This is a genomic window from Rhodococcus sp. MH15 (assembly GCF_019266045.1).
Taxonomy (GTDB): Bacteria; Actinomycetota; Actinomycetes; order Mycobacteriales; family Mycobacteriaceae; genus Rhodococcus_F; species Rhodococcus_F qingshengii.
This window is the reverse complement of sequence record NZ_LPNP01000075.1, coordinates 1-56,290: the sequence shown is the minus strand read 5'-3', so window position 1 is coordinate 56,290 and position 56,290 is coordinate 1. Positions and strand designations below refer to the sequence as shown.

At 62.0% G+C, this 56,290-nt stretch carries 49 protein-coding genes and 10 pseudogenes; 28 read left to right on the top strand and 31 right to left on the bottom strand.

Features of this window, described 5'->3' with window-relative positions:
- Positions 1–122: 122 nt before the first annotated feature.
- Positions 123–437 (top strand): annotated as a pseudogene (locus ATN37_RS21645) (integrase core domain-containing protein); the annotation flags it as partial.
- A 33-nt stretch (positions 438–470) separates the two neighbouring features.
- On the opposite strand, the pseudogene ATN37_RS21640 reads toward ATN37_RS21645, so the two are convergent.
- Positions 471–1,530, bottom strand: a pseudogene (locus ATN37_RS21640) (IS110 family transposase).
- A gap of 357 nt (positions 1,531–1,887) precedes the next feature.
- Between ATN37_RS21640 and ATN37_RS21635 the strand changes: the two are divergent.
- Positions 1,888–2,128: pseudogene (locus ATN37_RS21635) on the top strand (IS30 family transposase); the annotation flags it as partial.
- A 22-nt stretch (positions 2,129–2,150) separates the two neighbouring features.
- Here ATN37_RS21635 and ATN37_RS33200 read toward each other — a convergent pair.
- The 5 genes and pseudogenes from ATN37_RS33200 to ATN37_RS21620 form a co-directional block, all read right to left on the bottom strand.
- A complete protein-coding gene (locus ATN37_RS33200; RefSeq protein ID WP_253741109.1) occupies positions 2,151–2,393 on the bottom strand; it encodes a hypothetical protein in 243 nt (80 codons plus the stop codon).
- Positions 2,390–3,220, bottom strand: coding sequence for a chromate transporter (locus ATN37_RS33195; RefSeq protein ID WP_253741107.1), 831 nt, complete (start codon positions 3,218–3,220; stop codon positions 2,390–2,392). The genes ATN37_RS33200 and ATN37_RS33195 overlap by 4 nt, the downstream gene beginning before the upstream one ends.
- A 79-nt stretch (positions 3,221–3,299) precedes the next feature.
- Positions 3,300–3,410, bottom strand: a pseudogene (locus ATN37_RS33190) (hypothetical protein); the annotation flags it as partial.
- Positions 3,411–3,628: 218 nt separating this feature from the next.
- Entirely contained in the window at positions 3,629–4,054 is a 426-nt protein-coding gene (locus ATN37_RS21625) for a chromate resistance protein ChrB domain-containing protein (protein WP_058036931.1), read from the bottom strand.
- A gap of 1 nt (position 4,055) precedes the next feature.
- Complete coding sequence (locus tag ATN37_RS21620; protein ID WP_054828354.1) at positions 4,056–4,565, bottom strand: Chromate resistance protein ChrB; 510 nt, start codon at positions 4,563–4,565, stop codon at positions 4,056–4,058.
- 365 nt (positions 4,566–4,930) lie between these two features.
- On the opposite strand from ATN37_RS21620, the gene ATN37_RS21615 reads away from it, so the two are divergent.
- Positions 4,931–5,332: a YncE family protein gene (locus ATN37_RS21615; protein WP_058036930.1), complete on the top strand. Its 402-nt coding sequence runs from the start codon at positions 4,931–4,933 to the stop codon at positions 5,330–5,332.
- A 234-nt stretch (positions 5,333–5,566) separates the two neighbouring features.
- On the opposite strand, the gene ATN37_RS21610 is transcribed toward ATN37_RS21615, so the two are convergent.
- The 5 genes from ATN37_RS21610 to ATN37_RS21590 form a co-directional block, all read right to left on the bottom strand.
- Positions 5,567–6,514: a 3-carboxyethylcatechol 2,3-dioxygenase gene (locus tag ATN37_RS21610; RefSeq protein ID WP_058036929.1), complete on the bottom strand. Its 948-nt coding sequence runs from the start codon at positions 6,512–6,514 to the stop codon at positions 5,567–5,569.
- Between the two features lie 122 nt (positions 6,515–6,636).
- Positions 6,637–7,506: an alpha/beta fold hydrolase gene (locus ATN37_RS21605; RefSeq protein ID WP_058036928.1), complete on the bottom strand. Its 870-nt coding sequence runs from the start codon at positions 7,504–7,506 to the stop codon at positions 6,637–6,639.
- Positions 7,503–9,413: an FAD-dependent monooxygenase gene (locus ATN37_RS21600; protein WP_218695596.1), complete on the bottom strand. Its 1,911-nt coding sequence runs from the start codon at positions 9,411–9,413 to the stop codon at positions 7,503–7,505. The genes ATN37_RS21605 and ATN37_RS21600 overlap by 4 nt, the downstream gene beginning before the upstream one ends.
- Before the next feature lie 4 nt (positions 9,414–9,417).
- Complete coding sequence (locus tag ATN37_RS21595) at positions 9,418–10,764, bottom strand: MFS transporter (protein ID WP_058036935.1); 1,347 nt, start codon at positions 10,762–10,764, stop codon at positions 9,418–9,420.
- Between the two features lie 367 nt (positions 10,765–11,131).
- Positions 11,132–11,872, bottom strand: a complete 741-nt coding sequence (locus ATN37_RS21590) for a GntR family transcriptional regulator (RefSeq protein WP_054828449.1) — start codon at positions 11,870–11,872, stop codon at positions 11,132–11,134.
- A 361-nt stretch (positions 11,873–12,233) separates the two neighbouring features.
- Here ATN37_RS21590 and ATN37_RS21585 point away from each other — a divergent pair, with 361 nt between their 5' ends.
- The 7 genes and pseudogenes from ATN37_RS21585 to ATN37_RS21555 form a co-directional block, all read left to right on the top strand.
- A complete protein-coding gene (locus tag ATN37_RS21585) occupies positions 12,234–13,307 on the top strand; it encodes an LLM class flavin-dependent oxidoreductase (RefSeq protein ID WP_058036926.1) in 1,074 nt (357 codons plus the stop codon).
- A 27-nt stretch (positions 13,308–13,334) separates the two neighbouring features.
- The gene (locus ATN37_RS21580) at positions 13,335–13,955 is read left to right on the top strand and encodes a cysteine hydrolase (RefSeq protein WP_058036925.1); all 621 of its coding nucleotides are present in this window, start codon (positions 13,335–13,337) and stop codon (positions 13,953–13,955) included.
- Between the two features lie 115 nt (positions 13,956–14,070).
- A pseudogene (locus ATN37_RS21575) lies at positions 14,071–14,398 on the top strand (alcohol dehydrogenase catalytic domain-containing protein); the annotation flags it as partial.
- Positions 14,399–14,806: 408 nt separating this feature from the next.
- The gene (locus ATN37_RS21570; protein ID WP_058036934.1) at positions 14,807–16,039 is read left to right on the top strand and encodes an IS110 family transposase; all 1,233 of its coding nucleotides are present in this window, start codon (positions 14,807–14,809) and stop codon (positions 16,037–16,039) included.
- A 12-nt stretch (positions 16,040–16,051) separates the two neighbouring features.
- The gene (locus ATN37_RS21565; RefSeq protein WP_156423040.1) at positions 16,052–16,519 is read left to right on the top strand and encodes an IS3 family transposase; all 468 of its coding nucleotides are present in this window, start codon (positions 16,052–16,054) and stop codon (positions 16,517–16,519) included.
- A pseudogene (locus tag ATN37_RS33185) lies at positions 16,450–16,623 on the top strand (DDE-type integrase/transposase/recombinase); the annotation flags it as partial. The gene ATN37_RS21565 and the pseudogene ATN37_RS33185, both read left to right, overlap by 70 nt.
- 135 nt (positions 16,624–16,758) lie before the next feature.
- Positions 16,759–16,965 (top strand): annotated as a pseudogene (locus ATN37_RS21555) (IS30 family transposase); the annotation flags it as partial.
- A gap of 128 nt (positions 16,966–17,093) precedes the next feature.
- Here the strand turns inward: ATN37_RS21555 and ATN37_RS21550 are convergent.
- The 12 genes from ATN37_RS21550 to ATN37_RS21495 form a co-directional block, all read right to left on the bottom strand.
- Positions 17,094–17,381, bottom strand: coding sequence for a Dabb family protein (locus tag ATN37_RS21550; RefSeq protein ID WP_054828407.1), 288 nt, complete (start codon positions 17,379–17,381; stop codon positions 17,094–17,096).
- Between the two features lie 97 nt (positions 17,382–17,478).
- A complete protein-coding gene (locus ATN37_RS21545) occupies positions 17,479–19,122 on the bottom strand; it encodes an NAD(P)/FAD-dependent oxidoreductase (RefSeq protein WP_058036933.1) in 1,644 nt (547 codons plus the stop codon).
- Between the two features lie 621 nt (positions 19,123–19,743).
- Positions 19,744–20,934: a TetR/AcrR family transcriptional regulator gene (locus ATN37_RS21540; RefSeq protein WP_058036924.1), complete on the bottom strand. Its 1,191-nt coding sequence runs from the start codon at positions 20,932–20,934 to the stop codon at positions 19,744–19,746.
- A 206-nt stretch (positions 20,935–21,140) separates the two neighbouring features.
- Positions 21,141–22,004: an SMP-30/gluconolactonase/LRE family protein gene (locus ATN37_RS21535; protein ID WP_058036923.1), complete on the bottom strand. Its 864-nt coding sequence runs from the start codon at positions 22,002–22,004 to the stop codon at positions 21,141–21,143.
- Positions 22,005–22,038: 34 nt separating this feature from the next.
- On the bottom strand, positions 22,039–23,733 hold the full coding sequence (locus tag ATN37_RS21530) for an AMP-binding protein (RefSeq protein ID WP_082661270.1): 1,695 nt from the start codon (positions 23,731–23,733) through the stop codon (positions 22,039–22,041).
- Between the two features lie 3 nt (positions 23,734–23,736).
- Positions 23,737–24,855, bottom strand: a complete 1,119-nt coding sequence (locus ATN37_RS21525) for an acyl-CoA dehydrogenase family protein (RefSeq protein ID WP_058036922.1) — start codon at positions 24,853–24,855, stop codon at positions 23,737–23,739.
- A complete protein-coding gene (locus ATN37_RS21520; protein WP_253741105.1) occupies positions 24,848–26,011 on the bottom strand; it encodes an acyl-CoA dehydrogenase family protein in 1,164 nt (387 codons plus the stop codon). Before ATN37_RS21520 ends, ATN37_RS21525 begins: the two co-directional genes overlap by 8 nt.
- A gap of 5 nt (positions 26,012–26,016) precedes the next feature.
- Positions 26,017–26,790, bottom strand: a complete 774-nt coding sequence (locus tag ATN37_RS21515; RefSeq protein WP_058036920.1) for an enoyl-CoA hydratase-related protein — start codon at positions 26,788–26,790, stop codon at positions 26,017–26,019.
- Positions 26,791–27,270: 480 nt separating this feature from the next.
- Positions 27,271–27,429 (bottom strand): hypothetical protein, encoded by a 159-nt coding sequence (locus tag ATN37_RS21510; protein ID WP_156423038.1) that lies wholly within the window; start codon positions 27,427–27,429, stop codon positions 27,271–27,273.
- 682 nt (positions 27,430–28,111) lie between these two features.
- The gene (nudC, locus tag ATN37_RS21505; RefSeq protein WP_054828529.1) at positions 28,112–29,071 is read right to left on the bottom strand and encodes an NAD(+) diphosphatase; all 960 of its coding nucleotides are present in this window, start codon (positions 29,069–29,071) and stop codon (positions 28,112–28,114) included.
- 467 nt (positions 29,072–29,538) lie between these two features.
- Positions 29,539–30,615, bottom strand: coding sequence for an acyl-CoA dehydrogenase family protein (locus ATN37_RS21500; RefSeq protein WP_058036918.1), 1,077 nt, complete (start codon positions 30,613–30,615; stop codon positions 29,539–29,541).
- Positions 30,615–31,793, bottom strand: a complete 1,179-nt coding sequence (locus ATN37_RS21495; protein WP_058036917.1) for an acyl-CoA dehydrogenase family protein — start codon at positions 31,791–31,793, stop codon at positions 30,615–30,617. Before ATN37_RS21495 ends, ATN37_RS21500 begins: the two co-directional genes overlap by 1 nt.
- A gap of 237 nt (positions 31,794–32,030) precedes the next feature.
- Between ATN37_RS21495 and ATN37_RS21490 the strand changes: the two genes are divergently transcribed.
- Positions 32,031–32,798: an IclR family transcriptional regulator gene (locus ATN37_RS21490; protein WP_058036916.1), complete on the top strand. Its 768-nt coding sequence runs from the start codon at positions 32,031–32,033 to the stop codon at positions 32,796–32,798.
- A gap of 79 nt (positions 32,799–32,877) precedes the next feature.
- Here the strand turns inward: ATN37_RS21490 and ATN37_RS21485 are convergent, their stop codons facing one another.
- Entirely contained in the window at positions 32,878–33,162 is a 285-nt protein-coding gene (locus tag ATN37_RS21485) for a hypothetical protein (protein WP_058036915.1), read from the bottom strand.
- Between the two features lie 907 nt (positions 33,163–34,069).
- Here ATN37_RS21485 and ATN37_RS21480 point away from each other — a divergent pair.
- The 5 genes from ATN37_RS21480 (at position 34,070) to ATN37_RS21460 (ending at position 39,989) form a co-directional block, all read left to right on the top strand.
- Positions 34,070–35,719: an NAD(P)/FAD-dependent oxidoreductase gene (locus ATN37_RS21480; protein WP_058036914.1), complete on the top strand. Its 1,650-nt coding sequence runs from the start codon at positions 34,070–34,072 to the stop codon at positions 35,717–35,719.
- Complete coding sequence (locus tag ATN37_RS21475; RefSeq protein WP_058036913.1) at positions 35,716–36,012, top strand: Dabb family protein; 297 nt, start codon at positions 35,716–35,718, stop codon at positions 36,010–36,012. Before ATN37_RS21480 ends, ATN37_RS21475 begins: the two co-directional genes overlap by 4 nt.
- Positions 36,013–36,077: 65 nt before the next feature.
- Entirely contained in the window at positions 36,078–36,947 is an 870-nt protein-coding gene (locus ATN37_RS21470; protein ID WP_058036912.1) for an SMP-30/gluconolactonase/LRE family protein, read from the top strand.
- 225 nt (positions 36,948–37,172) lie between these two features.
- Entirely contained in the window at positions 37,173–38,621 is a 1,449-nt protein-coding gene (locus ATN37_RS21465; RefSeq protein ID WP_058036911.1) for an aldehyde dehydrogenase, read from the top strand.
- A gap of 114 nt (positions 38,622–38,735) precedes the next feature.
- On the top strand, positions 38,736–39,989 hold the full coding sequence (locus tag ATN37_RS21460) for a CaiB/BaiF CoA-transferase family protein (RefSeq protein WP_058036910.1): 1,254 nt from the start codon (positions 38,736–38,738) through the stop codon (positions 39,987–39,989).
- 357 nt (positions 39,990–40,346) lie between these two features.
- Here the strand turns inward: ATN37_RS21460 and ATN37_RS33180 are convergent.
- Positions 40,347–40,412, bottom strand: a pseudogene (locus tag ATN37_RS33180) (hypothetical protein); the annotation flags it as partial.
- A 612-nt stretch (positions 40,413–41,024) separates the two neighbouring features.
- Between ATN37_RS33180 and ATN37_RS21450 the strand changes: the two are divergent.
- Positions 41,025–41,225 carry a 4-oxalocrotonate tautomerase family protein gene (locus ATN37_RS21450; RefSeq protein ID WP_054828455.1) on the top strand — a complete coding sequence of 67 codons (201 nt, stop codon included), beginning with the start codon at positions 41,025–41,027 and terminating at the stop codon, positions 41,223–41,225.
- A 461-nt stretch (positions 41,226–41,686) separates the two neighbouring features.
- Positions 41,687–42,487 carry a crotonase/enoyl-CoA hydratase family protein gene (locus tag ATN37_RS21445; RefSeq protein WP_058036909.1) on the top strand — a complete coding sequence of 267 codons (801 nt, stop codon included), beginning with the start codon at positions 41,687–41,689 and terminating at the stop codon, positions 42,485–42,487.
- Between the two features lie 365 nt (positions 42,488–42,852).
- Here ATN37_RS21445 and ATN37_RS21440 read toward each other — a convergent pair whose 3' ends face one another.
- Positions 42,853–43,314 carry a hypothetical protein gene (locus ATN37_RS21440; protein ID WP_058036908.1) on the bottom strand — a complete coding sequence of 154 codons (462 nt, stop codon included), beginning with the start codon at positions 43,312–43,314 and terminating at the stop codon, positions 42,853–42,855.
- Between the two features lie 229 nt (positions 43,315–43,543).
- Here ATN37_RS21440 and ATN37_RS21435 point away from each other — a divergent pair, with 229 nt between their 5' ends.
- Positions 43,544–44,026 carry a transposase family protein gene (locus tag ATN37_RS21435; RefSeq protein ID WP_269614655.1) on the top strand — a complete coding sequence of 161 codons (483 nt, stop codon included), beginning with the start codon at positions 43,544–43,546 and terminating at the stop codon, positions 44,024–44,026.
- 67 nt (positions 44,027–44,093) lie between these two features.
- On the opposite strand, the gene ATN37_RS21430 is transcribed toward ATN37_RS21435, so the two are convergent.
- Together ATN37_RS21430 and ATN37_RS21425 are read right to left on the bottom strand one after the other, a co-directional pair.
- On the bottom strand, positions 44,094–44,606 hold the full coding sequence (locus tag ATN37_RS21430; RefSeq protein WP_058036907.1) for a hypothetical protein: 513 nt from the start codon (positions 44,604–44,606) through the stop codon (positions 44,094–44,096).
- Between the two features lie 239 nt (positions 44,607–44,845).
- Complete coding sequence (locus ATN37_RS21425; protein WP_058036906.1) at positions 44,846–45,535, bottom strand: PE-PPE domain-containing protein; 690 nt, start codon at positions 45,533–45,535, stop codon at positions 44,846–44,848.
- Positions 45,536–45,736: 201 nt separating this feature from the next.
- Between ATN37_RS21425 and ATN37_RS21420 the strand changes: the two genes are divergently transcribed.
- From ATN37_RS21420 to ATN37_RS32665, 5 genes and pseudogenes are all read left to right on the top strand, one after another.
- Complete coding sequence (locus tag ATN37_RS21420) at positions 45,737–45,916, top strand: hypothetical protein (RefSeq protein ID WP_058036905.1); 180 nt, start codon at positions 45,737–45,739, stop codon at positions 45,914–45,916.
- A gap of 288 nt (positions 45,917–46,204) precedes the next feature.
- Entirely contained in the window at positions 46,205–46,426 is a 222-nt protein-coding gene (locus ATN37_RS21415) for a hypothetical protein (protein WP_058036904.1), read from the top strand.
- 70 nt (positions 46,427–46,496) lie between these two features.
- Positions 46,497–47,900 carry an AMP-binding protein gene (locus ATN37_RS21410; RefSeq protein ID WP_253741103.1) on the top strand — a complete coding sequence of 468 codons (1,404 nt, stop codon included), beginning with the start codon at positions 46,497–46,499 and terminating at the stop codon, positions 47,898–47,900.
- A gap of 38 nt (positions 47,901–47,938) precedes the next feature.
- On the top strand, positions 47,939–48,940 hold the full coding sequence (locus ATN37_RS21405; RefSeq protein ID WP_058036903.1) for an acryloyl-CoA reductase: 1,002 nt from the start codon (positions 47,939–47,941) through the stop codon (positions 48,938–48,940).
- A 308-nt stretch (positions 48,941–49,248) separates the two neighbouring features.
- Positions 49,249–49,449 (top strand): annotated as a pseudogene (locus ATN37_RS32665) (lipase); the annotation flags it as partial.
- A gap of 158 nt (positions 49,450–49,607) precedes the next feature.
- Here the strand turns inward: ATN37_RS32665 and ATN37_RS21400 are convergent.
- Positions 49,608–50,501, bottom strand: coding sequence for a LysR family transcriptional regulator (locus ATN37_RS21400; protein WP_058037608.1), 894 nt, complete (start codon positions 50,499–50,501; stop codon positions 49,608–49,610).
- A 114-nt stretch (positions 50,502–50,615) separates the two neighbouring features.
- Between ATN37_RS21400 and ATN37_RS21395 the strand changes: the two genes are divergently transcribed.
- Positions 50,616–52,106, top strand: a complete 1,491-nt coding sequence (locus ATN37_RS21395) for a CoA-acylating methylmalonate-semialdehyde dehydrogenase (RefSeq protein ID WP_058037606.1) — start codon at positions 50,616–50,618, stop codon at positions 52,104–52,106.
- A 63-nt stretch (positions 52,107–52,169) separates the two neighbouring features.
- Positions 52,170–53,333: an iron-containing alcohol dehydrogenase gene (locus ATN37_RS21390; protein ID WP_058037607.1), complete on the top strand. Its 1,164-nt coding sequence runs from the start codon at positions 52,170–52,172 to the stop codon at positions 53,331–53,333.
- A 17-nt stretch (positions 53,334–53,350) separates the two neighbouring features.
- Here the strand turns inward: ATN37_RS21390 and ATN37_RS33175 are convergent.
- Positions 53,351–53,502, bottom strand: a pseudogene (locus ATN37_RS33175) (IS3 family transposase); the annotation flags it as partial.
- Between the two features lie 45 nt (positions 53,503–53,547).
- On the opposite strand from ATN37_RS33175, the gene ATN37_RS33170 reads away from it, so the two are divergent.
- The gene (locus ATN37_RS33170) at positions 53,548–54,135 is read left to right on the top strand and encodes a helix-turn-helix domain-containing protein (RefSeq protein WP_156423115.1); all 588 of its coding nucleotides are present in this window, start codon (positions 53,548–53,550) and stop codon (positions 54,133–54,135) included.
- Positions 54,136–54,578: 443 nt separating this feature from the next.
- On the opposite strand, the gene ATN37_RS21380 is transcribed toward ATN37_RS33170, so the two are convergent.
- Positions 54,579–55,808, bottom strand: coding sequence for an IS110 family transposase (locus ATN37_RS21380; protein ID WP_044480144.1), 1,230 nt, complete (start codon positions 55,806–55,808; stop codon positions 54,579–54,581).
- Positions 55,809–56,178: 370 nt separating this feature from the next.
- Between ATN37_RS21380 and ATN37_RS21375 the strand changes: the two genes are divergently transcribed.
- Positions 56,179–56,290 (top strand): helix-turn-helix domain-containing protein (locus ATN37_RS21375; protein ID WP_218695597.1); only part of this gene is annotated, 112 nt, incomplete at its 3' end.

Sequence of the window (56,290 nt, the reverse complement as noted above, 5' to 3'; positions counted from 1 at the left end):
GAGGATGGCCCGGCGCTCCGGGTGACCTCATCGGAGCCCTGCCCGTCACCTCCCGCACCCAATCCGATGGTCTGCCCACAACACCCTCCTGACCTCGAATGTTGCTTCCACCGATTGAGCCCAATCAATATACGTCAATTGCGTTCACCGACAGGCTTATTGAGGTGGGTATCGATGCCTCGATCGGGGCTACCGGGTCGAGCTACGACAACGCGCTCGCCGAAACGATCAACGGGCTCTACAAGACCGAGTTGATCAAACCCCGCGGGCCATGGCGAACAGTCGAACATGTGGAAATCGCCACGTTGGAATGGGTGAACTGGTTCAACCACCGACGCCTCTACGAGCACTGCGGCGATGTGCCTCCTGCCGAACTCGAGGCGTTCTACTACGGTGAACACAGAACTACGCGAATTGCGGAGTTCTCAAATCAGTAAGTCTCCGGACTCGCCGGGATGCTTCTATATCTGTCAAGACACCAAGATTGGGTGTGCAGTGGCGAGTGTCCGGAACAGCTGCCGGGTGACGTAACGCTTGAGGGATCGCATGATCTCCTTGGTTGTGCGGCCTTCGGTTCGTCGACGTTCGACATAGGCGCGAGTTTGGGGATCAACCCGCATCCTCACGATGACGATGGTGGTCAGTGCTCTGTTCAGACGGCGGTCACCGCCGCGATTGAGCCTGTAGCGCACCGTGTTACCTGATGAAGCCGGGACCGGGCAGGTCCCGGCGAGTGAGGCGAACGCAGCCTCGGAGCGCACCCGACCTGCATGTGACCATGCGATCAGGACAGTCGCTGCAACCACTGCGCCCACCCCAACCGCGGCAGTCAGTTCCGGCGCATTGGTCTTCACCAATTCGTCGAGAGACTTTCGATTGTCAATCAGTTCCGAGTCGAGCGCACGAATCCTCTTGGCTAGTCGCACGGCCTCTGCTCGGCACGTCGCAGTGGTGGCGTCCTCGGACCGAGATCGCCACGTTGCGATCTCCTTTATCTGACTGTATGCCAACGATTTTCGTGCATCTACACCAAGTTCGACGGTTCGAACCAAAGCCGTCAACGCATTGACCGCGCGCGTCCGTTCACATGTCATCTGTTCGCGTGCGACCACGAGAACGCGCATCGCCACTCGCGATCCGTCCGCACGTGGTCGGCGCAGTCGATCGATGTCGACGGACAGAACCGACCGGGCGATCCGAGCGGCGTCGAGATCGTCGGTCTTACCGACTCCTCTCCGATCCGCCGAACGAGAAGTCGGAGGGTTCGGCTACCGGGAGTCCCGCCGCAAGAACGCGGTCGGAGAGTCCGGCTCCGTAGGAGCCGATGCCTTCGATGACGACGAGGGCGGCTTGTTGACCTGCTCTGTGTGCAATCCACGTGCGGGCCCGATCGAGACCCGCTGGACTTGCTGGAAAACTTGCTTTGTCCTGCACAGCACCGGTTACAGCGGCCACAACACACAGCGCATGGGCGGCAGCGTGGGTATCTACACCGATGACGATCTCGTAGTTATCTGCGACGATAGGCATAGCGGCGGTTGTCCTTTCCGATGGGCGACGTCGTTGTCGGCGTCGGCCCGGAAAGAGCACTTCGAGGCAGGCCTGTAACGGGCCACGACCTCGAGGCAACGGGGTCGGGCAGGCTTCTAATCAAGCCACCGAAGCAGGACCGGACCGGCGTCGCCGCCACAACAGAGTGGACAAACCCCGGCCAGTGCATCCGAAAAGGAGCAAAGCGATTCATGAGTCACACGGCGTTGTAGCGACGACACCTATCCTGTCAGCCAGCCCCGGGCCGGCCACTACAAACACTTACATGCGATTCAGTCTCGTCGTGTCAAGAAGGGGCCTGGCCGGCGCCCACCCTCAGACAAGCGTCGCCGCTTCATGGAATTGCGAAGCCGGGGGTGAGCATCCGCGCAGCCGCCCGCGAAGTTGGAGTATCCCGCGCGTCCGGCACCAACTGGGCCCGCGGCTATTCGGTTTATCGCGCCGGACAACTGGTGCGGACCGTCGCTCCGTTGGACCGACTCGCGTCCGCGCCATCAGTCCGCGATGCCTATTGGCAGACGAACGTATTCAGGTCGCCGATCTACGACGTGAACGGCTGAGTATCCGACAGATCGCTGCACGTGTGCGAGGTCGTGTACTCAGGTGACGGGCAGTCCGACCAACCCGGCTGCCAGTCCGAGGAGTGCGCATACCCCGAGAGTCCGGAGCACGGACCACTTCAGACGGTAGATCATCACTACGGCAAGGGCGCCGATGACCAGCGCGAGCGGACGAAAACTACTGACGTCCGGCACCGTCAGGTGCAGTGGACCCCACACTACAATCGAGGAATCTACGAAGAGTGTGTGAACAGCGAAGTAGAACGCGAGATTGGCGATCACACCCACCTGACAGCGGCGGTAATCCCGTTCAGTGCCGCCGTCAGGTGGGTGTTGTTGCGGAGCCGCTCGACATACGGAGCGCCGAGGAAGATGAACATGAACGACGGCACGAATGTGACCCACGTGGTCAGGAGAGCGCCGATGGTCGCGGCCACCCAGGGATCGAGGCCGCCGGGGTTACGGTAAGCGCCGAGGAACGCCACGAACTGGACGACCATGATCAAAGGTCCCGGTGTGGTTCCGGCCAGACCCAGCCCTCGCACCATCTCCCTGGAGGTGAGCCAGCCGAAGGTGTGTACCGCTTGTTGCGCGACGTAAGCGAGGACCGCGTACGCCCCGCCGAAGGTCACCAGCACGGTGCCGGAGAAGAACACACCCTGCTCGGTGAACACACTGTCGCGGCCGGTAAACACGACGACGGCGATCATCGGGACCGCCCAGGCGATCACACCGGCACCGAGCACGAGGACCGCCCGCCGCAGGCTGGGTGCGTCGGTGTGGAGGGCGTCGTCGGCGATGAGCGGCGGATTTTCGTCGATGTCGTTGTCGGCGGCGGCAGTGTCGGCACCGCCCCCACGCCGCCCGATGACCCAACCCGCGAACCCTGCAACCGCGATGACGATCGGAAACGGAACCGCGAACAGCGCGAGCGCCACAAACGCGCATACCGCGATCACGACGTGAGACGGCCTGGTCAGTGCACGCTTGGACACGCGGGTGACGGCTTGCACCACCACTGCCAATACTGCGGGGGCGATGGCGGCGAAGATCGCCAACACGATGGTGGTGGCACCGAAGGCGACGTAGACGGCGGCCAACCCGAGCATGACGATCAGGCCCGGGCAGGACGGACAAGATTCCGGCGATCAACCCCCCAATGGTGCCGTTGAGAAGCCAACCGGTGTAGATGGCGAGTTGCTGCGCCTCAGGACCGGCAAGCAGCATGCAGTAGTTCAAGGCATGCAGGAAGCGTTTCTGTCCGATCCAGCGTTTGTCGTCGACGAGCATGCGTTGCATGACGGCGATCTGCCCGGCGGGGCCGCCGAAGGTTTGCAGGGAGATCAGGAACCACGCTTTCGTGGCGACGCGCAAGGGGATCAGGTCCCCTTCGCCGGGGCGCACAGCGACCGGTGATGCGGTGAATTCGTGCGTGGACTCTTGCTCTGTCATGTCGGGCTCCGCGGTCTGTGAGTGCAGAAGATTCATCGGGCACGGCCGCGTGAGTCGACCTCGCGTCAGGAGGGTTCGCGGCCGCTGAGGACTCGTTGACGATGAAACTCGTACAACCCATTGAAGATTCGAGTTGCCACGGCGAGAGTTTCATCGTCGGTACAGGTGAGAGACAACCCGTGTAGGACTGTGTCGAGGCTGGCGGCTTCCGGGGCGTCGAACTTGCCGTCGTCGATGTCTGCTTCGTGGACGATTTCGGCGATGATCCACAGCACCGGGTCGGCAATCTCGTAACGGCGCAGGATCGTTTCGAAGCTGCAGTCATCGTGATGGTGCGAGAGGTCGACCCCGCGAATATCGAACGGCGTTGCGTCAGAGAGGATCTGGTATGGGTCGTCGAGGTAGACGAACTGGGCGTCGAGGTCGACGTTGCGGCGCATCAACCAGGCACTGGCGGCGCGGTCGATGTGGATCCCGGCGCGGGTAGCCATTTCATCGCGCCACCTGCGCCTCCACGGGCTCTACCGCGGCTAACGCTTTGATCGACGCTTCCGCCCCGTCGCGCTGAGAGACAGGAAAGAAGGTCCGTTTGTCGATCTCCCGTAAACGGCGCCGCAACTGGGTGAGCTTCTTGGTCTGGGCGGCGCGATCAGGCAAAGAGCGTGCAGCCTGCGCAGCGGCGGCAAGTTCGTCGTATTCGGCGGCCCGATCCGCCGACAACTTCGTCCGCATCCGGTCCTGCTGGTCGGCGGTGGTGGGTGCGGCAGTCCAGACCTCCGCCTGACCTCCGGACTCGATGACTTCCTCTGCGATCCAGTCGAACTGCTCGCGTGTCCGCGCCGACGCGGGCAGGACCACCACCCCGTCCGCGAGCTGGAACACCCCGTATTTGCGGAGCTTGCGCCACACCGTGATTCGCGGCGTCGACGGTTCGCGGGGGATGCGATACGCCAACATCACCCACTCGTCAGAGTGGCTACCGGGTGCCGGTTCTGGTTCCACAACAAATATGTAACCACTGTTGCATCACCTTGTCCATTCGTCATCGACTAATCCGCCGATTCACCCTGGACACTTCGTTGTAACCGTGATTGCCGTTGACAGTGACCGTCGTTCAGGCGGGCGTCGAGACGACGAAGAGTTGTCGAGATCCACAACCACGCCTTCGACGAACAGTCCGCCTGCTCTGCCTGCACTTCTGGTCCGTCGGGGATGGCGTCACCCTTCCCTCCACGATGCGCGAGGCAATCTCGGCCCCCCACGTTGCAGCCGGACGCTGACCACCCCGAAGTGAGAGGGACAGGGATGGACACCCGCACCGATAAGCGGAACAGCCCGAGACCGCCCGGCTGCTGCCCGCACTCGTCATGGCGTCAACCCTGATCGGCGCTTGTTCCTCCGAGCCATCGTCGCGAGGCAGTAGCCCGCTGCCGCTGCAGCCGGTCGCGGAAATCGCTCTCCCCGACGACAATTCACGCTTTGACTACGAGAGCCTCGACCCTCAGCATGGACTGCTGTTCATTGCCCACCTCGGCGCCAGCGAGGTCATCGAAATCGACATCCACACCCAGCAGGTCGTCCGGACAATCCCGAACCCCTCCCAGGTTCACGGCGTCCTCGTCGTTCCCGCACTTCGCCGGGTCTACGTCACCGCCACCGGCGACGACCGCCTGGTCATTCTCGACGAAGACACCGTCGCCGTGATCGGACAGGCCACCACCGGTGAGTATCCGGTGCGGATGGATGCCGCTTACCGCACTGCGCGGTAGTGCCCACTATCGTCTCGGGAGCAGGGCGGATGTTGCAGCGGCAATAACCTCCGGACAGAGAGATCGTCTTGAAAAACCCTGCACAAGAGTATAATTCGCCAGTATCGACGTCGGGCGACGTACTGGATCATGCCATTGTCGAGTCTCCGATTGGGGCCGCGGACCCCTTTCGTTGCAAGGGCGACTACTGAAAGACGCGGCTGTGGTCGGTATTCGCGCCGCCATGCGCGAGCTCTAATCTCCGTCTGTCGAGACAGCAGTCGTGATCCCGAATCCAGCGATCCACTCGGGAATCTCTCGGTAGAAAGTCGAGGTGACGCGGTATTGGCCGGCAGCGCTCAGAGCCGCGTACGCAGCGATCCAGGTGCGAATTTCGTGGGAGGAGTGTCCGGCTTGTTCGACGAACCATTCGTTGGACCAGGAATCGATCTGCGCGAGGTCGCCGGAGGCGAGAACGTCGAGCAGGTGTCGATCCCACTGTGGGTTCAGTGGCTGAATCGTGGCCACACCTGCAGCGAAGTCACGACCGGCGTCGACGACGCGCTGTTCACGTGCGTTGCGCTCGGCCTCAGTTGGATTCCGGCCATCGATGAGTTTCTCCTTCACTCCGACAGGGGCGGTTGCGAACTGCGGTACCGGTGGATCATGCGATAGGCCACCGGATCCCACGAACAGCACTCGCTTGTCGAGGTTGACAGCGGCTCGCCCGACGGCTTTGCCGAGCAACCGGACGCGGCTGACCGGTCCGAGCGGTTCGGCGACGGAATTGATGAAGATCGGCACGGTGGGGACTGCGCTGATCGATCCTACCAACAGCTGCAGAGCTTGCGCGAAGCCGTGATCGACGTACATCCGTTCGGAGAACGCGGTATCGATACCGCTGCCGAGCACTTCCCGCGCCACTGCATAGGCCGCCTCGCGGTCGACGGCCAGCGGGCCGGCCTCGGTGCCGTAGTCACCCACGGATTGTGCAGCGGCCCCGATGCAGAACGGGGGCATCAGGTCGTAGTAGACCCCGTTGTAATGATCCGGAGCAAAGATCATCACCACGTCAGGGGCGAAATCGGCGATGAATGCGCGGGCACTGTCGAATGCGGCGTCCACATCGTCGATCACACTTTGGGCCGGGTCGTTTCGTCCCATGAGAGGGGAGTGCGACATTGTGCACAGCGCTACGGGCATCGTTGTTTCCTTCTGGTTCTCGCGGGTGCGTAAGCCTTCGCGCGCAAGGGTCGGAGATTTCGGGACAGGGACGGATCGCCGGTACCCACCGTGTACGGCGTGGCAGGTACCCGCGCGGATCGTCAGCCTCGGTCGAGCAGGAAGTCGAGGTGAAGTTTGTTGAACGTCTCGGCGTCTTCGTATTGCGGCCAGTGCCCGCAGTTGTCCATGATCGCGAGTTTCGCGCGTGGGATGTGAGAGGCGATGCGTTTGGCTTCGTCGACCGGGCCGGAGGGATCCTTGGTGGTCCACAACACCAGCGCCGGCACCGTGATGGCGTCCAAGGTGTCGTCGGTGATCATGTTGCGCTTGCGAATGTCCGGGTCCTGCAAAGCCATGTTTGCCTCGCACGCCTTGAGCCAGTCCGGCTGCTGGAAGATCGCCTGGCGGGTACGGATCAGGTCGTCGGTGACCATGGTGGGGTCGGCCATCAGCCACTCGAGCCTGGCGCGGACCCGCTCCCAACTGGGATCTTTCGCGGCCTCCATCGACAGGGTGTAGAGGCGTTCCATCACTGCAGGATTGGCCATCGTACCGCCCATGGTGTTGAGCACGATCCGCTCAACTTTCTCCGGGTGGTCGTGAGCGAATTGTGCTGTGACCCAACCGCCTAGGGATTCGCCGGAGAAGGAAGCCTTCTCCGTGCCGATCGCGTCCATGAACGCCAGCACGTGATCGATGTAGTGCTTGATCTCGAGGGGATGGTCGGGCTTGCTGGAGTAGCCGTGGCCGATGAAATCGATAGCCCAGACGTTGAAGTGCTCGGCGTGCGATCGCAGGTTGCGGACGTACGCTTCGGCATGGCCGGTGATGCCGTGCAACAGGATCAAAGTCGGTTTGGTGGGGTCGCCGGCGTGAAGGTACCGGGTCCGGTAGGGGCCCGCTTGGATGAAGCCTTGACTGAACTCGACCTGGTTCAGATCGTTCCAGACGCTGGTGTACGGGTGGGTCATCGGTTCTCTCCTTCAACAGTCATGGTGTTCGCGGCGGCCGGTACTGCATCCTCCGCGGTGGTATGCGGGACGGTGATCGGCACAGCTCGGGTGCTGTATTGCGGTTCGTGCGTACTACTCGCAGTCTCTTCGCTGCGGCCCGGTGCGCGGTCGAGGATCGTGGTGAGGGCATCCTCGAGATTGGCCAGTGCTTCGCTGTCGTCCCAGACCGCAGTGCTGTGCCGCCATGCGACATGGCCGTCGGGGCGGACGAGAATGGCGCCGGCCTCGTCGATGTCGCGGACCTTCCGCCAGTAACCGTAGGGATCGATGGTGCCGGGTTCACCGACGACGACGGTCCGCAGGAACGGCATGTCGAGTTTGGCGGCGGCACGTTTCCATGCCTGACCACCAATTCCGGTCAACAGGGTCATCATGCCTTTTCCGGTGGCATCGAGGGTCGAGATGCAGGTGCCGTCGACACCGACCAACCATGCATGGGGCAACTTCGCGCCGGGTCGGGTTGTGCTCTGCAGGTACAGCTCTCGGTCTCGTGTCCACACTTCGTCGACGCCGTCGGCATCAGGAATGACCGCGGTGGAGCAGTACCGCTGGTTGAGTTCGACGCCGTGTGCGTTGAACTCGGTGTTCTTTATTTCCAGCGCCTCGTACAGTCGCTCCCGTAGGGCGACACCTTCGGCTGACGGTTCCTTGAGCTTCGCAAGGCCCGCGGCGACCGGATCATCGCTGTCGTGGTCGAACCATTCGCGCAGTCCGGCGTAGTCTTTGCGGGATTGGTTGGCGCGGGCGACGATCTGCTTTCCGACGGGGACGCGTTCGGGTGAATAGGATTCGAGCAGTCCACGTCCCGCGTATCCCTTGACGACGAAGGCGATCTTCCATGCCAGGTTGAAGGCGTCTTGCAGGGAAGTATTCGATCCCAACCCCGATGACGGTGGATGCCGGTGTACGGCGTCGCCGCCGCAGAACACCCGCCCGGACTGGTAGTGCTCGGCGTACTGCTGGTTGACGTACCAGAAGGATCGCGTCACGATCTCGATGTCCAGGTTCGGATCACCGACGAGTGTTCGAATCTGCTCTAGGACAGCATCATCGGATAGGTCGGGCTGTCCGTCGGCCATGTCGAATCCCCAGCCGGCGATCCATTGGTTCCAGGGCTGAACCGCCCTCAGTAGGCCCATTCCGATCTCACCGAAGCCGGCTTTCGAGTTGACGATCCAGTGCAGGATGCTCGGCCGATGAGCGACGTACTTGCTCAGATCCGCGTTGAAAAGAATGTATGCCGTACCTGCGCGGGCGAGTTCTCCTTGGAAGGGAAGCTCGAGCTCGTCGGCGATCTTCGATCGGGCTCCGTCGAAGCCGAGCAGGAAGCGGGCTCGCTGGGTGAACTCGGTACCCGAGCGGACATCACGGAAACGGACGGTCACACCGTCTGCATCCTGGGTGTGTCCAAGGTATTCGGTATTGAAGCTGATGATGGCGCCACGTTCGGCGGCGTTCTTGATCAGGACCGGTTCCATCAGCGGCTGGGGAATGTCGAGCATCGCGCAGGGGCTACCGCTTTGGTAGTCCCCGTGGCGGGCGTCTCCCGTTCCCCATGTCTGTAGCCGGACGATCTCCTCACCGGCCAAGCTCGTGGTGAACAGCGTGTCGCCCATCTGATCCCACGGCGTCGCGTATTTGCGTGCCTCGTCTTCGACACCGAGATCGCGCAGTACTTCGACGGCGCGCTGGTTGGTGATGTGTGCGCGCGGCGAGTTCGCCACCCACGGGAACATCGAAACGGCGTGTACGCGGATGCCGTAGGTGGCCAGGGCGAGCGCCGCGGTGCCACCGGCGGGACCGAGTCCGACGATCACGACGTCGGTGTCGTAGGAGGTGGGGTCGAGGTCACTCATATCTGTCATCGATTCACTTGTCGAGGACACGCAGGGATTCTGCGCTGTCCGTGTTCGGGAGTGTGGTCACCGCGGAGGCCGGCCGGGCTGAGCCTGCCTCGTCACGAAGGAGTTGGCTGGCGGCACCTTTGCGACCCCAACCGCCGGGGAGCAGGATCACCGAAACTATCGAGATCACTGACACCACCAGCAGGTATACGACAATCGAGTTGCTGGACTCGGTGGAGGCGTAGAGGGCTGTGGCGATGGTCGGGGCGAATGCGGAGCCCACGACCTGCGAGAGGGTGTAGCCGATCGAGACGCCGCTGTATCGCACGTCTGCGTCGAAAACCATCGTGAACAGCGATCCGGTCACGCCGGCTGCCGGGACCATCGCGATGCCGAAGACCAGTACCTGCGCGGCCATGAACAGCCATGGGTTGCCGGTGTTAATCAGTGCGAACGCGGGAGCGATCACTACACCCATGGCCACAGCGCCGAGCAGATACATCGTCTTGCGACCGAAAGTGTCGGAGAGTGCGCCGAAGATCGGGTAAAGGATGACTGCAACGATGCCGGCGACGAAAACTCCAGCGAGAGCGAAGGTTCGACTGATCCCTGCCACGGTGGTGCCGTACGAGACGAGGTATGCCATGCAGATGTAGGCGAACACTCCTTGGGACAGGTAGGTCCCGGCGATGAGAAGAATTTCCTTCCAGTGTTTGCGGAAAGCTTCGGCGATCGGCATCCGCACCACTGCGCTTTGCGCCTTCACCGCGGCGAAGTCGGGGCTCTCGGTCAAGGACAGTCGGATGACCAACCCGATGATGATCAGGACCGCACTGAAGAGAAAGGGCAGTCGCCAACCCCAGCTGAGGAACTGCTCGTCCGGCAATTGCGAGACCGCGAAGAACGCCAGAGTGGCAACACTGGTGCCGGCCGGCGCTCCCATCTGGGAGAAGGACCCGAAGAAGCCTTTCCTCGAGGTAGGAGCGTGTTCGACGGCCATCAACGTCGCTCCGCCCCATTCGCCGCCGACCGCAAAGCCTTGAACCAAGCGCAACAGCGTGAGCAGGATCGGCGCTGCGATTCCGATTTGAGCGTAGCTGGGCAGCAATCCCATCAGAACTGTTGCCGAGCCCATCCCGACCAGCGAAATCACCAGCATCTGCTTGCGGCCGACTCGGTCGCCGAAGTGACCGAAGACGACGCCTCCGAGTGGTCGGGCAAGGAAGCCGACTCCGAACGTCGCAAAGGAGAGAAGTACCCCGATCGCAGGAGAGACGTCCGGGAAGAAGAGTTTGGGAAATACCAGTGCGGCTGCGGTGCCGTAGATGAAGAAGTCGTAGTACTCGACCGTGGTGCCGATGAAGCTGGCCATCGCCACCCGTAATGGGGACGGGCGATCGGTGGTCGTCGAGGAAGCGGGTGCGTTGGTCACGGCCGGACTTCCCCGATCTGCGGGTGGAAGCACTTCGGTGCTCTATCGAGCAACCTGCGCGAAGCGGTCGTCATGGCCGCTCCTTTCTTCTGGAAGTTTCGGGAGAGAAGCATCCAACTGGAATGCTAGTCGTCTAGCAGAGAACCTACTCCGGAGTGAAAAGTGATGCAAGTCTCTGCACCAGGGGACGAAACCCACCTCATCCGCTCCACAACGGCGATCGCGAAGAACGCCCGCCATCAATGACAACGGCCCGCTCTCTGTGCATGTGCGCAGAGAGCGGGCCGAAAAGGGTTGCCCGGAGCGGTTATCCAGTCAGGGAGTCACTCGACTCGTCGCGGATTACCGCAACCGTGCCCACGATGTGATGTTCCATCGCCACCCTGGCCGCCTCGGCATCGCCGTTTCGAATAGCCTCGGTGATGACGTGGTGATCGTGCTGGCGTTCCGGTAACGCGCTCGACAACGGATTGGTGATGCCGGCGGTATTGATCAGGAAATCCGACAGGTCCCACATACGCTGACTGGTCTCTTCCATGATCCGCGAGTGCGCCATTGCATGAATGGCGGCATGAAACTCACGGTTGTGCACTCGATAGCCGTGGGCCCTGACCACAGGATCATGCGAGGCGATCAATGCATCGACACGGGCCGAGATCAGATCCAGTTCCAGCAGTTGCGATTGCGTCCGGCGGGCAGCGGCGACCGCTGCAATGGTTCCCTCGAAGCCACCGAAGAGGGTGTAGAAATCTTCCACCTCTTGTTGGGTGTACGAGACCACCTCGCAACCGACCTGAGGAACGATGTAGACGAGCTTGTCACTGGACAAGCGCCGCAAAGCATCCATGACAGGCTGCTTGCTGACCCCGAACTCCTGACGGATGGCCTCCACGACGATCTTTTCCCCCGCAGGGTAGCGCCCCTCGAGCAGACGATTCTTGAGGATGTCGTACAGCGCAGAAGACAGTCGAGCCCCCGAGGTGCGGACACTGGCGAGGAGGGCGGTCGCCTCACTGCCCAGCGCAGGGCCTGCCTGGTCGGCACTCATCGATTCACTCTTTTCGTCGATGTTCCGGTCATGATCCCCCTCATTCTGCCGTGCTCAGCACAACAACTTGCATTCTAGTACTTGTGGTCTGAGTCACTGTGAGATATCTTCATCTGGAACGCTAGCATTCCAATGAGCTGTTGCATGGGTCTTTGACCAGCACATAGGCGCAGGGCAGAACGCCTTCGAGTCAGTTTCCGTCGAACCGGCGGGTATGTCGAACCGGCGGCGGGTATATGGACACGCTCACTGGATCTGGCAGTCAAGGAATTGCGACGCCGACAAACACATCGCCCAGATCCATTTCGGGACGAATCGCACACCAGGCGACCCAGCGGCGGTCACTGCAAGGAGAAAAGACATGGAATTCTGTATCGGTACCTGCGCCAAGATCGATCAGGTCGTGATGGTGAAACAGGCCGAGGATTTAGGTTTCACCCACTTCGGTGTGGGCGAAGGCCCGTTGTTGTTCAGTGACCCGTACCAATTCCTCGCACTCGCTGCCTCGCAGACAAGCACCATCGCCCTCGGAACCATGGTCACCAATCCGCTGACCCGGATTGCCCCGGTCACCGCCAATTCCATGGCGACGCTCAACGCCCTCGCACCGGGTCGCACATTCCTGGGCATCGGCACCGCCAACAACGCACTCCGATCCATGGGAAACCGCACCGCCAAGATCTCCGAGCTTTCTCACTCCATCGAAGTCTCACGAGAATTGATGGCAGGGCGCCGAACCACACACAATTGGCTCGGCCAGTCCCGTGAAGTGGAGTTTCTCGACAAGGACAGCGGTTTCTACAATGTCAAAGACCACATCCCGATCTGGGTCGCTGCCGGCGGTCCTCGCGGACTCGCCGAAGCCGCCAAATATGCCGACGCGGTCGTCTACTGCCTGGGCCCGAACGTCGAGATGATTAAGCTCGTTCGCAATCGCCTCGACAAAGCAGTTGCCGACGCCGGCCGAGCCCCAGGATCGGTCAAACTCGTTTCCCTGTCTTGGTTCTACCAACTCGAAAACGGCGAGACCTGGGAAGACGGTGTCACGAAGGGGTTCGGTTCGGGACCGATCAGCTCCTGTATCACCAACGCAGGGCTGATGGATCAGCACCGCGACCAACTGGGCGACCCCATCGTCGATGCCTCCCTCACCGCTGCTCAGCAGTACCTCGGCGACCCGCAGGCTCCGAACCAACCGCACTACCTGGACGTGTGGGCCAAGTACCTACGAGGACTCGATCCTCGACACCGCCCGATCATCACCAAAGAACTCGTCGACTACTGGTGCCTCTACGGATCCCCCGCGCAATTGCGGGAAAAATCGGCGCTGATGCGCGAAGCCGGAGTCGACATCCAACAGGTCTTCCTGTCCAACCCCGTCACCGCTGCCCGCGACATCGACAACATCGGCCACTCCATCCTCGCCCACACCTGACATCCCTCAACCAGCAGGAGCTTCACCATGAAACTCGACCCCCGCACCACCGCCGCCGTGGCCGTGCACTGCCAAGGCGATGTAGTAGGACCCACCGGCGCCTTCGCGGACTTCTTCTATCAGCAAGTGGCAGAACGCCGCATCATCGACCAGGTCGCCGCCGTCAACGATGCGGTACGCGAGGCCGACGGCACCGTGATCTACACACGAGTCGCCTGGAAACCGGACTTCTCCGACCTCGAGGTCAACTCACCACTACTGGAAATAGTCGCCCAATCCGGCTGCCTCAAAGAAGGTAGCGAACTCGCCGAAATCGTCGCCCGCCTCACACCACACAGCGAGGACATCGTCTTCACACACCAACGAATCGGCGCCTTCGTCGGGAACGAACTCGACACCATCTTGCGGAAGAAGGGCATCACTACGCTGCTTTTCACCGGTGTCGCCACCAATGCCTCCGTGGAAGGAACCGCCCGCGTAGCCAGCGATCTCGGTTACCGCGTGGTGACCGTGGCCGACGCGTGCTCAGCTGCAACCGCCGAAGCGCACGATGCGAGCATCAATTCACTCGGACTGCTCGGCGAGATTGCCACCGTCGACGAGATCCGCGCCGCCCTGACCTCGATCAGGGCAGATGCCACCGCCTGACCTCAGCCCACACCGACCCCGATCGTGCGCTGGTGTGGCCCCGACCTGTCGGCCTCACCAGCGCTCTGCATGCCCACACTCAGCCAGAACCGACACTTACCCAGGAGTTCCCGTCGTGAACACAACCATGCGCGTCGCCCGCCTCCACGAGATCAACCAGCCGATGGCGATCGAGGATCTACCGATCCCCGGGCAACCGACGTCCTCGTACAGGTCAACGCATGCAACGTCGTACCGAACCTGAACAACGTGCTCGCAACCTCAGCGAATGGTTCCCCTACCTTCCGCTGCCCCAGCTTCCCGCGATTTTCGGTCTCGACTCCGCCGGCGTCGGCGCCGCAGTCGGTAGCCATGTCACCGACGTCGCCGTCGGCGACCGGGTCTACGTCAACCCCGGAATCTCCTGTGGAGGCTGCAACGCATGTCGGCAAGGACACGACCAGCAACAACAAGTGACCATCGACTACATCAACCGATATAAAAGCGAGTACGGCGTCGAGCCAATCTAATGAGATCGGTAGCCGTGCCGGCACCGGACTCCTCGAGTCGATCCGAGTTCGAACTCTTCCTTGGCAGACCGTAGCCGGCGTCGGCGCGGGTACCCCCCATCCTGGCCCTGCCGAAAGCGGGGTCACGTGTCGAGCCGCGGGCAGGTGATCACTTCGTCGAGCGGGACGTTCAGTCCTGACGGCAGTGCGTGACACCGATCCGCTGGTGGGAGATCGTGCGACAGCCGATGCGATGGCGGCCCCTGAGGCCTGTTCATTAGAGCGCTGGTCGACCTTCCCGGTTCGATCAACGCGGTGCGGCTTGCCGGCCGCACTCCCGGACGAGGACAGGAGACTGACGATATGGCTGAGCTGTGGTGTGGAATCGATTGGGCGGAAAAGCATCACGATGTCGCGGTGATCGACGACAGGGGAAGCCTGCTGATCAGCGAACGCATCAGCGATGACGTCGCAGGCTTCGACCGACTAGTAGAACTGATCCTCGAACTACGAAAGGGCGGACTCGACGGACTGCCCGTCGCTATCGAAACGGCGCAAGGGCTGCTCGTCTCGGCGCTTCGCGCCGCCGGCGCCGATGTGTTCGCAATCAACCCGTTGTCCGTCTCGAGGTATCGGGACCGTTATTCGCCGAGTCGAACCAAAAGCGACGCCGCAGACGCAATGGTGCTGGCCAATATCCTTCGCACCGATCGTGACAATCATCGGCGGCTTCCGAACGACAGTGAACAAGCCCAATCTGTCAAGGTGTTGGCCAGGGCCCATCAGGACGCGATCTGGGATAGACAACAGATCGCCAGCAAGGCGCGTTCCCTTCTCCGTCAATACTTTCCGGCATTTCTCGAAACATTCGACGACCTGACCACGATGGGTGCACGCGAGGCACTCCGACTGGCACCCACCCCGGCCGCCGCAGTAAACCTGCGCCCCGCCACCATCGCCGCGGCGTTACGGAAGGCTGGGCGGAAACGCGGCGTCGAGGTCGAGGCCCGCAGAATCGTTGCAGGGCTCCGCCTCCCTCACCTGCGCCAACCACTGCAGGTGGAAATCGCGATGGGGCGACAAGCTCATGCGTACGCACGCGCACTCACGGCTACTGCCGAGAACGTCAAGTCATTGGAGGCGGCCCTTACCTCAGCATTCGAGGAGCACCCCGACGCGCCCATACTCACGAGCTTCCCGGGACTCGGCGTCGTTCTCGGTGCCAGGATCCTGGGCGAAATCGGTGACGATCGAACACGTTTCGCAACAGCTCGCGGATTGAAAGCCTACGCGGGTACGGCGCCGGTGACCCGCGCGAGTGGAACCAGATCGAGCACCAGACTCAGGATCGTACGAAACAAACGACTCAACCACGCTGCATACCTGTGGGCGCTACCGCTGATTCTGCACTCTCCTGATGCACGGGCCTACTACGATCGCCGACGCGCCATCGGTGACACCTACACTGCCGCTGCACGGAATCTGTCGAATCGCTACATCGGCATGCTCCACCACTGTCTGTGCAGTCGAGAACTTTACGATGCGTCGGTCGCGTTCGCGCACTGTGCGGAACCGGCGGACGCCATGGTTTCTTGACACTTTGAACATATGCGATGTCTGCAGGGTGCTCAGCGAGCACCCTGCTCAATTGCGCCGTTCACCTACTACGAAGCCCGCAACCGTCCTGCGTCTCGGCGGTCCGTGCGCGACGAAGAACTCGAAGCCGAGGTCAGCCGTGTGCACGCCGAGCACTCCTCGGTCTACGGCGCACGCAAGGTGTGGCTGGAAATGCGTCGACAGGGCATCGAAGTGGCACGGTGCACGGTCGAACGATTGATGGGTGTCCTCGAGCTCCAAGGAGCACGAAGAGGCAAGACCAAACGCACCACCATCGCCGATGCACAAGGCCGTCGCGCAGACGATCTCGTGAAGCGAAAGTTCAACCCAGTGGCGCCAAACATGTTGTGGGTAGCTGACTTACTTACGTTTCGACATGGTCAGGTTGGCTGTACGTCGCGTTCGTCATCGACGCATATTCACGGCGGATCCTCGGGTGGCGAACCGCGACGACGATGACGACACCGCTGGTGCTCGATGCCATTGAGCACGCAATCTGGACCCGATGCCGAGAAGGGATTACGGATGTGTCGGGGCTCATTCATCACAACGACCGAGGATCGCAAGGCGGATTCAACCGGTCGTCGCAACACCTCGATCACGGAGGTGCACGATGGGACGTGGCGGGAAGCAGATTCCGGAGGCGCCTTCGGGTGCGCGGGCGGCAGTGGGCGGCTGATCGGGCGTTGAGGCCGCCGATGCGGTCAACGGTCCGGCCTGATCCGTCGCGTGCGATGCAGCGGGACTTCTGGCGACGGATCGTCTCGGGCGTGACGACGGTGCAGGCGGCGGAGGCTGTTGGCGTGTCGTGGCCGGTCGGGTCCCGCTGGTTCCGTCACGCTGGAGGGATGCCACCGATCAGCCTGGCCGAGCCCACGGGCCGCTGTCTGTCGTTCGCCGAGCGCCTGTGACCACCGCAACGGGTGTGTCCTCTCCTGGCCAGCCGTCGGCCTGGGTGCCATTCATCTGGTTGACCTTCCGTGTTACGAGTGGTCCTACCCGACTCGGAGGCCGGCGAAGACGTGCTGTCGGCTCAGTCGTCATACCCGACAACCTCCACGCTGTGCCACGATTCGGCCAGTGGGAGCAGGTGGTCGCGGGTCACGGCTTGGTGTGCGGGGTGTTCGAGGTAGGTGTTGACGTCTTCGGCGGTGCCGAATTCGGAGACCAGCGCGTAGTCGGCGTTCGTCGGCCTTTCGCCAAGATCTCGACCGTGGCGGGTCCGGCGGATGAGGTCGATCTGACCTGGCAGGGCTGCGAGCGCCGCATCGGGCGCCGTCACTTGATCTGGCGTCGCGGCGTCCTTGAACTTGACGGTCACTCAGTGAATCAACATCGGCCTTCTCCTTGGGATGTGGGGGCCAGGGCCGTCGCCTTCGGTGGTCGATGGCGACGCCCCGTGACTGAGTGACGCGCTCTCAAGAGAGCACGAAACCGGCGTACCCGTTCTCCACCGACTCGCGACACTTCTCCAGGTACATGGACAGGCCCCCGGGGTAGGCCAGCAGCTCCTTCTTCTGGCCCGGCACGTTGGCGTTCATGTACCAGGAGTTCGCCATGATGAAGGTCGTGGCGTTGGCCAGGCCCTCCAGGTGCTCGTGCCACTCGTCCTCGGCCTCGCGCGTGGCCTCGATGCGAGTCAGGTTGTTGTCGCGCATGTCGGTGATGGCATTGATCACCCAGTCGCCCTCAAGCTCAGCGCAGGTTGGGCCGTTGCAGAACGCCGACGGGCTGTGCGGGCCGTACACGTACAGGATGTTCGGGAACCCGGCCGTGGCGCGCCCAAGGAACGTGCGAACGCCGTTCTTGAACACGTCGCTGTACCTCTCGCCCTTGGTGCTGCGGATATCGATGTCGGTCAAACCTCCGGTGAAAGAGTCGAAGCCGGTCGCCAGGACAATCACGTCGAACTTATGCAGCGTGCCGTCGGCCGTGACGATGCCGTTCTCGGTGACCTTCTCGATGGGGTTCTCCTTGGCGTCGACCAGATCGACGTTGTCCTGGTTGAACGTGTCGTAGTAGGTGTACTCCAGCGGGCAGCGCTTGGTGCCGAACGGGTACGGCGGGGTCTCGGGGATCAGCTTCTCGGCGAGCTTGGGGTCCTTGACGCGCGGCAGGGTCCTCTCTCGCCAGTAAGCGTAGATTTTGTCTCCCACCTCGCGGTTGAAGAACATGTCAGCGTAGCCGCCGAGCCAGATCTGGAGGCCGCCCATGTCCCAGAGCTCGTCGAGCTTGGCGTAAAATTCCTCGTCGGAGATCTCGGCGGTCGCGGTGTAGATCACGTCGTAGTCGATCCCAGAGAATGTTGTCTCACGGTACTTGAAACGCTCCGGGTATGTCTTACGGAACTCGTCGTTCGCGGCCCGGTCGAGCTTGGGGGAGCTCATCGGCAGAGCGGTCGGAGGCGTCCGCTGGAAAACCGTCATCTGCCCAACGTCGGGAGCGATCGTCTGGATGACTTGGACGCCGCTGGCGCCGGTGCCGATGACGGCGACCCGCTTGCCGGTCATGTCGTACCCCTTGGGCCAGTGCGAGGTGTGGAACGAGTCGCCCTTGAAGTCGTCGAGGCCGGGGATGTTGGGATAGAGGGCCTTGGACCCGGTGCCAAGCATCGGCAGGAGGAAGCGCGCGCGGGTCAGGAAGGTCTCGCCGGTCTTCTCGTCACGAGTCTCGATGATCCACTTGTCCTCGTTGTCATCGAACTGGGCCGCGACGACGCGCGAGTCGCAGCGCATGTCCTTGGCCAGGTCGAGATTGTCGATGACGAAGCGGAAGTACTCCTGAATCTCCTCTTGTCCGGGGTAGACCTCCGACCAGTTCCACTCGCTCCAGATCCGCTCGTCGGAGAGCTGGTAGGCGGTGGCGGGGGTGTCGACACGCGCCCCGGGGTACTGGTTCCAGTGCCAGACGCCGCCAGCCTCGGAGCCGGCCTCGTAGAGCTTGACGGCGAAGCCGCGGGAACGAAGGTGCTCGAGCTGGTAAACGCCTGCGAAGCCGCCGCCGACGACAAGGACGTCGAGCTCTTCGGTCACGGAGCGGGGATCGGTGAGCAAGGTGTTCACGTGGTGTTCCTTTCGCGACGTCACAGCCCGTTGTGGACTGCTCGATCGCTTTGGTCGAAGAGGTGCCATTTCGGCGGGGTGGTCATAGGGAAGGCGGGCCGCTGGCTCGCGGGTCGCGGGTCGCGGGTCGCGCTCGTGGGTTGGCGCTGGCAGAGAAGAAGTCCTCTAGCGATAACTCATTAAGACGTGTCCGACATCACAAGAGTGACACGAACCAAGCACTGAAGTCAAGCATCCCTAACAAAATTCTCGCTCTCATCGACTAGTCGACGCGAACAGTACTCCGTGCATCATTCTGCTAATTACCGCCCCTAAGTGCTCTCGACTAGGTCAAGCGTCGAGCGCGTGTCTTCACACCAGGGCAGTGCTTTGTGCGCTTTTGGGAAATGATTACTAACAGTGAAGAAGATTAGACACAGATCTTTACCGGCAAGATGTCATGGGACGCTCACGGCCTTGGCCTTCCGCTGAGCGGGAGTCGACGGTGACATCCGCGAACGGAGAACCCGCCGCTCTGCGCGACAGGACCCCGAGACGTGACCAGGTTCGACGGATCAGAGTGCAGCAGGCATCGGCGTCGAAGCAGCGCACTGAAGCCTCGATGTGTGGACCCGGGACGGATCAGCCGTGAACGACCGCCCTGACGGCCGTTTTGAGCTCGGAGGCGAAAGTGGGCTCGCGGTACAGGTGAGCGATACGCACAAGATCGTGGATGATGCCTTTGCTGATGTGGACGAGGGTCAACGATGTTGCGTCGTCGAGATCGTCACGTGTCGCTGATATCCAGCGTTGCCATTCGAGGGTGTTCTCTTCTCGGATGCGGTCGAACCGATCGCGCTCGTCCTCGGGCAGGTAGTGGCTCTCCGTCAAGGACACGGCCAACAGGTCGATAGCTCGCACTGCCAGCTCGACGTATCCCTCAACCAGGGCGTCGAATACGTCAGCGTCGCGCGCGGGTCGAGGCAGAGCTCGGGCGACCTCGAGTGCTTGCCACTCGTAGAAGCGATTCGTCACCGCGACGAGGATGGCGGCCTTGGTGTCGAAGTACCGGTAGATCGCCGGGCCCACTACCCCGACCTCGGCTCCGATGTCGTCGATACTGGTCCCGGCATATCCGTTGCGCTGGAAGGCGCGCGCCGCGGCAGTAAGGAGCTGCTCGCGACGCGAGGCGGGGGTTCGAGGGTGCGACACCGGTTGAACGCCCGAGTCCGGGTGGGAACTGCCCGCGACAACGATGACTCGTTGGCACGCCTCAACGAGCACCTTCTTGAGCTTGGCGCGAGAAAGGCCGCTGTTGTAAAAGGCAGGGCTGGTCAGGATGCTGACCACCGACCAACTCCGGACATCCCTGGCAAAGTCGTCGAGGTCGGGGGTCGCTGGTGCCACCACCAGGAGCCTCACCTGTTCGGCGATCCACCGAGTGCGATTGCGAACTAACGAGAAGTCGTCTCGGGTGAGGTGTCGGGCCTCTCGCTGCCACAGCACCGAGAGGCGCCGACTATCCAGTCCTACCTCAGCGAGCGTCGAAAGACGTTCATCTACGCTGCCGGGGCTGTCGGCGGCCGCGAGTTGCTCAAGGGCGGCCACCAATCGCTGTTGGTCCTCACGGATCACGTGGGACAGGAGGGCCTGCTTGTTGGCGTAGTGACGATAGAGGGCTCGTGCCGTGATCCCGCTCGCTTCGGCGATCTGGTCCATTCTGACCGAGTGATAGCCGTGCGCGGTGAACAGCTCACGCGCGTTGAGAGCGATCTGTAGCCCGCGGTCGCGCGGACGCCGCGTCAAGTCCTTTACAGGAGACGCACCGCCCATCCCGTGGCTCCTCTCAGACACTCCCCGGCCCTCCCGGTCGGACAGGCGACCGCACGTCGCATTGCAGCCCGACCGAGCAGAACAGTACTACACCTCAGGGGCCGCGCAGCGTTGCTACACGGTGATATCGCTACGAGGGAGGGATCAGCCGAGGGGGCCGGGACATGGTTGCCGGGACCCCGCTCAGTCTAAAAGAATACTCGCACTCAGGCCGCAGGCGCGCCATTGCGTCCGACCTTGGCCGTGGCGATCGCGGCCGAGGACTTGCCGACGTGGAACTCCTCCAGCGTCGTGGTGTTGCAGGTCATGTAGAGCGTGTCGAGGTTGTCGCCGCCGAAGGCACAGGCGACGGACCAGGCGCCGGGGTTGCTCACCTTGTCGGTGATCTCGCCGCCTTCGACTACACGGTAGAAGCCGCTGTCCTCCTCAAGGGTCAGGGCGTTGCCGAACCACACGCCGCCGTCGGCGTCGAGCGCGATACCGTCCGGGTGGTAGGCGTCGTCGAGCTGCGCCCAAGCCCGCTGGTTGCTCAGCGAGCCGTCGGCGGCGATGTCGAACGCGGTGATCCGGTGGTTCCAGGTCTCGGCGACGAGCAGGACCGAGCCGTTCTGGATCGCCATGCCGTTGGGGAAGAGCAGCTCGCCGCCGACTTGGTGGCCCTTGCCGCTGGGATCGACGTGGACCAGGCGGGTCGTCTTGGGGTCTTCCTCACCGAGCGCGAACCCGAAGTTGCCCACGTAGGCGTGGCCGACCTTGGTGACGAGCATGTCGTTGCCGATGCCTCCGGCGAACTGGCTGAAGTCCGCGTGCATGCTCTGTGTGCCGTCGGGCGAGACCTTCAGGATGCACTTGTCGGCCTGGGAGACCACGAGCGCTGAGCCGTCTGGGAGGAAGCCTAGGCCGGAGGGGGCGCCCTCGACCTCGACGACGGTCTGGTAGGAGCCGTCGGCTGCGAAACGCTTGACCGTCTTGGCGAAGAAGTCGCTGGCCCACAGGCTTTCGTCCTGCCAGCGGGGAGCCTCCAGGAACTGGTGGCCCGTGGAGAAGATGGTCAGCTCGTGCTCGTTCATGACATTCCGTTCCACGACGACCTACGGCCGTCGTTTAGGTGGTGGGGTGGCTTGATCGAAGGGTGGACATGGTCGATGGGCAGTCGCCCGCGTCTGATGCTCCGGAGGACGCCTCGTGCTCGACCCCGTCCTTGGCTAGGTCACGCAGCCTGAACTTCTGGATCTTTCCGCTAGCTGTACGGGGCATCTGGTCGAGCACGATCAGGCTCTCGGGAAGCTTCTGCTTGGCGATCTTGCGCTCAAGCAGCCACTCGATGAGTTCGGCGAGCTCCACAGTCGCATCCGGCTCGGGGACGATGACTGCGCAGACCCGCTCGCCCAGCACCGGATCGGGTGAGCCCACGACGGCAACCTCGGCAACCCTCGGGTGGGCGAAGAGGTGGTCCTCGACCTCCTTCGCGCTGAGGTTCTCGCCGCCGCGGATGATGATGTCCTTCTTGCGGCCAGTGATCTCCAGGTGACCCTCATCGTCGATACGTCCGAGGTCTCCGGTGCGGAACCAGCCGTCGTCAGTGAACGCGGACTTGTTCAACTCGGCGTCGAGGTAGCCGACGAACATCTCGGGCCCTCGTGCGAGCAGTTCGCCGTCCTTACCTTCGCCGAGGTCGTTCTCGTGCTCATCGACGATCCTGATGCGGGCCAGACCGATGGCACGGCCGTCGGTGTTGGCGCGCTTCTCCAGCGGGTCGGCGGCGCTGCCGCTTGTGGCGGTTGGATACTCGGTCGATCCGTATACCCGGGCGACCATGCAGTCCAACGCGGTCGTGGCGTTGAGGATCAGATCCGGCGGGACATCTGCGCCTCCGCACAGGAAGCTTCTCAGCGATGAGACGTCGTACTCGCCGAGCGACGGGTGGTGGACCAGCCCGTATAGGAACGGTGTGGCCGCGAGCATGAAGGTGCACTGGTGTTCTTGGATCAGTTCCAGGCCGGCCGTGGGCTCCCAGATGTCCAGCAGAACGACACTGCTTCGCAGCATCGGCGGCATCTGGATGCCGTACAGGATGCCGGTGATGTGCCCTACAGGAGATGGCATGAACACGACGTCTTCCTGGGTCAGGCCGAGCAGTTCGATAATGCTTCGGTTCTCGTAGTCGAGCGTGTTGTGCGTGTGCAACGCGCCCTTCGGGGCCGAGGTCGTGCCGGAGGTGTACAGCAAGAGCGCCAGGTCGTTGGCGTCGCGAGTGACCGGGGCCGGCTTGCTGCCGTGGAAGCCGTCGAGGAAGTCCTCGAAGAGAACCTCGTGATCGCGTTGCGCCTTGCCCACGATCACGACCGTCTGCAACGCCGACAAGTCCGACGAGATCTCCGCGAACATCTCGGGGAAGTCGAAGTTGCGGAACGTCGCCGGGATGAACGCGATCTTGGACTTCGCCTGCTCCAGGATGAATCGGGTCTCCGAGTGTCGGAAGATCGGCATGATCGGATTGCTGATCGCGCCGATCCGGATCGCGGCAAGATGGACCGCACACGCCTCGGACCAGTTCGGCAACTGCCACGAGACGACATCGCCGTGTCCGATGCCGTGGCGCTGGAGTGCCGCGCCGAGAGCGTCGACGATGGCGTCGAACTGTGCGAAGGTCCACGTTCGTCCGCGGTCGACGACAGCGGTGCGGTCGGGGACCGTCTGGGCGGCGTCTGACAGATAGGCGTCGATAAAGTTCCCCTGCCAAGCCTCCGATGCGGTGGACTCCGCGATGAAGTCCGCGTTCAGATGTGTGGTGACCATCGTTCAGACCCTTTCGACCGTCCGTGCCGTCGCCTTGTCCAGCACGAGCGCTCCGACTTCTTCCTCGAGTTCCGTACTGTCGCCGTACCAAGCCCGCAACGCGAGCGCACGCTTGTAGTACCAGTGGATGTCGGCCTCCGCGGTGAAGCCGATACCCCCATGCACCTGGATCGCGCCTTCGCAGACAGAGACGGCGACAGTGGCGGCATGGGCCTTCAATGCCGCGGCGCTGAGTTCAGCCTCGGCGTGGGGTAGTTCGTCCAACTCGCCGGCGACGGCCTCACAGAAGTTGTGCAGGGAGACAGCCTCGGTGTGCATGTCCGCCAGCATGTGCTTGATCGCCTGGAAGGAGCCGATGACCCTTCCGAACTGCTCCCGCTGTTTCGCGTACTCGACCGCCAACTCGACGCAGCTGGTGGCAATTCCGCTCAGCTCACAAGCGATGAGCACCCGGCTCCACCGCCGGACTCGCGCCAGAACTTCCGGCGCTGTCGCCGCATCGCCCACCGGAGCCCCCTGGGCCCCGTCGAGCGTGACCCGGCTGAAGTTTACAGCCGGGTCAGCGCTGCCGACAGCCTCGATCCGCACTCCCGGGGTCGTCGGCTCGATCAGGTGCAGCACAGGGTTGCCGTCCCGGTCGGCGACGACAAGAAGGGCCAACGCCTCACTACCGAAGCGAACCGCCTCGAACGTCCCGTGCAGCTTGCCGTCCACGCTCGTAACCGAGCCGAGTCGTCCCGACCAATGGTCGGTCACGGCAGGATCGAGGAACGCCAGCACCGACCCGTTCTCCACAGTGTCCGCCAAGAGCTTGCGGCCCTCTGCAGAGGCGTGGTCGTACACGGTGCCGGGCAAGAGCGAGTTCTCCAGCATCGGGCCGGCGAGAAGGTGACGGCCATACTGGATGAAGAGAGGACCTAATGCCGAGAGTGGAAGCCCGAGCCCACCATGCTCCTCCCCCCAGACCACGGCAAACGTGCCGAGTTCAGCCAGAGCGGGAACCAGGCTCGAACGCTCGTCGGGCGACGAAAGGATGCGCCGGCGAGTATCAGCGTCGTACACGGACCGCAGGAAGTCGTCGACGGTTGCCGCCAGGTAGGCGATGGTGTCGTTGTCAGCCACGGGGAAGTCCTAGAAGTCGCTCGGAGATGATGTTGCGCTGGACCTGCGACGTGCCCCCATAGATCGAGGCTGACCGTGAGTAGAGGTGGTCATGCACCCACCGGTCGGCCTCCAGGCCGAGAGGCGTCGATCCCGACAGCGCCCGCGACGGGCCAAGCAGCTCGGCGATCGAGCCGAACACGGTCTGCTCGATGCCGTTGAGGAGCAACTTGTCCACGGAGTCCTCGGGAGTCGGGACCTCGCCTGCGTCCAAACGCTTGACAGTCTGGCGGGTCTGGGCGCCCAAGACTCGCAACGCGATCTGCGCCCGTCCGAGCGCCACGCGAACACGCCGCCCGAGGGCAGTCTCCGGCCCCGGCAGGTCAGATTCCCGCAAGGCGGCCACGGCATCCTCGAACGCGACCTCGTAGTCGACGCGCCGGCGCACCGTGTAGGCGGCCCGCTCTATGCCCAGCGTGTGCGTGGCCACCGTCCAGCCCTGGTTCAACTCACCGACCAGGTTTCGGCGCGGTACCCGCACCTCGTCGAAGAACACCTCGCAGAACTCGCGATCACCGGTCATCTGCTCCAGCGGACGCGCAGTGATCCCCGGTGAGCTCATGTCCACCAAGACATAGCTGATACCGGCGTTCTTGTGAGCGCCCGGATCGGTGCGCACCAACAACGCGCACCACTGCGACTTGTGCGCCCAACTCGTCCACACCTTCTGGCCCGAGATCACGAAGTCCTTGCCATCGATCACCGCACGGGTCCGCAACGAGGCGAGGTCGGAGCCTGCATTCGGTTCGGAGAATCCCTGACACCAGATGTGCTCGCCGGACAACAGTTCGGGCAACAGCTCTTCACGCTGCCACGACTGACCGTGATGGTCGATGGACGGACCGACCACATCGAGCCCGATCAGGCCGATCGGCATCGGCGCCCGTGCCCGCGCCAACTCCTCGGCGAACACCAGTTGATGCATCGGCGTCAGGCCCTGTCCACCTGCCTCCCGACTCCAGCTGATACCGATCCAACCGGCGTCGAACAACGTGTGCTGCCACTCGCGTAGCACAGCGAAGCGCTCATCCAGGTCCAGCGGCACATGCGGAACGTCGGCCGCGGCCAGCCATTCCCGCGCCAGGGCACGATAGCCCTCCAGTTCCACCGTCGACACGACGTTCACCGCCCCGTGTACACGGGCGTGCGGCGCTCCAAGAACGCGCTGAGCGCCTCCTTGGAGTCCTCGTAGCCCGACAGCTCACCGGTCAAGGACTGCTCGAACTCGTAGCCGCTCTTCAGGTCCGTGTACTCGATGGCGTTCAGGCTCTGCTTGGCGATCCGCAAAGCGGCCGGGCTGTGCCGCGCCAGCGACTCGGCCAACGACTGCGCCCTCGCATACAGCTCATCGTCGGGAACGACATCCACGATCCCCCCATAGTGGAGGAGCTTTTCCGCTGGAATCAGATCACCACTCAGGTGCATCAGCCGGACCACGCCTTGAGGCACCATCCGGGACAGGTGCTTGGCTCCACCCATCACACCCACCTTCACCTCCGGCAACGCGAACCGGGCACTCTCGGCGGCCACCACCAGATCACAGGAAGCAGCGATGGCCAGCCCGGTACCGACCGCAGCGCCCTGAACCGCGGCGATGACCGGCTTGGTGCTGTCATAGATGGCGAAGAACGCCTCACGCACCTGCTTCATCCGTCCTGGCGAGTTCTCCGGATCCAGCGTCTTGAACTCCTCCAGGTCATTGCCACCGCAAAAGTGCTTGCCCCGGCCGGCGAGGATCAGGACCCGCGCGTCCGGCAGGTGCACGTCGACGTTGTCGAAGAACTCCTTCATCTCGACGTACATCGCCTGGTTTACCGCGTTCGCCGGAGGTCGGTTCAACCACACAGTCGCGGTCGTGCCGTTCTCCTGCCAGTCGATGAACTCAAACTGAGCCATGTCATGACCGTCCTGTCTGTGTGGTGCCTAGGCACATCGAGGATGGGGCTTCAAACGTCCATTGAGACTCATCTATCTATGAACGGAAGCCGCCGTGATTCTCTTGTAGCGTAGAACGCATCCAAACCATATGTCAATCACCACTAACTCAAATCGGGGCAAGATCCTGCCGCATCGTGCAATGATCGACCAGTCCAACAACTACCCCGGAAGACTCACGAATCCCATACCCTCGCGAGAATCTGAATGAACTCATCAGCAGTGTTGCGCTGGCGGCGGTAGTGAAGTCGCACTGCGCAGTTGACTCAACAAAGCTCACGACGAGGACGACATCCGCCCTGCGCAACTGACGACGCATCCTCCGAGATCCGTTCGATGAAACGTCGATTGGCCTACTCGAGAACAGGAAAACGAAGAACTGCGCCGAGTCGCGGCGTATCTCTCGCAGGCCAACTTGCCAATAAGCTGATGTACCCTGTATTAGCTGGTACGCAACCTGGCCGTGACCGGCACCCCGATCGAGGTTCCCGCCTCGGTGACCTGCCAGAAGTCTTTCGCGATCTGGAAAAGCGGGGCTTCGTTCTTGCAAGGGACCGTGACCGCGTCGCGGCAGAACTCCGCGAGATTGGGCCTGGGCATAGGTCTCATTACGCCGAAGAGCAGTTCAATCCTCAGAAGTTGGGAATCAAACCAAACTTCAGCAGCCCCGTCGAACTGACGCCTGCCCGTATACGGAATGAAGCCGGTGCACCTTCTTTTCCTGTTCGCAGACATCCCCTGAGCGTGGCGGAGATGCGCCCAGGCACCACGAAGCCCGTGCATGGATGCTCGCACGAAAATGCTCGATCCGACCAAGCTTCCTCGAACATGGATACGGGCCATGCGGCGTTTCTCCGACTACCTTGTGGCCGGCTTAGGCTTTGACGGCGGCTATGGTCTCGCGCGGTCCCGTAACTGCCATTTTGCGCTTGACCATGCGCAGTTGGATTAGTCACCCGACGACCATTGCCCACGCCGGGTTTCGTTGCCGGAGAGAGCAGTTCGATTCAGATGGGTCACATTTTCGTCCATACAGCAGTGATCGGCGGGACACTGAAGAGGCCTCGGCCGCTTGTTCAACTGATGCCGCAGCAGCGACAGATGGCGGTGAAGTTGCCCTGATTTCTTCGACGTAGGGCAACACTATGCGTTATGTTTCTCGGCGTTCGAGCTCACCCCGTGAGGTGGGAATCTTCCTCTTGGGAGGCCCAACTTCAACAACCTCCATCACTGGTGGAACTAACCCGCCTGTCGCCCTCGGATCACCATCCAAATGTTTGCACTATCCAGGCTCGTCCGCAGCCCAGGCCTCGAGCATGCTTCGTGCAATCGAGACGGCCCCGGGCAATAACAGCTGAGTCTCTGCACGGCTCGTCCAGTCCCCCACAGCCAGGAGTGCACGCACCTCCGCACGGGTAAGCCAGATCGCTTCGGCGATCTCACCGTCCACGAAGACGAGCTTTTGCATCGGATCGGCCACGGCGTGGAAGCCGAGCATTGCCGATCGAGGGAATGGCCATGGCTGACTCCCGAAGTACTGCACATCGGAGACCGTGAGACCGACCTCTTCGGCGACTTCCCGCGCCACGCAACTCTCCAGTGACTCCCCGGCCTCGACGAATCCGGCCAGGATGGAAAACCTCCGGGTTGGCCACATCGATTGGCGCGCAAGCAGTACTCGGTCGGCGCCATCGTGCACCAGGCAAATTACTGCAGGATCGGTGCGTGGATACTCCTCACGGCCGCATTTCGTGCATACCCGCACCCATCCGGCCGATGCCATCGTTGTCGGATGTCCATCGCGCGAACAGAAGCCCGCGTCGTCGTGCCAGTTCAGCAGTGCCAGAGCTACGGCACATCTTTCGGCGTCGGTGGTATCGAGGAGTGCACCATGGGAACGGAGGTCGCCGAACTCGACAGCACCTCTTGATCCAAGCGAGCCATTACATCGGCTTGGAAGTAAGCGATCATTGAAACCTTCGTCGCCCCGCACCGCCCATTCGTGGTCCCCGTCGAAGACACCGAGCAGCACCGCGTGCTCCGGAGGCTCGAAGTAACGGTCGGAAGCCGGTTCCAGCAGCACATGCTTCTCCATGAGACGAACTTGCCCGAGCCCGTTGACTCGCAGAAGTCGCGCCGTCGGCCACCCCTCCCGCAGTGCCTCCGTGTCGTCGCGCAGTGCAGCGGCGCGGTCGAGACCACCACGTGAAAGCGGCGGCCAGGCGCGATGGGGATCGATCATGGATTCACTCCCAATATCGTAATGGCGCTTCAGAATTGCTCAGACAATTTATGTTCATACCGCGTGCTTTTCCGCATCAACTCTGAAGGCGCCGGAGGACTCCGCTTCCAGGCACCGCACTAGCACTAGTCCGACTCGAATGTGTCAAAGTGCGAGCGCCGTGGGCAAAGCTTTACGTGCGCCCGGCAAAAAAAATGAGGCTCATGATTCGGCTGGTTTCCATCAGTGAGTCTCCGATCCCGGCCAACGAACTCGCTCGCAAACGCGTTCAGCACAGGCTTCCACCGCACCTGGTCCATCGCGCCCCTCCGAGATGCTCGCCGGTTGGGGGTATGCACGGGAACGCATGTGTTGGTGCCAACGCTGTTGCTGTGTAGGACTGTCGACTGTGGTCGGCTTCTGCATTCGACCTCAAGCAGGGAGGTGAAGGCTCGACCGCGGAGGAGATCGTGGCGGTTCCGTATGCATCACACGGACCTTGCGATCACGGCTTCGAGGTACCGGCTCGCGGCACCCTCGACGCAGGCGCCATCGACGACCATCGGCCAAACGCCGTCCATGCCGCCGACGATGGCCACGCGGGAGAGGACCCCCTCCCAGAACGCCGGTGACCCGAACTCGCCACGCCACTGCAGGGCGGGAAGGGTGACCCGGTGCAGGGTGTGCTCGTGGGTGGTCCCGATCGCGCCGTGCACCTGATGGACGTTGCGCACCGCCACGGCCAGAGCCTGCGAAACGACGCTGCGCGCGACCGCAACGCGAAACTGGGACAGCTCGCCGCCGAGGGCGTCGGCGAGCGCGGCGTCCACGGCAGCGCGGGCCAGCACGGACTCGGCGGCGATGTCGACGACGAGGTTCTGCACGGACTGGAACTTTGCCAGGGCGCGACCGAACTGGCTGCGGGCAGTGGTGTGCTCAATCGCCGAGGCGAGCATGCCGTCCATTGCCCCGACACACTGCACTGCACGGGCGAGCGCGCCGCGCAGGACGTACGCCTCGACGGCCGCCGTGGGGACAGGTGACCAGGAGATGCCCTCACCGACGATGACAGAGCCGGCCGGCACTACCGAGATGCCCTCAAGGGAAGTGATCGTCAACCGGTCGGTGGGCACGTCCGCGAGCTCGTGCGTATCGCCGGCGGGGCGCACGCACACTACAGTGGAGGTGGCACCGGCCCACTGGACACCATGTGCGGTCCCGGAGGAATCGAGCAGCGCGACGGTCGCGGTGGAGTCGGACGAGTCGTCGATCCCGGCGGCGCGCCGGAGCGGCCCGGCCAGCAGGTCAGTCTCGGCGTACGGGACGGCCACCCCGGCGGCAGCCGCGGTGCGCAGGAGCGCGGCGGCCTCGGCCCAGCCGGCTCCGCTGCCACCGCCGTCCTCGGGCGCGGTGAGCCTGGCGACGCCGACCTCCCGCAGTGTCGACCACACGGCGCCGGCGTCGGGCCTGACGTCCGGGCCGGAGAAACCGGAGACGACGTCGGAGAGCATCGCCTGCAGGTCCTCGTCGACTGAGAGGTCGACGGTCGTGGTGGTGGTGGTCATCAGCGCATCCCCAGTCCCCGCGCGATGACGCCGCGCAGAATCTCGTTGGTGCCGCCGCGGAGCGTGAAGCCCGGGCGCTGGTGGAGGCCCGCGCGCAGCAGGCCGTGGATCTCGGCGACCGCGGCGGTGCCGTTTGTGCCGACAAAACCTGGCGCCAGCTCGTCGCCGAACCGGGTGGAGACGGCGTCGACGATGTCACCCTCGGTGGCGGTGCCGAGCAGCTTGACGAGGGCTGCCGGGATGTCGGCGGGTTCACCTCGCTGCAGCGCGCCGGCGATGTTCTGGCTGAGGTTGTGCAGTGCGGCCATCCGGGCCACGGTCCGGCCGAGGTCGCTGCGCTCGGGTAAGGCTCCTGTGGAGATCGCACCGATCTCCGCTGCGAACAGGCGGAACGAGGAGAGGAACCGTTCAGGGCCGCTACGCTCGAAGGCGAGCTCGGAGTTGACCTGTTCCCACCCGTTGCCGAGGGCGCCGAAGACCATTGAGTCCGCCACAAAAACGTCCTCGAGGACGACCTCGTTGAAGTGATGGTCCCCTGAGAGGGAGACGATCGGCCGGACGGTGACGCCCTCGCTGCGCAGGTCGACGATGAACTGACTCAGACCCGCGTGACGGTACGAGATGTCGAGCGGTTCGGTGCGGCACAGGGCGATGAACGCCTCCGCGTGTTGGGCCCCGGAGGTCCACACCTTGGTCCCGGTGATCCGCCAGCCGCCGTCGACCTGAACGCCCTTGGTGCGGACACTGGCCAGGTCGGAGCCGGAGTCCGGTTCGGACATGCCGATACCGAAACAGCACTCGCCGGCGGCGATGCGGGGTAGATACTGGTGCTTCTGCTCCTCGGTACCGTAGCGAAGCAGGGAGGGGGCGATCTGTCGGTCGGCAACCCACTGCGCGGCGACGGGGGCGCCCACGGAGAGCAGTTCCTCAGTGACGACGAAACGCTCGAGGTGGGTTCGACCACGGCCACCGAACTCCGTGGGGATCGTCATCCCGACCCAGCCGCGTTCGGCGAGGCGTCGGGTGAAGTCCTCGTCCCAGCGGGTGAGCCAGGTGTCGACCCAGGGTACGAGACGCCCGGCGGCAACCTCCTCGGCGAGAAACGCGCGCACCTCGGCACGCAGGGCGTTCATCTCATCGGTCGCCACCGTGGTCGGTGGCGCGAGAGTCGAACTCATGGAGCCTCCTGATGAGTCCTGCCCGGGCGGCGCCCGGACGATCGGGTCGACTGTGCCGCTGTTCAGGGAGTGCGCACAGTCAAATCAAGGGGCAGTCCAGACCGCGGGTCGCGCTGCCGCGGAGGATGCCCCTCATCAATTGGAAAGTCTCCCAGAAATGCCATAGATACACAATAGTGAATTTCATTACTTATATACGAAATCTGCGCGTGGGGATGTCGTTGCTACGCTGTCGCAATGACGGACACTCATCCGCCCGCCGGAGCCATACCTTTCGAGCAAGTTCCCGAGCGTCCCCACCATCGCATGATCGACCGGGTCGCAGCAATCCTCGAACTCGTCGCACGCTCCGGTGCCGGTCTCACCCTCACGGCCGTGGCAAAGGCTCTCAACGCCCCGGTGAGTTCGGTGCATGGGCTGCTCAACGGTCTCGTCGCCGTCGGCTACCTCGACGAACGCGACCGTATCTACACCCTCGGTACAGCGCCCTACCTGCTCAACGTCATCGCGGGACGCCCCCCGGTCACGTCGATAAGTCACGAACAGCTTCAGCAAGTGCACGCCGAGGCTGGACTGACCATCGCGCTGTCCACCTCGGTGGGCGACGACCTGTTCTACGTCGACCACGTCTCCTCCGACCCGGAGTACGCGTACCTAGCGGAGAACCGATTGCGGCGCTCCCTGCTGCGCACGTCCGCGGGGTGGCTGCTATTGGCTGACCGCGAGCAGCGTGACATCTGGGCATACCTCAACTCCCGCCCGGCGGCCGACGCCGACTACATCGAGCAGTTCCTCTACTCCTTGGAGGCGCTACGGGCCACCGGCGTGTGTGCCGCCCCGGGCGTGGCTGTCGAACGTGGTGACGGCGTGTCGGTAGCGCTCCGGGAACGCGGCCGAACCATAGCCACACTCGGTGTGGTTGGCGTTCGCGAGAAGATTGTAGAGCGGCGCGACGAGCTCGCTAGGATCTGCCTCCAGCACGCCGAGGAGTGGGGCTTTCGCTGACCCGCTAGGGGCGCGACTACGTGCGAATTCCGGTGCGCGAAGCTTCTCACACCATGGAGGGCGACCACGATCCCTCGTGTCAATGCCCCTGATACTTGCCCGCGAACGCCGCCAGCGCCTCACGGTCGGCCTCGGCGTGATGCGCGAGTGCCCACAGAGCGGCCGACAGCTTGAGAGCAGTGACTCTAGCGCTGGGACTCCCGCAGCAGTTTCTTTGCCCTTCACACCGAGTGGGTTCGTTCATACCGAGGGCGATCTCGATATTGACCGCGGCGGCAAGGGCAGGATCGACGATGATCAGATGCGACTCGAACTGGGGTTGGAGTCGCAGGTCCGCGCGTACGGGATTCGGGCGCGCCGGCAACTCCAGCGAGCACCCGTGGGCCGATCTGACCGGGATGCACTAGCCGCTGGGGGTTCGATCAGATCGATGAGAAGACCTTCAGAGTCGCTGGTGTGCGCCCGACTAATCAACTAATCGAGCGGAGCAGCAAACTCGTCGTGACCGGCAGCTCCCCGCGGAAACGCGATCAACGCCCACCAGCAGGGCTGTCGTTTATCGTCGCCTCCCAACTCTCCAGGCCAAGGAACCGGAAGGCCACTTCGGTCGCGTGGTAACACTATCGCCGAAGGCAACACCGCGGAGTCGACTCGATGGACCAGGCCCTGACGTGCGTAACCGCGGGGTGGTGGCACTGAAAGTAGCAGCGCACCCAACGCGACCGGCCCGATCGCGAACGCCTAGATCAACCGTACGTAGACGACCGGGCAGAACCACTATGAACGTAACAATTCGTCAAGGTCGCCACACAGATGCATCACTCGAGCCGGCCGCGATGTCCCGAAAGGCAGTCGCGAATGCGAATCACAACCCTCGGGAAGTCGACCAGTTCTGCTGCCTCGCCACATGCGCACTGAAGACCCGCCGGCCTTCCACCTGCGAGACGATCGAGGCGTACCTGACCATCATGCTCGCCGCTCCAGCCACAGCCCCTTCATGCCGCGCCGTCACGCAGCAAAACGCAAATTGAAGTCAAAAATTTCGTAATTATGAATTTTTATTTTTAGTTGCGTAATTCGAGCCTCCTATCTATGGTGTACACCACACACCAAAGAAGACCTTGGTCGCAGCCACACACGTTCCAGGTCTCGCCCCTCCCGCACCTTCGGCCCTCTAATCAGAGGGCTACAGCAATCAGAGGGCTACAGCAATCAGAGGGCTACAGCGAACGGCAACCCTCCCCAACTCAGCATTCGAAAGGTCCAAATCGATGACCACAACCCACGCTCCAAAGAACGACCTGGAACAGTCTGCCGAAACACCTACCTATGACGTCATCGTTGTCGGTGGTGGTTTCGGTGGCATCTATCAACTGCGCCATCTTCGAGACCGAGGGTTCTCTGTGATCCTCCTTGAAGCTAGTGGCGGCTTCGGCGGGGCTTGGAGCCTCAATCGCTACCCGGGAGCAAGGGTCGACAGTCACGCACAGGTGTATCAGTTCACCGACGAATACCTCTGGCAGGATTGGGACTTCTCACAAAGGTTCCCCGATCATGAGGAGATGCGCAGCTACTTCAATTATGTTGACTCCAAACTGGACCTGAGCAAGGACAGTCGCTTCAACACTAAAGTTGTGAGCGCCACGTTCGACGAAGAGCAGCGGATGTGGACGCTCGAAGCGCAGGACGGGGCCGCTTTTCGGGCGAGGTTCGTGGTGTTCGCAACAGGATCGACTACAGAGCCCTACATACCGTCCATCCCAGATATGGATGCGTACCAAGGAGAACTCGTTCACACTGCACGATGGCGATCCGACCTGGATATGGCGGGGAAACGCGTCGCGATTATCGGAACTGGCGCAAGCGCTGTTCAGGTTGTGCAGGAAGCAGGCCCAGTAGTCGACCACCTCACAGTCTTCCAGCGCACTCCTAACCTTTCGTTGCCCATGCAGCAGAAGTACTTCGACGACGAGGAACAGGCTGCGATCAAGAAGACAATGCCCGACGTCGCCGCGAAATCTCGTGAAACACACGCGGCGATCGACTACGACTTTGACCCCCGGAGCGGCGTCGAAACCCCTGAAGCAGAGCGCAATGCTGTATTTGAGCGCCTGTGGAATCAAGGCGGATTCGCATTCTGGCTGGGAAATTTCTCGGACTATCTATTCAATGAGAAGACAAATGCGCTGGCATATGAATTCTGGAAGAACAAGATCAAGCCCCAGATCAAAGACCCCCTCAAATCAGAGCTGCTGGCTCCAGAAGTCGCCCCTCATCCATTCGGAGCCAAGCGGCCGGCCCTTCACCAAAACTATTATGAGGTCATGAATCAGACGAACGTCTCGCTTGTCTCCAGCAAAGAGACCCCGATCGTCGGATTCACCGAAACTGGGATCCGCACAGCCGACGGAGCCGAGCACGGCGAGTTTGACATTATCGTTCTCGCTACAGGATTCGACAACAACACCGGCGCACTAACCTCGATCGACGTACGAAACGCGAATGGCGTCACTCTACGTGACAAATGGAGCCAGGGCGTAGACGCGTACCTCGGAGCAGTCACAGCCGGTTTCCCGAACGCCATTTTCGTCTACGGCCCCCAGAGTCCTGCTGCCTTTGGGAACGGGTCCACGAACGCCGAGCGTCAAGGCGAGGTCATGATCGAGCTTTTTGAATACCTTCGGTCGAACGGACTCACCCGTTTCGAATCGACGGTTGACGCGGACAAGGCCTGGACTAAGCACATCAACGAGACCGATGCCAAGGCGATATTCCATGGAACGAAGTCTTGGTACAACGGGGGCAATATTCCGGGCAAGAAAATGCAAATGCTGCAGTACCTGAATGGGTACCCGACGTACATGGGATTCTGGCAGGCCGAGAAGGAGTCCGGCTACACTGACGGGCTAACCGTGTCATGACTTTCCATCACCTGGTAGCAATCACCTGGACGCAGTCAATCGACGAATCGAATATGTCGGCGTTTTCAGAAGCGCTTAATCAGCTGTCTGTCGAATGTGCAGAGCTGCTACATGCCTATGCGCATGGAAGAGACGTCAGTTCGCGCGACGTGAGTAGCGACTACGGGATTTCCGCTACGTTTCATGATCCAACAGGCTACGCCGAGTACGACGTGCATCCTGCTCATATTCGCGCAAAGGAGCTGCTCTCCGAGTTCGCGGCGAAATACACCGTGGTGCAATTTGAGGCCTGACTAGCGCCTAGGATGCGTTTAACTCGAAGCTGCAATCGCCATATCTACCACCGAAAGGACAGGCAATGAAGAACCATTCACTGCAGACAATATCAAGTGGGCATGGCTACCTCGAAGCGCCACGCTGGCACGATGGTCGACTATGGGCTAGCGACTTTTTTGGCAAGCACGTTCTTCTTTTCGAAGAGGACGGCAGCCACACTGCATTCGCGACGTTCGAAGAGTCACCGTCCGGGCTTGGTTTCCTGCAGGATGGATCGGTCTTAGTGGTCCTCTTGGATCCGACGAAGAAAGAGGTTGTGCGAATCTCGTCCGACGGATCCGTCAGCGAGTATGCCGATATCGCGCATATCGCCCGCGGAATGGCAAACGACATGCTGGTATCGCCGTCCGGACATGCCTACATTGGTAACTTTGGCTTTGACCTTGGGGCTGAGGATCCGAAGGCAACAACTTTGGCCCACGTGACACCCGAGGGAAATGTAAGCAAAGTTGAAGGCGATGTGATATTCCCGAACGGAGCTGCTCTTAGTGCGGACGGTCGAACTTTGCTCCTCGCGGAGACTTTCGGTCACCGGATCGATGCTTTTGACGTAAACGTCGATGGTTCTTTGACTAATTTCCGAGTGTGGGCGCAACTCGATGAGAGCATGCACCCTGACGGGATTGCACTAGACACCGAGGGCGGCGTCTGGTTCGGCAATGGCCTGACCAACGGTCCGGAGAGCGGCTTCTACCGCGTTGTGGAGGGCGGCGAGATCACCGATTCCGTTCTCGTGCCTGACGCCTGGGCTGTTGCGTGCACGTTTGGCGGATCGGACCTGGATGTGCTGTACATGTTTTGCAATGCGACCACGCTTGAGCAGTTCGGTGAAGGTAAGTCACAAGGCACCGTCCGCACCGCGCAGGTGAATCGACGTGGCGTCGCACAGTAGCCTGGCGGGCCTGACTTCCTAGATGTGGGTCGTCCGTACGGAGTTCGATCGGGCCCGAGACGGACCGATCGCTATGGTGCCGAGTAGTCATCTAGTCGTTCGCTTCAACTGTAGACGCTCCAACGCTTTGCCCCTCGTTTGGCTGCGGCAGCGTATTGACCGCAATTGTTCTTCGCAAGAAACCTTGGCAGACAAGGTATATGACCATTTTGGAGAGGTGACATTATGCCCCCAGCCGGTGGCGCCGACCGCAGAAAGTTTTATATTAACGGACAGTGGCGAGAGGCTGTCGACCCAGAATTATTCACTATTGCAGAAGCAGCAACCGAGCGGCCGCTGGGCGTTGCCGCAATGGGTGGTCCTTCGGAGATTGACGAAGCTGTTTTGGCCGCGCGGGCAGCACTCGACAAAGGCCCCTGGGGGCGTTCCACCCCGCACGAACGGGCCGAGGCTATGCGGCGGTTCGCCGATAGCCTCGAGCGCCGAGGAGAATCCACCGCGAGCTTGGTCAGTCAGCAGAATGGCATGATTAAGTCTTTATCGATTATCAGTAACGCTGCGGCCCCGGTAGCGATACTGCGTTCAATGGCTGAGCTCGCCGAGGCACGGACTTTTGAGACTCGCCGTCCCAGCAAGAAGGGGCACACCATTGTGCGGCAAGAGCCAGTCGGTGTTGTTGGTGCAATCGTTGCGTGGAACTATCCTCAGTTGCTGGCTATGGCCAAGATCGCTCCTGCTCTCGCCGCTGGGTGCACTGTCGTTTTGAAACCTGCCCCCGAAACTGCACTTGACGCCTATGTGCTCGGGGAAGCAGCCGAAGATGCAGGTCTGCCGCCTGGAGTCCTCAACATTGTTGCTGGTGGCGTTCGCGCGGGCGAGGCCCTTGTGGCCCATCCGGGTGTGGACAAGATTGCATTTACCGGTTCAACGGCTGCAGGGCAGGCGATAGGCGAGGTGGCAGGCCGGTCCCTTAAGAGGGTATCGCTTGAGCTCGGCGGCAAGTCGGCGGCCGTCGTGCTCCCTGATGCGGATCTGGATGTCTTCGCTAGGAGCCTCGACGACGCCATATTTAAGAACGGGGGGCAGACGTGCACCACAAACTCCCGTATCTTGGTTCCCCATGGTCGTTCCCGGGAAGTTCTAGATGTCCTGGCTGCCTATGTGGATGATCTGGTGATGGGGGACCCGCTTGACGACGCGGTCACTTTGGGCCCGATGGTGAGCGATCAGCACCGAGAGCGAGTTAGAAACTATATCCGGCTTGGGGAGTCTGAGGGATTTCAGCTTGTCCGTGGCGGCGCCGAGCCGCCTGATGGCCTAACGCGAGGGTGGTTTGTTTCGCCTACTATTTTTGGAAGCGTGGACAATAACAGTCGACTGGCACAGGAGGAGATATTCGGTCCTGTCATCTCCGTTATCCCGTATAGGTCCGAGGATGAGGCCGTTCGTATAGCAAATGACACCGCCTTCGGTTTGGGCGGGGTCGTATTTACTGAGGATCACGAGCATGGCCTGGATATCGCGTCACGTATCAGGTCTGGCACAATGGGGATCAATTATTATTCGATGGACATCGGCTCCCCCTTTGGTGGCGTGAAGCACAGCGGAATTGGGCGAGAATTCGGCCCTGAGGCGCTGGATTACTATCTTGAATACAGGTCCATCTATGTCTAGTCGCCTCGGAGCCTTCCGACCCCACTCCCTGTTCAATTGTATGCCTAAAGGCTCCATGATTTACCTTCCCCCTCGGCCGGCCCGACCCTTCAATACCCACCAGAATGAGCAGCCATGACCGACTCGACAGTCAACGCCCTTTCGGCCGACGTCTGGGACGCCTCTTCCAATTCAGCCGCGCTGCCTCCGCGGACTGGCGCGCTCACAGACATTCGCGTCGTCGACCTGTCTCGGGTGCTCGCCGGACCACTGTGCGGGCAGATGCTCGCTGACCACGGTGCGGACGTAACGAAAGTAGAGCCACCAGCCGGCGACGAAACCCGCGGTTGGGGCCCGCCGTTCGTCAGAGAAGACCACAGCACGTACTTCGACGGGCTCAACCGCAACAAGCGCAACATCAGCGTCGACCTACGAATCGAAGAAGGACAGCAACTTCTGCGCCGAATGCTCGCCGAGGCCGACGTCGTGATCGAGAATTTCAAGGCCGGGACGCTCGAGAGGTGGGGCCTGGGAGACGACGTACTCGCCGCGGAGTTTCCGCGTCTCGTACACTGCCGGATCACCGGGTACGGTACCGACGGGCCGCTTGGTGGCGCGCCGGGGTACGACGCAGTGCTTCAGGCACTGTCCGGGCTGATGAGTATCAACGGCGAAGCTGACGGCGAGGCGATGCGAATCGGGATCCCGCTGGTGGATATCATCACCGGCCTCAATGCGATGAACGGCATCCTCATGGCGCTGCACGTCCGGCGCGAGACCGGACGCGGGCAGCTTGTCGACCTCGCGCTCCTCGACAACGCGGTGTCGATCCTGCACCCACACGCCGGCAAATGGTTCGCTACCGGCGTCGCGCCGGAACGCACCGGCGTCGCCCATCCCACCATCTGCCCTTACGAGACGTTCATCTGCAGTGACGGACCGTTCTTCATTGGTGCCGGCAACGACCGACAGTTCCGGTCGCTCGCCACCGCGTTGGACGCGCCCGAGCTCGCCGAGGACCCACGGTTCACCACGAATACCGATCGTATGGCGAACACAGTACAGCTGCGCAAGATCCTCGGCGGACTCATCGGCGGTTGGCAACGCGAGGCCCTGGCCGCCGCACTTCGACTGGCCGGCGTTCCCTCGGGGGCAGTAAACAACGTCGGAGAGGCACTCAACCTTCCGCAGGTGCGGCACCGAAAGATGGTGATCGAATGCGACGGGTACCGAGGTGTCGGCGTACCAGTAAAGCTGTCCGACTCCCCCGGTTCAGTGCGATTCGGCCCTCGCCACCGCGGCGCCGACACCAACACTGTTCTCGCCGAGCTCGGACTTTCCGAGAACGAGGTTGCGTGTCTACGCGACTCCGGGGCATTGCCGGAATAACGGGGCCGATCACTCGACGAGGGGAGCACCGCCTGACACTGTTCCCCAATGCGGGCCCCACCGGCGAGCTTGCAGGGCCGGTGGGCTTCACTGACATGATCGCCGCCCTAGTGGTCCTAGCGCCGGTGCGCAGCAACACCCGTGAATTCCGTCATTCGGGAGCGTTCCGAAGACGGAGTACCGATGGCAGGTCCCCGATAGTCGGACCACCGTGTTCTAGAGTCCGGTTGCGTGAGTTCAGTCAATCTCGCAACCCACGGGTTGGTGGGTGTGGGTGCATTGGGCAGCGCACACGGCCGGGGTGAGGTAGCCCAGCGATGAGTGTCGGTGCCGACTGTTGCGGTCGTCCTTGAAGTCTCCGATCACGACCGTCGCTTCGAGTAGACTCGTCCAGTGATTGCGGTTGAGGCATTCCTTCCGCAGTCGGTTGCATAAGGATTCGATGTGTCCGTTGTTCCACGGTGTCCCTGGCGAGATCTAAGAGATACCGATCCGATCCCGGCAGAACTGTTGCAGCACAGCGGATACGAACTCCGGTCCGTTGTCCATCCGCGACACCAGCGGCTGCCCACCCCTCCCGCAGCGCCCTCGGCATCGTCGCGCAGTGCGGCGGCGCGGTCGAGGCCACCACGTGACAGCGGCAACCAGTCGCGATCGAGTTCGATCAGAGATTCACGCCAATCTCGTAATGGCGCTTCATAATTGCTCAAACTACGCATGTTCGTACCGAGCGCTTTCGCCCATCAACTCTGAAGGCCCCGGAAGGCTCGCCTTCCAGGTACGCACTAGCGACGCATCATCAACGCGGTTATTCCACAGATGATCTTATCCACAATAAAGAATGGCTATCTGACACTTACTTGACTCCAAGCTAAAGTGACACGACACACCAAATTGATTGCACCCCAACATTTTTAATCGACGCTCAAGGCTGTTACCCTTAGCCGTGGCACGGTTCCCGCCGATCAATTGATCTCGATTAGCGAAGTTGTTTGTCGAGTGCCTTTCCCAACAGAAACCCTCAAGGAGCACGCTATGCCGCTGTTGCATGTGACGCAGACCCCCGGCCAATCCGCCGAAGCGAAGCGTGAACTATTGAAAAAGCTGACCGCCGCATACGTGGAAGCGACAGGAGCGAAACCGGCAAGCGTCTGGGTGACGATCGAAGAAGTGTCGAAGGACGATTGGGCCATCGGCGGTGAGACTCTGACCGAACGAGCCTCGAAGCCGGCCTGACCGACGTTCGGCGAGCGACTCCGACTTCTCGTTCGGCCACCTCGGTCGCGCGAGAGGCCGGAACCCACCCTCGGTTCTCACTGAACGTCGGCCGCCCCCGATCAACTGGATGTGGTGCCCTCCGCTCACCTGCTGAGCGGAGGGCACCACAACAAACTCGGCGGGCTGCCACTGTGGCCTGGATCTAGGTGGAGAATTCGAGCTGAACCGATGAGTAGGTCTCAGCCATCGCCGAGACGAACTCCTCGGCAAAACTCACGTGGTCGGGATGTGTCGGGTACGCGCGAAACTCGTCGAAGCCATCAATGTTGCGGAAACGGCGCAGTCGGCGTTGCCGTCCTTGATTCCGAGATCTCGGCCGTATGGATACTGAAGGTCTGCGGACGGCAGCCGAAGTCGGGACCGACAACTAATAAGTCAGTCATCGTGACTGATTGACCTTCACACAAGGAGCAACTTTCATGGATGATCCCGTTCTCGTCCAGCGCGACGGTGTTATCGAGACCTGGACAATCAATCTGCCCGAAGAACGCAACCCGATCTCCGGTGAGGACGTGATCGATGCACTCGTAGCGTGCGTGGCCGCTGTCAATGCCAGCCATGAGACCAGAGCAGTCATCGTGACGGGCGCAGGTTCCGCGTTCTCGGCCGGCGGTAACGTGAAGGACATGGCGGAAGGCCGCGGGCTATTCGGAGGCAAGCCTCACCAGCAGCGCGAGGGCTATCGGAAAGGAATTCAACGTATACCTCGGGCGATGTACAACTGCGACGTCCCCCTGATTGCGGCGGTGAATGGCCCCGCAGTGGGCGCCGGCTGCGATCTCGCGCTCATGTGTGACATGCGGATCGCCTCCGACACGGCCTTCTTCGCAGAAAGCTTCGTCAAGCTGGGCATTATTCCTGGGGACGGTGGAGCGTGGTTGCTGCCACGCGCGATCGGTGCGGCCCGCGCTGCCGAGATGACGTTGACCGGGGACCGCGTCGACGCGGCGACTGCACTGGAATGGGGGCTGGTCTCCCGGGTCGTCGCCCCGGAGCAGCTGCTCGACGAGGCGCGCGGGCTGGCCGAGCGCGTGGCGGTCAATCCGCCGAACTCGGTGCGGATGGCAAAAAAGCTTTTGCGTGAATCCCAGCATCTGAGTCTCGATAGTTTGCTCGAGTTGTCCGCTGCTATGCAAGCGCTGTCCCATCACACCGCCGACCACCAGGAGGCCATCCGTGCGTTCTTGGAGAAGCGTCCGGGTTCCTTCACAGGTGAGTAGCAACTGAATTCGCTTGAGGCTGGGTCGGTATCACCGGAGAATGACCGCCCAGCCGCCGGCGAGCTCAGTATGAGAACCACAAACGAGCAGGATCTATCGAGGTTGCCAGGCCGGCTCCCGTCTCCCAAAGCACCTCGTGTTTGAGTAGCGGTCCCGACTTGAGGGACGAGAAGTTGGCGGCGGCCGGGTCGCCGAGGGCCCGCCACACCCAGGTACGGCCACCGCCATGGCAGGTGCCGCCCGAGAGCGGTAGCGGCCCAGACGTTCCGGATACCGCGCCGGCAACTGATCGGCCATTGGGCCGAGAGGCGCCGCGATTGGCGCTGGCGCTCCTACTCCACGATGAGATGGTCTCGTTCTTTGCGTCAAATTCTTTGCGTCAAAGCCGCGGCAGCTGCTTGCGCAGCGTCTTCGGCTTCGTATTGGCTTTCCGCCACGACGACTGCGTACGCCTCACCTGAGAATCGGACGGCATCGGTCGGAAGAATCGGTCGGCCCAGACGTACCACGCCCGGGGTGGTCAGTGGAGGCACGATCTTTCTCAGATTCAGGTCGGTGCCGGTGAAGACGCCATGCACACCAGGGGAAGACTTAGCAGCTTGCGTGTCGACCGACAGCAGACGGCCATGCGCAATCGGACTACGGACGAATCGTGCGTAGAGCGCACCGGGCACCCTGATATCGTCGACGTAATGCCCCTGACCAGTCAAGATTCGGCGGTCTTCTTGGCGGCTTACGGACTTGCCGATCACCTGTGTCGGTCCCCGCAGACACAGGTGATCTACGTCGATCTTGAGCGAAACTGCCTTCTGCGATGACTGATTCATTGGGCTCTACATCACTAGGTCGTGTAGCTTGTTCGCGTCCAGCCCATCGTGTCAACGACGGGTTGGAATTGGTTCTGGCCCACTTTCCGTGATGGCCTGCCTCGCGCCGCGTGTCGTTCCGGCAGGAGTAGAAATCGGCGAGAGATGATCGTTCTGGTGTTCTGAGAACTGTTGTGATCTGCGTGCCCTCCTTCCGCATCTGGCGGGTGTCGAAATCGATTCGGTAGATGTGACCGCCGGTGGAGTCCGTATTCGGGCGTCGCCGTTGTCGACTTCGGCGAGCTGTCCGACGTGCGCCGCTTCGTCGAAGCGGGTCCACAGTCGCTACGAGCGCACGCTCGCCGATACCGCTATAGCTGACCGATCAAGTTACGTTGTCTTGCAGGTGCGTCGGTTTCTGTGCTCGAACACCGGCTGTGACCGACGCACATTTGTCGAGCAGATCGACGGACTGACCAAGGCTTACGCACGAACCACTCCGCTGCTGCGCGAAATCCTCGAGAAGATCGCGCCTGCGCTGGCCGGACGAGCCGGATCGAGGTTGGCGTCCACGCTGGGAGTTTCCGTCGGACGCTCTACCTTGTTGAGGCTGGTCCGAGCGTTGCCCGACCCTCCAGCCGGTGTGGTGACGGTGCTTGGCATCGACGACTTCGCTCTCCGTCGGCGGCATCGGTACGGCACAATTCGAAAGCCTGGAGTTCAGTCAAACTGAAGGAATTTCGGCGCGAGCTCGAGGACAGGTCGGGCTCGGGAACCGATGATAGTGCGTGGGTTCGCGGTCAACTGTGGAGATCGTGGTGTTCTGCAGGGCTCTCGAGGAGGTGCCGGGCCGCGGCTGCATAGCGGATCGCGGTGCCTGGGCTGAAGCCGAACACCGCGGCGAGGTGCAGTGGGTCCGGGCCGTGCGTGAGTGATTCTTCGAGTTGACGATCGACGTGCAGTCGATCGAGGGTGGCGGTAGTCCCCCAGAATGCCTGGGTGATCCACACTCTGCCGACCGGGCACGTGCGCACGGCGGTCACGCGGTTGACCAACAGGTGGGGGTTGGCTGTGTTGGGCCAGTGGGCGCGTCGGTAGCTCAGCCAGTCCGTCAGCGCTCGGTAGGTGAGGTCGTCCAAGGGTCGAGATCGGCCGGCGATAGTCAGCCGACGGTCACCGAGGTCGATGTCGTCGAGTAGCAACTGGCCGATGTCCTTGGTGCGGGCAGCGTGAATGGCGGCCAGGGCGACGGCGAGGCGGGTCGCTGGTGTGATGGCGGCGTCGGTGGCCTCGGCGATTTCGTTGTCGTCCAATGGCAGGATGGCGCGGTAGTTGTTCGGTCCGGGGCGTGGCGAGCAGTGGTGGACATACGAGTTGAACCTCTCGATAAGGAATACGAGTACAGATCAGCGAAAATTAGCACAGACTGACCGGTTTGTGAATATTTAACTATCGCGGGACCTTAATTCACAGACAACCGGAAAGCGTTGCGCGGTAACGTGTTCCAGTTTTTGATTGATCGTTCAATTTCCTACAATGTGGGATTATGTTCCTAACGGTAACTAGTATGCGTCATCAGATAGCCAGCGACAGTGGTCGCGCCCAGCGGCTCCCGGGCATCACATACTCCGTCGGTCGGAGCGCAGATCCACTCGACCTCCACCAGACGGAACGGCGCCCGCTCCCCCGCGAAAGTGACGCCACTCGGAGCTTTCCGTCCTGCGAGGGCGACCTCGATGCCCGTCTTCGGCTGCCGAGGATCGGCGTAGAGCCGAACCTGGACCCGGGCGGCAAGCTTCGTACCGATCTCGCCGCGGTCGATCTCGACCGCGAGATCCCCGACGATGCGCGCACCCTGGGAGTACCCGAGCAGGACATATCGAGTTGACGAACTGCACATATGCTCCTGAGCGGCTATCCGATCCCGAAGCCGCGACAAGCCGATCGCGACGGAATCGTCGTAGTTCTGTGTCCAACCGGCGACGCCGGCAAGGATTCCGCCCGGATACTCCACATGCTCGACGACGTACCCGAGAGCCCGGTAGTCGCCGGCGATGGCGTTGAGCGGCGACGCCGGGTCGATACTCGTGGGCGTATGCGGCCCCTTCGTACCGTCCACGGCGAGCACCAGCGGCACCATGCACGTGGCAGGAACGGAGGCGGAGGCATATTGCTGCGGAAATGCGACGGCGCCGGCAATCACGGCCACAGCGACGGAAAAGAAACGAGATTTCTTGAACATGAAAGTTTTCCCGGTGCACGAGGTGGATGCAGCGAATGCTGCGAGAAGATAACCGGGTTTGAAGTTAGCGATCGGGAATCTTGTGCGCGAGGTGATATGTGGGGTGACCCGCTCACAAGCCTCCAGAACGGGAACGCGTTGCACTAATCTTTGACGAACGTCTTCGGTCGCCGATTAGTACCACGCCCAGCCCCTCAGTTCATGTCCGTACAGGGGCTGACGGCCTTCGGTCTGGCCGACAACGCCACAGCAGACGCCGGACGACTGACGCAGGTGAAGATTGAGCCGATGCCGGCAGGCAACCTCGTCTACCTGACCGAGAGCACCCAACAGGGCGCGGACCAAAGCCGACAATCCAAAAACCGGCAAACCTGGCGGTGAACTACACCCATTCAGATGCTGGTCCTGCCCGTTCGTGTTCATCACCGACTGACGGTGGAGTCCGCACAGGACCCCGTGGAGGCCGAGCTTCACGAGAAGTCGCTCCGACAGAAGATGGCGACGCTTGAGAGTGTCTCCCGACTATCGACCGGCCAGCAATGACGCAGTAACATCACCCACTGTGGTGCGCTGCTTTCCGCCTCGGTTCCAGCGCACCACCCGTTACCACCGCGCAGGCAATCGCCCCTTTCACTCGGCCTGCATGATCCACACGTGCAGGAGCTACCCATGACCTCCCCCGCCGAACGTCTGACCGCCAAACTCGAACAACTCCCCATCAGCGACGACGCCCCCATGTGTTCACTCCTGCGCACAACGCTGCTCGCACACGCGCAAGACGGTAGCGATATCACCGAACCCACCGTGCTGGGACTGCTCGCGATCACCGGTGTCCTCGAAGAACGACTCGCCAGGCTCGAAGCCACACTCCAACCCGCAACCACCCCATGACGCCACCCGCGCCCCCACTCACCACGGATAGGAAAGTCGGCCGCCGATGGCGGTTGGCATGATGGTGGGCATGGCTGCCACCGGACTTCCCGAACTCGATGTCGCCCGGATCGTGAAGTATGAGGCGAAACATCGTCCCGGACACGTCGTAGTGGTGGACCGTCCGGAGATCGAGGCACCCGTCGGGCGTCGCGTCGAATGGCCCGAACATGGATGGACAGAACTGCTTTCGGCAGCCAAGCCCGCCGGTTGCGTCCCCGTTGCTGCTACCGATCCGCTGTACATCCTTTACACATCCGGCACGACGGGAAAGCCGAAGGGTATCGTGCGCGACAACGGCGGCCACGCCGTCGCCATGCAGTGGTCGATGCGATACGTCTACGGTATCGAGGCCGGTGACGTGGTTTTCGCCGCCAGTGACATCGGCTGGGTGGTGGGGCACTCCTACATCGTCTATGCGCCCCTTCTGACAGGTGCCACCACCGTCCTGTTCGAGGGCAAACCTGTCGGTACACCGGACGCCGGTGTGTTCTGGGACGTGATCGAACGGTACGGAGTCAACGTGCTGCTCACCGCGCCCACTGCGATGCGGGCAATCCGCCGTGAAGACCCGCACGCCGACCTGCTCATCGGAAGAGACATGCACACGCTGCGCGGGATCTTCCTCGCCGGAGAGCGACTCGACCCCGACACCCAACGGTGGCTCGGCGAGGTGCAGGCTGCACCTGTGATCAACAACTGGTGGCAGACCGAGACGGGCTGGCCGGTAGTGTCGAACTTCCTCGGCCTGAGCTATTTTCGGCCGAAACCAGGTGCCTCCACCAAACCTGTCCCAGGCTTCGTCGTAGACATTCTCGGCCGCGACCGTAACCCCGTCGAGGTGGGACAGGAAGGTGCCGTGTGCTTGCAGCTGCCGCTGCCGCCCGGTTTCATGACCCAAGTGTGGGGCGACGAGGACCGTTTGGCGAAAACCTATCTAAACGCGTACCCCGGGTACTACACCTCCGGTGATGGTGGACGAGTAGACGAAGACGGTTACGTGTACATCCTCGGCCGAACCGACGACGTCATGAACGTTGCCGGACACCGGATGTCGTCGGGACAGATCGAGGCGGCCATCGCCGAACACCCCGGCGTCTCCGAATGCGCGGTGGTCGGTGTGCACGACTACCTCAAGGGCCAGCGTCCGTATGCGATCGTCGTCCCGGAGATGAACCATGTGGACCGAACCGTGGAACTGAGTTCGCAGATCCAGGACCTCGTCCGTCGCCAGATCGGGCCGATCGCGTCGCTGGGCGGTGTCGAGGTCGTCGCCGCCCTCCCCAAAACGCGCTCGGGAAAGATCGTGCGTAGCTGTCTACGACAGATCCTCGACGGCGACGAACCTGATATTCCACCCACAATCGAGAACATTTCGGTTGTCGACGATCTGATACGTGCACTGACGAAAACCCCTGATTCGCCTCCCTCATAAGGCCACCACAAACCGCTTGTTCAAGGAGGAACACTCACATGTCCACTTATCTCGCTCTCACCGCCGTCCTCGACGGAGAAAAGATCCAGCCTGAGGTGCGTGAACTGCAGCGACAGGACCTCGGTGCTGATGAGCTTCGCATTCGGATCGACTACTCCAGCATCAACTTCAAAGACGCGCTCGCATTCACACCAGGAGGCGGCGTGGTCCGCAACTACCCGATCGTGCCCGGCATCGATCTTGCCGGTGTCGTCACCGAATCGAACTCGACCGAATTCCAGGTCGGCGACAATGTGATGGCCCATGGCTACGAGATCGGAACGGCACGCGACGGCGGCTACGCGCAAGAAGCTGTCGTACCAGCGGCCTGGACCGTGAAACTGCAGGGCCTCACACTGCGCGAGGCCGCAGCGATCGGTACTGCAGGGTTCACGGCCGCGATGAGTGTGGCAGCGATCATCGATTGGGGCGTCACCCCCGACTCCGGTCCGATCGTCGTCACCGGTGCTAGTGGCGGAGTCGGATCGGTGAGCATCGATTTACTGGCTACCAACGGCTACGAGGTGGTCGCCTCGTCAGGCAAGCCCGCAGCCGAGCAACGCTTGCACGACCTGGGCGCAGCAGAAGTGATCGGCCGTCTGCCTTTGGACCCGGACGCCAAACCGCGGCCGCTGGGCAAGAGTCGGTGGGCAGCGGCCGTCGACTGCGTCGGCGGCGCGACTCTGGCCGACATTCTCAGCACCACCAACTACGGTGGCGTAGTCACCGCCAGCGGGCTGACCGGCGGAATCTCTCTGCAGACCACCGTGATGCCCTTCATCCTCAGAGGCGTTGGTCTACTGGGCATCGACTCGGTGCAGATGGAGATCTCTGCTCGGCGCGCATTGTGGCAGCGGATCGAACAAGAATTGAAGCCGCGCAACGTGGACAGCATCAGCACCGAGATTTCGATCAGCGAGGTGCCGACCGTGGTCGCCGCCCTACGGTGCGGCGAGTACACCGGCCGTGCAGTGATCAATCTAAGCCAGGGGTGGACATGAATGTGCGGGACTGCTGCACCAAGAAGTGACAGTTACCTTGTTATGCCGCGGTGTTGTGAATGGTCTCGAATTCGACAGGGGCAGATTCAGCTGGTCGTCGCAACACTGGTGAATACAAGTCTTCCAGTTACTCAAGGCTCTACCGGGTTGCCCCAGTCGAGCGTTTTTCCAAGGCTGGTCGTTGAGCACCGCAGAGACGGCCACGAGTTCGTCGACGCTATGCGTTGCCAAGTCGGTACCGCGGGAGTATTGACGGAATAGTGGAATGGACTTCTCAAAACGGTAAGCGTTACAACGACCGCTAGAACCCAAGGTGGACCGGAATCGCCGGCCGGCCCTACGTCATGAACTGGCTCTCACAGGGCTACTCGATTGTCGCGACGGACTACGCCTGCTCAGCACAACAGGAATGCACCATACCTGGACGGACCGTCGCAGGCACACAGCGTGATCGACATGGTCCGTTCCGTGCCGCTCGTGCGGTCGCACCGTCGCTCTCACTACGGTGGGAGCACCTGGCCGATCTCAGGCTGTCCAAGAACTCGGTGTCCCCACGTTCCAGACAGTATCTTCAGCCTTCTGGCGCGACCTGATAGGTCCGGAAAGTCAAGTCGCCCGGCTTCAGTCCACAAGGACTGAAGCCGGGCGAGCACAGGGAGCACGCACATCACCGCGCACGGAGGTCGGGGTTCCTGTCGACAATCTCATGCAAGGCATCGGTTATCGCCCGCACGCGGGCCAATCTGATCAGCTCGCGCGGGACAACGAGCCAATACGACCTCCGAATTACGAACTCGTCACGCAGCACCGGCACGAGGTCATCGTCGGTCGCGCCGATGTACGTCGGCAAGGGCGCGATTCCCACACCGTGCCTGACCGCCTCGTAGTGACCAGCGATGTTGTTGGTCTGGATCTGCGCTCGCCCGGTGGGCAGTATCCGGTCGAGGATACGCAGAGGTTCGACATCCAAGAACGCGTCCACATACCAGACGAGCGTGTGATGACGTAGGTCGTCCACCGACGAGATCGACTCGTGCGTCTCCAGATACCGACGCGAGGCGTAAAGCCGCAAGTTGTAGTCCGCAAGTTTGCTGACGACGACAGATCGGGGAGAGGGACGCTCCAATGTGACGGCGACGTCGAAGTCACGCCCGGTCAACACATCGTGGGTGGTCGAAGTCAGCACTTCGGTGTACAAATCCGGGTGCCGGGCACGGACAGAGCGCAAGCCCGGAACCAATACGAAGGCACCGAAGCCGTCTGGGGTCAGAATCCGGACCGTCCCGTTGAGGCTCGGCGACGCCGAGGCGGTCGTCTCACCGAGCGCAGAAAGTAGCGTCGACTCGATACTCTCCGCGTAGGGAACCAATCGCCTGCCCGCCTCGGTCAGCTGCCAGCCCGAGACGCCGCGATCGAAAAGCCTTGCTCCCATGTCTTTTTCAAGCCTAGAGATTCTCCTGGAGACAGTGGTCTGATCGACCCCCAGCCGCTTCGACGTATCCGAAATACGCCCCGTGCGTGACAGTTCCAGCAGAAAGCGCAGGTTGTCAGAAGTGAACATCGCCATTCCCGTTCTTGGCTGCAATTTTGCATTGAGTACTGCGATCTTACTTGTTGACGACGGCAATTCTGCGGCACAGACTCGAATCAACCCCAGCCTCAGGAGTGAATAGTCATGACTGTCATCGCACATTGGATCGACAACAAGATCGCACCCGGTTCGAGCGGAAACTCCGCTCCGGTCACGAACCCTGCGACCGGCGCCGTCACTGGCAGTGTCGCGTTCGCCAGCGTGCAAGACGCACGCGCCGTTATCGACGCAGCTGCTGCTGCGTTTCCCGATTGGCGCGACAGTTCGCTCGCCAAGCGCACCGCAATCCTCTTCGCGTTCCGCGAACTGCTCAATGACCGCAAGCATGAACTCGCAGAGATAATCACCACCGAGCACGGCAAAGTCCTCTCCGACGCACTCGGCGAGGTGTCAAGAGGCCAGGAGGTCGTCGAATTCGCTTGTGGCATCGCGCACCTGCTCAAGGGCGGTATGACCGAGAATGCCTCGACGAACGTCGACGTCACCTCGATCCGTCAACCGCTCGGCCCGGTCGCGATAATCTCGCCGTTCAATTTCCCCGCGATGGTCCCGATGTGGTTCTTCCCCATCGCGATCGCCACCGGAAACACGGTAGTACTCAAGCCGTCCGAAAAAGTTCCATCTGCTTCGCTGTGGATCGCGGCGCTCTGGGCCGAGGCAGGACTTCCAGCGGGCGTGTTCAACGTCCTGCAAGGCGACAAGACAGCTGTCGACGAACTTCTGACCAACCCTGCGATCAAGGCCGTTTCGTTTGTCGGTTCAACCCCCATCGCCCAGTACGTGTACAGCACCGGCACCAGCCACGGAAAGCGCGTTCAGGCTCTCGGAGGAGCGAAGAACCACGCGATCGTCTTGCCTGACGCAGACCTCGATCTGGCCGCCGACGCAATGGTCAACGCCGGATTCGGCTCGGCCGGCGAGCGCTGCATGGCGATCTCGGCACTGGTCGCCGTCGGCGACATCGCCGATGAACTCGTTGGCAAGATTGCCGAGCGAACCCGCACCCTGAAAACCGGTGACGGCACGAAGAACTCAGACATGGGTCCTCTGGTGACCAAGGCCCACCGCGACAAGGTCGCCTCCTACGTCGACGCCGGTGAGGCGGCCGGCGCGACGCTCGTCGTCGATGGCAGGCACGTGCAGGCGAACGGTGGTGAGGGCGGATTCTGGCTCGGCCCGACCCTGATCGACCACGTCACCACCGACATGAGCATCTACACAGACGAAATCTTCGGCCCTGTGCTCTCGGTCGTGCGAGTGAACTCCTACGACGAAGCACTCGACCTGGTGAATTCGAGTGCATTCGGGAATGGCACCGCGATCTTCACCAATGACGGTGGCGCAGCACGTCGCTTCCAGAACGAGATCGAGGTCGGCATGGTCGGGATCAACGTCCCCATTCCCGTCCCCATGGCCTACTACAGCTTTGGCGGTTGGAAGAACAGCCTGTTCGGCGACACGCACGCTCACGGTACCGAAGGAGTCCACTTCTTCACCCGTGGGAAGGTCGTCACTACCCGCTGGCTCGATCCCAGCCACGGCGGCATCAACCTCGGCTTCCCCGAAAACAACTGAGTTCTTGTCCCGTCCGAATACGACGGGCCGGGAAATACATTCACAACATTCGAAGGGATCGGCATGGTTGCCAACATTTCATTTCCCCGGTTCTTGAAACTTGGTCCTGGGTCCGTCGAGAGTCTCGGCGAAGTGCTGACGGATCTGAACATCGAGCGTCCGCTTCTTGTCACCGACGCGTTCATGGTCAGCAATGGTTCTGCCGATCGATTGCTGAAGATCGTTGCAGCAGCAGGAAAGAAGGCCGCACTCTTCTCCGAGACGGTTCCCGACCCCACTACCGATTCTCTACAGGCTGGTCTCGACGCTCTGACCGCCCACGATGCCGACTCGATCATCGGCTTCGGCGGCGGCAGCCCGATGGACACGGCAAAAGCACTTGCCGTCTTGTTCAAGCAGGGCGGCGTCATGCGCGATTTCAAAGCCCCTCGGGTGTACGCGGGGCCGGCGCTTCCGATCATCGCCATCCCGACGACGGCAGGAAGTGGCTCGGAAGCAACACAATTCACGATCATCACGGATGTTGCCACCGACGAGAAGATGCTATGCCCTGGGCTTTCTTTTCTTCCGATCGCCTCGATCGTCGATTCCGACCTCACGATGTCGATGCCGCCGAGACTGACGGCCGACACAGGTGTCGACGCACTCACACACGCGATCGAGGCCTACGTCAGTAAGAAGGCAAACCCCATCTCGGACGGGCTCGCGCTGTCTGCGATGAAGACAATCGGGGCGTACCTCTTGCGCGCGTACCGTGACGGCTCAGATCGAGAAGCACGTGAACAGATGATGCATGCTTCCACTCAGGCGGGTATGGCATTCTCCAATGCGAGCGTGTGCCTGGTACACGGGATGAGTCGTCCGATCGGCGCACATTTCCATGTGGCGCATGGACTTTCCAATGCAATGCTACTTCCGGCGATCACCGCGTTCTCCATACCCGGGGCGCGTGATCGATACGCCGATTGCGCCAGGCAGCTGGGCGCGGCCGATCGCGGCGATTCAGACGAGGCGGCCTCGCACAAGCTGGTCGACTTCATCGATGCTTTGTGCGTCGACGTAGAGGTACCCAGTCCGCGCACATTCGGCATCGACGAGTCCCGCTGGGAGGAGCTCATTCCACTGATGGCGGAACAGGCCTTGGCGTCGGGTTCTCCGTCGAACAACCCGGTGGTGCCCAGCGCACAGGAAATCGCCGAACTGTACCGGAAAGTCTATCGATCCTGACCACTTCCGTCCGTGGGGTCGAGGTACTCGACCATGGCGTTGGCCAGTTCGAACCTCGTCTTCCATCTCTTTCGATTCAATATCTCGTTTGTATTCTGCCCCAGAAAGATTCGATGACGGCATTGCCATTGCCATTGCAATCGCCGATCGATCCCATCGACGGAACCAACGCCGAGTCGTGTACCCTGCGGGTAGACGCCAGTTTGTTGACGCTATGCGCTGCCAGGTCGGTGCAGGGTGGGAAGTATTGGCGCAGTGGTGGACTGGACCCCGAAAGTTGGACACCGAATTTAGGTATCCTTCTTCAGGGAGTAGTCAGATGTACTCGAAAAGCACGTTAAGCCACACCGACGCCGTGTCGGCGCTCGAACTGTTCGAGCAGGGCTACACGGCCAAGTCCGTGGCCATTTCGCTTGACCTCGCCCAGAACCCTGTCCAAATGTTGTATCAACGATGGCAACTACGGGGAGCAGGTGCGCTGGTGACGAGAGACCGAAGACAGTACGACTTCGAGACCAAACTCGAGATCGTGCGTCGCCACGTCAACGGAGAGTCCGGAAGGGTTCTGGCCGAAGAGTACGACTTACCCTCGCCCACAACGGTAGCGAACTGGACTGTCATCTACCGACGCGACGGTGAGGACGGGTTACGCCCGAAGAGGCGCGGCAGGCCTCCAACCGATCGCGGGGATTCCCCTGACGAAAAGCGAGCGCGAGATCTGCGGTTTTGGTCCAGGCAAAGGGTTTCGGATTCTCGTTCCAGGCGGCGATTCATTCCCGCACGTCCTTCTCGAGTGCTGTGACATAGGTGGGTATTTCCGCGACTGAGCCGGTGCCGGTGGTCGTAGAACGTCGATCTGGGGAGGTGCGCGATCTGAAGCAAGAGGGGTAGCGGGTTGTGCGCCTTGAAATCATCGACAGCTCGAACTTTCAGCGTCGTTCCTGCAACCTCAAGGCCCGCAATTTTTCCCAGTACGCGACCTCAGCGCGAAGCCGTTCGTTCTCCGCGCGCAGTGGAAATCCTCACTTCGCTCGCAAAATATGTTGAACAAATTTCAGGCGCAGGACACTAGTTGTTGCGGGTACGGACGTTGCTGACNTGCTGACGCGGGACTGAAGTAGACGGGCTGGTCCTCGGCGCGAGAATGGGAATTGCGAAATAGCCGTTCTCGACCAAGAAGGACCAACCCTGTGACACACCGTAATGCCCCACTCACCGTGGAAGACATCTCACGGGGTGTAGGAGTCAAGCCGCGATCGGGAGGGGAGGTGGAAATGCGTGCAGTTCGTCGAAGAATTCGCGGGTGGTAAGGCAGTGGTGGAGTTGGCCGAGGAATCGGTTGAACAGGTGTCGTTGGGCTTGGTGGTTCCAGTCTCCGCCGGCGCGGCGAGCGTCGAAATGTCGTCGGGCGCCGGGGGACGCTTGCAGGGCGCTGAACGCCCAGATCGTTCCCGCTGCTGCCAGTCGCCGGTTCTTGACGTGCCGGTGCAGGACGAAGGTTTTCTTCCCGCTGGCACGGGTGATCGGGGCAGCACCGGCGTAGGCCTTGAGGCCGCGCGCGGTCGCGAACCTGTTTCGGTCGTCACCGATCTCGGCGAGCACGCGAGCACCTGCGAGCGGCCCCAGACCGGGAAAGCTGGTGATGATCTTCGCATCCGGGTGCTCGGAGAAGAGCACGCTCACGTGCGCGGCGAGGGTCTCGGCGGCTGTGCAGGCGGCGTCGAACTGCCGCAACAGGGTCATCAGGCTGATTCCCATCGCTGCTTCGATCTGCGGTGGCTGGCGAAGCGCCGGGGCGCGCATGATGGCCCGCAGTCGTTCGACGTCTCGGTCGAGGAATCGGGAACGTCCGGCTCTTTTGAGTGCTGCTTTGAGTTGGGGCCGGGTCAGGGCGGCAGCTGCGGTCGGAGTCGGAGCTGCAGCGAGCACGCTTCGGGCATCAGGGCGGGTCAGCCCGTCTTCGAGCGACTGAAACGCGGTCAACGCTGCCGGGAAATATTCCTTGAGCAGCGAGCGGATCTCGTTGCCGAAGCGTTGCCGAGACCAGACGGCGTCCTGCTGGGCGCGGGCGAGAACCCGAATGGCCAGAGCGCTGTCGGTATCCGCCGGCAGTGGGCGGTGCGCGACGGCGTCGGTGCGCACGATATTCGCCAGCATGACCGCGTCGGCGGAATCGGATTTCGATCCGGAGACCGAATGCCGGGACCGGTACCGGGAGGCCGCGAGCGGATTGATCGGGTAGATCACCCGGCCACTCGCGCGCAGTCCGGCAACCCACAGGCCGTGATCGGTTTCGATCCCGACTGGGATCGGATCTTCGGCGGTGTCGCCGGCTTCGGCGAATGCCTCGAGCAACCGGGCGAACCCGGCAGCGTCGTTGTCGACTCGTCCCCGGCTCACGACTTCGCCCAGGTCGTTGAGGATCGCGAAGTCGTGATGGTTTTCGGCCCAATCGATTCCGCAGTACAGTCCCACCGCGCCTCCCAATGTCGATGTGCAGGTTGCGAACCCGTGTGGTGCACGCGGCGACCTAATTGCAGGACTCGACGGTCCGTCATCTCACCAGCCGTTCGTGACACCAGCGCACCGCAGGGCGCTCGATCTGCCGAAGAGCTCACGGCTCGGGAACACAGAAGAAGAGATCATCCCTGCGGCGGGCTCGTACCACGACATTTCACCACGCCGAATGGTGCACTGCCCGGCGCTGCCTCTCTTCCAGAAGGCGTCGCATGCGCCGGGAAAACCCTGGAGTCCGCCTGGCAGTGCACCCGCAGAAACAGCAGACCAGCGTGAGCGTTGTTGCCCGTCGGTCCGTGCTTCTACACACCAATTAGGAAGACGCCGCCTGATCGAGCGATGCCAGAGTCGCCCGATCGCCCACGTAGCCGCCGAAATGGGTATCTCCCGCCAATGCGCCTCCAAGTGGGTCAACCGGTATCGGAAGTACGGTGACCTGG

Coding starts and splice junctions, on each gene's coding strand:
- ATN37_RS33195 (WP_253741107.1), bottom strand. CDS start 3,220: ATGCTCGGGTTGGCCGCCGTCTACGTCGCCTTCGGTGCCACCACCATC.
- ATN37_RS21625 (WP_058036931.1), bottom strand. CDS start 4,054: ATGGCTACCCGCGCCGGGATCCACATCGACCGCGCCGCCAGTGCCTGG.
- ATN37_RS21615 (WP_058036930.1), top strand. CDS start 4,931: ATGGCGTCAACCCTGATCGGCGCTTGTTCCTCCGAGCCATCGTCGCGA.
- ATN37_RS21610 (WP_058036929.1), bottom strand. CDS start 6,514: ATGCCCGTAGCGCTGTGCACAATGTCGCACTCCCCTCTCATGGGACGA.
- ATN37_RS21605 (WP_058036928.1), bottom strand. CDS start 7,506: ATGACCCACCCGTACACCAGCGTCTGGAACGATCTGAACCAGGTCGAG.
- ATN37_RS21600 (WP_218695596.1), bottom strand. CDS start 9,413: ATGACAGATATGAGTGACCTCGACCCCACCTCCTACGACACCGACGTC.
- ATN37_RS21595 (WP_058036935.1), bottom strand. CDS start 10,764: ATGGCCAGCTTCATCGGCACCACGGTCGAGTACTACGACTTCTTCATC.
- ATN37_RS21590 (WP_054828449.1), bottom strand. CDS start 11,872: ATGAGTGCCGACCAGGCAGGCCCTGCGCTGGGCAGTGAGGCGACCGCC.
- ATN37_RS21585 (WP_058036926.1), top strand. CDS start 12,234: ATGGAATTCTGTATCGGTACCTGCGCCAAGATCGATCAGGTCGTGATG.
- ATN37_RS21580 (WP_058036925.1), top strand. CDS start 13,335: ATGAAACTCGACCCCCGCACCACCGCCGCCGTGGCCGTGCACTGCCAA.
- ATN37_RS21570 (WP_058036934.1), top strand. CDS start 14,807: ATGGCTGAGCTGTGGTGTGGAATCGATTGGGCGGAAAAGCATCACGAT.
- ATN37_RS21565 (WP_156423040.1), top strand. CDS start 16,052: ATGCGATGTCTGCAGGGTGCTCAGCGAGCACCCTGCTCAATTGCGCCG.
- ATN37_RS21540 (WP_058036924.1), bottom strand. CDS start 20,934: ATGGGCGGTGCGTCTCCTGTAAAGGACTTGACGCGGCGTCCGCGCGAC.
- ATN37_RS21535 (WP_058036923.1), bottom strand. CDS start 22,004: ATGAACGAGCACGAGCTGACCATCTTCTCCACGGGCCACCAGTTCCTG.
- ATN37_RS21530 (WP_082661270.1), bottom strand. CDS start 23,733: ATGGTCACCACACATCTGAACGCGGACTTCATCGCGGAGTCCACCGCA.
- ATN37_RS21515 (WP_058036920.1), bottom strand. CDS start 26,790: ATGGCTCAGTTTGAGTTCATCGACTGGCAGGAGAACGGCACGACCGCG.
- ATN37_RS21510 (WP_156423038.1), bottom strand. CDS start 27,429: ATGCCCAGGCCCAATCTCGCGGAGTTCTGCCGCGACGCGGTCACGGTC.
- nudC (WP_054828529.1), bottom strand. CDS start 29,071: ATGATCGATCCCCATCGCGCCTGGCCGCCGCTTTCACGTGGTGGTCTC.
- ATN37_RS21500 (WP_058036918.1), bottom strand. CDS start 30,615: ATGACCACCACCACCACGACCGTCGACCTCTCAGTCGACGAGGACCTG.
- ATN37_RS21495 (WP_058036917.1), bottom strand. CDS start 31,793: ATGAGTTCGACTCTCGCGCCACCGACCACGGTGGCGACCGATGAGATG.
- ATN37_RS21490 (WP_058036916.1), top strand. CDS start 32,031: ATGACGGACACTCATCCGCCCGCCGGAGCCATACCTTTCGAGCAAGTT.
- ATN37_RS21480 (WP_058036914.1), top strand. CDS start 34,070: ATGACCACAACCCACGCTCCAAAGAACGACCTGGAACAGTCTGCCGAA.
- ATN37_RS21475 (WP_058036913.1), top strand. CDS start 35,716: ATGACTTTCCATCACCTGGTAGCAATCACCTGGACGCAGTCAATCGAC.
- ATN37_RS21470 (WP_058036912.1), top strand. CDS start 36,078: ATGAAGAACCATTCACTGCAGACAATATCAAGTGGGCATGGCTACCTC.
- ATN37_RS21465 (WP_058036911.1), top strand. CDS start 37,173: ATGCCCCCAGCCGGTGGCGCCGACCGCAGAAAGTTTTATATTAACGGA.
- ATN37_RS21460 (WP_058036910.1), top strand. CDS start 38,736: ATGACCGACTCGACAGTCAACGCCCTTTCGGCCGACGTCTGGGACGCC.
- ATN37_RS21450 (WP_054828455.1), top strand. CDS start 41,025: ATGCCGCTGTTGCATGTGACGCAGACCCCCGGCCAATCCGCCGAAGCG.
- ATN37_RS21445 (WP_058036909.1), top strand. CDS start 41,687: ATGGATGATCCCGTTCTCGTCCAGCGCGACGGTGTTATCGAGACCTGG.
- ATN37_RS21440 (WP_058036908.1), bottom strand. CDS start 43,314: ATGAATCAGTCATCGCAGAAGGCAGTTTCGCTCAAGATCGACGTAGAT.
- ATN37_RS21425 (WP_058036906.1), bottom strand. CDS start 45,535: ATGTTCAAGAAATCTCGTTTCTTTTCCGTCGCTGTGGCCGTGATTGCC.
- ATN37_RS21420 (WP_058036905.1), top strand. CDS start 45,737: ATGTCCGTACAGGGGCTGACGGCCTTCGGTCTGGCCGACAACGCCACA.
- ATN37_RS21415 (WP_058036904.1), top strand. CDS start 46,205: ATGACCTCCCCCGCCGAACGTCTGACCGCCAAACTCGAACAACTCCCC.
- ATN37_RS21410 (WP_253741103.1), top strand. CDS start 46,497: ATGGCTGCCACCGGACTTCCCGAACTCGATGTCGCCCGGATCGTGAAG.
- ATN37_RS21405 (WP_058036903.1), top strand. CDS start 47,939: ATGTCCACTTATCTCGCTCTCACCGCCGTCCTCGACGGAGAAAAGATC.
- ATN37_RS21400 (WP_058037608.1), bottom strand. CDS start 50,501: ATGTTCACTTCTGACAACCTGCGCTTTCTGCTGGAACTGTCACGCACG.
- ATN37_RS21395 (WP_058037606.1), top strand. CDS start 50,616: ATGACTGTCATCGCACATTGGATCGACAACAAGATCGCACCCGGTTCG.
- ATN37_RS21390 (WP_058037607.1), top strand. CDS start 52,170: ATGGTTGCCAACATTTCATTTCCCCGGTTCTTGAAACTTGGTCCTGGG.
- ATN37_RS33170 (WP_156423115.1), top strand. CDS start 53,548: ATGCGCTGCCAGGTCGGTGCAGGGTGGGAAGTATTGGCGCAGTGGTGG.